52 protein-coding genes and 1 tRNA gene (1 of these 53 only partly in view) are annotated in these 56,241 nt (G+C 72.0%); 26 read left to right on the top strand and 27 right to left on the bottom strand.

Annotated features, from left to right (window positions below; translation table 11 throughout):
* On the bottom strand, positions 1-1,130 hold the 5' portion of the coding sequence (locus tag AB0950_RS31410; protein ID WP_360575498.1) for a DUF1343 domain-containing protein. It extends 103 nt beyond the left edge of the window; 1,130 of the gene's 1,233 nt are visible here — the first part of the coding sequence; its start codon is at positions 1,128-1,130; its stop codon lies beyond the left edge, outside the window.
* 104 nt (positions 1,131-1,234) lie between these two features.
* Between AB0950_RS31410 and AB0950_RS31405 the strand changes: the two genes are divergently transcribed.
* Genes AB0950_RS31405 through AB0950_RS31395 form a run of 3 tightly spaced genes read left to right on the top strand, consistent with a single transcriptional unit; the run spans position 1,235 to position 4,292 of the window.
* Positions 1,235-2,008 (top strand): SDR family NAD(P)-dependent oxidoreductase, encoded by a 774-nt coding sequence (locus AB0950_RS31405; protein WP_366779926.1) that lies wholly within the window; start codon positions 1,235-1,237, stop codon positions 2,006-2,008.
* Positions 2,005-3,672, top strand: a complete 1,668-nt coding sequence (locus AB0950_RS31400; RefSeq protein WP_366779925.1) for an AMP-binding protein — start codon at positions 2,005-2,007, stop codon at positions 3,670-3,672. Before AB0950_RS31405 ends, AB0950_RS31400 begins: the two co-directional genes overlap by 4 nt.
* A 26-nt stretch (positions 3,673-3,698) precedes the next feature.
* On the top strand, positions 3,699-4,292 hold the full coding sequence (locus AB0950_RS31395) for a TetR/AcrR family transcriptional regulator (RefSeq protein ID WP_330340979.1): 594 nt from the start codon (positions 3,699-3,701) through the stop codon (positions 4,290-4,292).
* Between the two features lie 55 nt (positions 4,293-4,347).
* Here the strand turns inward: AB0950_RS31395 and AB0950_RS31390 are convergent, their stop codons facing one another.
* The 3 genes from AB0950_RS31390 to AB0950_RS31380 all read right to left on the bottom strand — a co-directional run bounded on the left by AB0950_RS31390 (position 4,348) and on the right by AB0950_RS31380 (position 7,067).
* Positions 4,348-5,562: an acyl-CoA dehydrogenase family protein gene (locus tag AB0950_RS31390; protein WP_366779924.1), complete on the bottom strand. Its 1,215-nt coding sequence runs from the start codon at positions 5,560-5,562 to the stop codon at positions 4,348-4,350.
* 6 nt (positions 5,563-5,568) lie between these two features.
* On the bottom strand, positions 5,569-6,591 hold the full coding sequence (locus AB0950_RS31385; protein WP_360575501.1) for a phosphotransferase family protein: 1,023 nt from the start codon (positions 6,589-6,591) through the stop codon (positions 5,569-5,571).
* Between the two features lie 176 nt (positions 6,592-6,767).
* Entirely contained in the window at positions 6,768-7,067 is a 300-nt protein-coding gene (locus tag AB0950_RS31380) for a hypothetical protein (protein WP_360575502.1), read from the bottom strand.
* A 55-nt stretch (positions 7,068-7,122) separates the two neighbouring features.
* Between AB0950_RS31380 and AB0950_RS31375 the strand changes: the two genes are divergently transcribed.
* Entirely contained in the window at positions 7,123-8,127 is a 1,005-nt protein-coding gene (locus AB0950_RS31375) for an NADP-dependent oxidoreductase (protein ID WP_360575503.1), read from the top strand.
* Here AB0950_RS31375 and AB0950_RS31370 read toward each other — a convergent pair.
* From AB0950_RS31370 to AB0950_RS31355, 4 genes are read right to left on the bottom strand one after another with little or no spacing between them, the layout of a single operon-like run.
* A complete protein-coding gene (locus AB0950_RS31370) occupies positions 8,124-8,459 on the bottom strand; it encodes a DUF202 domain-containing protein (RefSeq protein WP_360159101.1) in 336 nt (111 codons plus the stop codon). The genes AB0950_RS31375 and AB0950_RS31370 overlap by 4 nt on opposite strands.
* On the bottom strand, positions 8,447-8,839 hold the full coding sequence (locus AB0950_RS31365) for a DUF202 domain-containing protein (protein WP_360159104.1): 393 nt from the start codon (positions 8,837-8,839) through the stop codon (positions 8,447-8,449). Before AB0950_RS31365 ends, AB0950_RS31370 begins: the two co-directional genes overlap by 13 nt.
* A 21-nt stretch (positions 8,840-8,860) precedes the next feature.
* Positions 8,861-9,376 carry an NUDIX domain-containing protein gene (locus AB0950_RS31360; RefSeq protein WP_360575504.1) on the bottom strand — a complete coding sequence of 172 codons (516 nt, stop codon included), beginning with the start codon at positions 9,374-9,376 and terminating at the stop codon, positions 8,861-8,863.
* 22 nt (positions 9,377-9,398) lie between these two features.
* Positions 9,399-10,295, bottom strand: coding sequence for a DMT family transporter (locus AB0950_RS31355; RefSeq protein ID WP_360159110.1), 897 nt, complete (start codon positions 10,293-10,295; stop codon positions 9,399-9,401).
* Between the two features lie 346 nt (positions 10,296-10,641).
* On the opposite strand from AB0950_RS31355, the gene AB0950_RS31350 reads away from it, so the two are divergent.
* From AB0950_RS31350 to AB0950_RS31340, 3 genes are all read left to right on the top strand, one after another.
* The gene (locus AB0950_RS31350) at positions 10,642-11,601 is read left to right on the top strand and encodes a hypothetical protein (RefSeq protein WP_366779961.1); all 960 of its coding nucleotides are present in this window, start codon (positions 10,642-10,644) and stop codon (positions 11,599-11,601) included.
* A gap of 101 nt (positions 11,602-11,702) precedes the next feature.
* Entirely contained in the window at positions 11,703-12,419 is a 717-nt protein-coding gene (locus AB0950_RS31345) for a molybdopterin-dependent oxidoreductase (protein ID WP_360575506.1), read from the top strand.
* Entirely contained in the window at positions 12,403-13,029 is a 627-nt protein-coding gene (locus tag AB0950_RS31340) for a cytochrome b/b6 domain-containing protein (protein ID WP_360159119.1), read from the top strand. Before AB0950_RS31345 ends, AB0950_RS31340 begins: the two co-directional genes overlap by 17 nt.
* Here AB0950_RS31340 and AB0950_RS31335 read toward each other — a convergent pair.
* From AB0950_RS31335 to AB0950_RS31320, 4 genes are read right to left on the bottom strand one after another with little or no spacing between them, the layout of a single operon-like run.
* Entirely contained in the window at positions 13,026-14,051 is a 1,026-nt protein-coding gene (locus AB0950_RS31335) for an L-idonate 5-dehydrogenase (protein ID WP_366779923.1), read from the bottom strand. The two genes, AB0950_RS31340 and AB0950_RS31335, sit on opposite strands and share 4 nt — an antisense overlap.
* Before the next feature lie 14 nt (positions 14,052-14,065).
* Positions 14,066-14,827, bottom strand: coding sequence for an SDR family oxidoreductase (locus AB0950_RS31330; RefSeq protein ID WP_360575508.1), 762 nt, complete (start codon positions 14,825-14,827; stop codon positions 14,066-14,068).
* Between the two features lie 10 nt (positions 14,828-14,837).
* On the bottom strand, positions 14,838-16,235 hold the full coding sequence (locus tag AB0950_RS31325) for a gluconate:H+ symporter (RefSeq protein ID WP_360159128.1): 1,398 nt from the start codon (positions 16,233-16,235) through the stop codon (positions 14,838-14,840).
* Positions 16,236-16,272: 37 nt separating this feature from the next.
* Positions 16,273-16,791 (bottom strand): gluconokinase, encoded by a 519-nt coding sequence (locus tag AB0950_RS31320; RefSeq protein ID WP_360159131.1) that lies wholly within the window; start codon positions 16,789-16,791, stop codon positions 16,273-16,275.
* Between the two features lie 140 nt (positions 16,792-16,931).
* Here AB0950_RS31320 and AB0950_RS31315 point away from each other — a divergent pair, with 140 nt between their 5' ends.
* Positions 16,932-17,633 carry a FadR/GntR family transcriptional regulator gene (locus tag AB0950_RS31315; protein ID WP_360159134.1) on the top strand — a complete coding sequence of 234 codons (702 nt, stop codon included), beginning with the start codon at positions 16,932-16,934 and terminating at the stop codon, positions 17,631-17,633.
* 20 nt (positions 17,634-17,653) lie between these two features.
* Here the strand turns inward: AB0950_RS31315 and AB0950_RS31310 are convergent, their stop codons facing one another.
* Positions 17,654-18,028, bottom strand: coding sequence for a YchJ family protein (locus tag AB0950_RS31310; protein WP_360159137.1), 375 nt, complete (start codon positions 18,026-18,028; stop codon positions 17,654-17,656).
* Positions 18,029-18,117: 89 nt separating this feature from the next.
* Between AB0950_RS31310 and AB0950_RS31305 the strand changes: the two genes are divergently transcribed.
* Positions 18,118-18,432 carry a dsRBD fold-containing protein gene (locus AB0950_RS31305; protein WP_360159140.1) on the top strand — a complete coding sequence of 105 codons (315 nt, stop codon included), beginning with the start codon at positions 18,118-18,120 and terminating at the stop codon, positions 18,430-18,432.
* 42 nt (positions 18,433-18,474) lie between these two features.
* Here AB0950_RS31305 and polX read toward each other — a convergent pair whose 3' ends face one another.
* Positions 18,475-20,196, bottom strand: coding sequence for a DNA polymerase/3'-5' exonuclease PolX (polX, locus tag AB0950_RS31300; protein WP_366779922.1), 1,722 nt, complete (start codon positions 20,194-20,196; stop codon positions 18,475-18,477).
* Between the two features lie 63 nt (positions 20,197-20,259).
* Positions 20,260-20,347 (bottom strand) — tRNA-Leu (locus AB0950_RS31295).
* A gap of 215 nt (positions 20,348-20,562) precedes the next feature.
* Between AB0950_RS31295 and AB0950_RS31290 the strand changes: the two genes are divergently transcribed.
* The 3 genes from AB0950_RS31290 to AB0950_RS31280 all read left to right on the top strand — a co-directional run bounded on the left by AB0950_RS31290 (position 20,563) and on the right by AB0950_RS31280 (position 23,387).
* Positions 20,563-21,888, top strand: a complete 1,326-nt coding sequence (locus AB0950_RS31290) for a M20/M25/M40 family metallo-hydrolase (protein ID WP_366779921.1) — start codon at positions 20,563-20,565, stop codon at positions 21,886-21,888.
* A gap of 147 nt (positions 21,889-22,035) precedes the next feature.
* Positions 22,036-22,269, top strand: coding sequence for a chaplin ChpH (gene chpH / locus AB0950_RS31285; RefSeq protein WP_360159149.1), 234 nt, complete (start codon positions 22,036-22,038; stop codon positions 22,267-22,269).
* Positions 22,270-22,445: 176 nt separating this feature from the next.
* Positions 22,446-23,387, top strand: coding sequence for a chaplin (locus AB0950_RS31280; RefSeq protein ID WP_366779920.1), 942 nt, complete (start codon positions 22,446-22,448; stop codon positions 23,385-23,387).
* A gap of 67 nt (positions 23,388-23,454) precedes the next feature.
* On the opposite strand, the gene AB0950_RS31275 is transcribed toward AB0950_RS31280, so the two are convergent.
* Positions 23,455-23,643, bottom strand: coding sequence for a DUF5703 family protein (locus AB0950_RS31275; protein WP_043407302.1), 189 nt, complete (start codon positions 23,641-23,643; stop codon positions 23,455-23,457).
* A gap of 47 nt (positions 23,644-23,690) precedes the next feature.
* Between AB0950_RS31275 and AB0950_RS31270 the strand changes: the two genes are divergently transcribed.
* Complete coding sequence (locus AB0950_RS31270; protein ID WP_360159155.1) at positions 23,691-24,422, top strand: hypothetical protein; 732 nt, start codon at positions 23,691-23,693, stop codon at positions 24,420-24,422.
* Between the two features lie 118 nt (positions 24,423-24,540).
* Here AB0950_RS31270 and AB0950_RS31265 read toward each other — a convergent pair whose 3' ends face one another.
* Positions 24,541-27,117, bottom strand: coding sequence for a helix-hairpin-helix domain-containing protein (locus AB0950_RS31265; RefSeq protein ID WP_366779919.1), 2,577 nt, complete (start codon positions 27,115-27,117; stop codon positions 24,541-24,543).
* Positions 27,114-28,097, bottom strand: coding sequence for an aldo/keto reductase (locus AB0950_RS31260; protein WP_360159160.1), 984 nt, complete (start codon positions 28,095-28,097; stop codon positions 27,114-27,116). The genes AB0950_RS31265 and AB0950_RS31260 overlap by 4 nt, the downstream gene beginning before the upstream one ends.
* Before the next feature lie 137 nt (positions 28,098-28,234).
* Between AB0950_RS31260 and AB0950_RS31255 the strand changes: the two genes are divergently transcribed.
* Positions 28,235-29,290, top strand: coding sequence for an LLM class F420-dependent oxidoreductase (locus AB0950_RS31255; protein WP_360159163.1), 1,056 nt, complete (start codon positions 28,235-28,237; stop codon positions 29,288-29,290).
* Between the two features lie 368 nt (positions 29,291-29,658).
* Positions 29,659-30,447, top strand: a complete 789-nt coding sequence (locus AB0950_RS31250) for a ferritin-like domain-containing protein (protein WP_366779918.1) — start codon at positions 29,659-29,661, stop codon at positions 30,445-30,447.
* Positions 30,448-30,464: 17 nt separating this feature from the next.
* Here AB0950_RS31250 and corA read toward each other — a convergent pair whose 3' ends face one another.
* Entirely contained in the window at positions 30,465-31,460 is a 996-nt protein-coding gene (gene corA / locus AB0950_RS31245; protein WP_366779917.1) for a magnesium/cobalt transporter CorA, read from the bottom strand.
* 62 nt (positions 31,461-31,522) lie between these two features.
* On the opposite strand from corA, the gene AB0950_RS31240 reads away from it, so the two are divergent.
* The 4 genes from AB0950_RS31240 (at position 31,523) to mshC (ending at position 35,054) form a co-directional block, all read left to right on the top strand.
* On the top strand, positions 31,523-32,209 hold the full coding sequence (locus AB0950_RS31240; protein ID WP_360159172.1) for a histidine phosphatase family protein: 687 nt from the start codon (positions 31,523-31,525) through the stop codon (positions 32,207-32,209).
* 98 nt (positions 32,210-32,307) lie between these two features.
* Positions 32,308-32,898, top strand: a complete 591-nt coding sequence (locus AB0950_RS31235) for a DUF3090 domain-containing protein (protein WP_360159175.1) — start codon at positions 32,308-32,310, stop codon at positions 32,896-32,898.
* Entirely contained in the window at positions 32,862-33,701 is an 840-nt protein-coding gene (locus tag AB0950_RS31230; protein ID WP_360575514.1) for an SCO1664 family protein, read from the top strand. The genes AB0950_RS31235 and AB0950_RS31230 overlap by 37 nt, the downstream gene beginning before the upstream one ends.
* A gap of 123 nt (positions 33,702-33,824) precedes the next feature.
* On the top strand, positions 33,825-35,054 hold the full coding sequence (gene mshC / locus AB0950_RS31225) for a cysteine--1-D-myo-inosityl 2-amino-2-deoxy-alpha-D-glucopyranoside ligase (protein ID WP_360159181.1): 1,230 nt from the start codon (positions 33,825-33,827) through the stop codon (positions 35,052-35,054).
* A 98-nt stretch (positions 35,055-35,152) separates the two neighbouring features.
* Here the strand turns inward: mshC and AB0950_RS31220 are convergent, their stop codons facing one another.
* The 6 genes from AB0950_RS31220 to AB0950_RS31195 all read right to left on the bottom strand — a co-directional run bounded on the left by AB0950_RS31220 (position 35,153) and on the right by AB0950_RS31195 (position 42,263).
* On the bottom strand, positions 35,153-36,070 hold the full coding sequence (locus AB0950_RS31220) for a PAC2 family protein (protein WP_366779916.1): 918 nt from the start codon (positions 36,068-36,070) through the stop codon (positions 35,153-35,155).
* A 163-nt stretch (positions 36,071-36,233) separates the two neighbouring features.
* Positions 36,234-36,905, bottom strand: coding sequence for a FadR/GntR family transcriptional regulator (locus tag AB0950_RS31215; RefSeq protein ID WP_360159186.1), 672 nt, complete (start codon positions 36,903-36,905; stop codon positions 36,234-36,236).
* Between the two features lie 179 nt (positions 36,906-37,084).
* Positions 37,085-38,701, bottom strand: coding sequence for a glycerol-3-phosphate dehydrogenase/oxidase (locus AB0950_RS31210; protein ID WP_360159189.1), 1,617 nt, complete (start codon positions 38,699-38,701; stop codon positions 37,085-37,087).
* A gap of 42 nt (positions 38,702-38,743) precedes the next feature.
* Positions 38,744-40,282, bottom strand: a complete 1,539-nt coding sequence (glpK, locus tag AB0950_RS31205) for a glycerol kinase GlpK (RefSeq protein WP_360159192.1) — start codon at positions 40,280-40,282, stop codon at positions 38,744-38,746.
* Positions 40,283-40,346: 64 nt separating this feature from the next.
* Positions 40,347-41,141 carry an MIP/aquaporin family protein gene (locus AB0950_RS31200; RefSeq protein ID WP_360159195.1) on the bottom strand — a complete coding sequence of 265 codons (795 nt, stop codon included), beginning with the start codon at positions 41,139-41,141 and terminating at the stop codon, positions 40,347-40,349.
* 357 nt (positions 41,142-41,498) lie between these two features.
* Positions 41,499-42,263 carry an IclR family transcriptional regulator gene (locus AB0950_RS31195; protein ID WP_360159198.1) on the bottom strand — a complete coding sequence of 255 codons (765 nt, stop codon included), beginning with the start codon at positions 42,261-42,263 and terminating at the stop codon, positions 41,499-41,501.
* A 295-nt stretch (positions 42,264-42,558) separates the two neighbouring features.
* On the opposite strand from AB0950_RS31195, the gene metH reads away from it, so the two are divergent.
* From metH to AB0950_RS31175, 4 genes are all read left to right on the top strand, one after another.
* Positions 42,559-46,074: a methionine synthase gene (gene metH / locus AB0950_RS31190; protein WP_360159201.1), complete on the top strand. Its 3,516-nt coding sequence runs from the start codon at positions 42,559-42,561 to the stop codon at positions 46,072-46,074.
* Positions 46,075-46,336: 262 nt separating this feature from the next.
* Positions 46,337-47,038, top strand: a complete 702-nt coding sequence (locus AB0950_RS31185) for an HAD family phosphatase (protein ID WP_360159204.1) — start codon at positions 46,337-46,339, stop codon at positions 47,036-47,038.
* 446 nt (positions 47,039-47,484) lie between these two features.
* Positions 47,485-49,089 carry an ABC transporter substrate-binding protein gene (locus AB0950_RS31180; RefSeq protein WP_360159207.1) on the top strand — a complete coding sequence of 535 codons (1,605 nt, stop codon included), beginning with the start codon at positions 47,485-47,487 and terminating at the stop codon, positions 49,087-49,089.
* A 96-nt stretch (positions 49,090-49,185) separates the two neighbouring features.
* Positions 49,186-50,766, top strand: coding sequence for an ABC transporter substrate-binding protein (locus AB0950_RS31175; RefSeq protein WP_366779915.1), 1,581 nt, complete (start codon positions 49,186-49,188; stop codon positions 50,764-50,766).
* 91 nt (positions 50,767-50,857) lie between these two features.
* On the opposite strand, the gene AB0950_RS31170 is transcribed toward AB0950_RS31175, so the two are convergent.
* Together AB0950_RS31170 and AB0950_RS31165 are read right to left on the bottom strand one after the other, a co-directional pair.
* A complete protein-coding gene (locus AB0950_RS31170) occupies positions 50,858-51,529 on the bottom strand; it encodes a response regulator transcription factor (RefSeq protein ID WP_360159213.1) in 672 nt (223 codons plus the stop codon).
* A gap of 53 nt (positions 51,530-51,582) precedes the next feature.
* Positions 51,583-52,401, bottom strand: a complete 819-nt coding sequence (locus AB0950_RS31165) for a RecB family exonuclease (RefSeq protein ID WP_366779914.1) — start codon at positions 52,399-52,401, stop codon at positions 51,583-51,585.
* A gap of 58 nt (positions 52,402-52,459) precedes the next feature.
* On the opposite strand from AB0950_RS31165, the gene AB0950_RS31160 reads away from it, so the two are divergent.
* From AB0950_RS31160 to AB0950_RS31150, 3 genes are all read left to right on the top strand, one after another.
* Positions 52,460-52,615 carry a hypothetical protein gene (locus tag AB0950_RS31160; RefSeq protein WP_366779913.1) on the top strand — a complete coding sequence of 52 codons (156 nt, stop codon included), beginning with the start codon at positions 52,460-52,462 and terminating at the stop codon, positions 52,613-52,615.
* Between the two features lie 867 nt (positions 52,616-53,482).
* Complete coding sequence (locus AB0950_RS31155; protein ID WP_366779912.1) at positions 53,483-55,162, top strand: site-2 protease family protein; 1,680 nt, start codon at positions 53,483-53,485, stop codon at positions 55,160-55,162.
* Positions 55,163-55,219: 57 nt separating this feature from the next.
* Positions 55,220-56,122 (top strand): tRNA (adenine-N1)-methyltransferase, encoded by a 903-nt coding sequence (locus AB0950_RS31150; RefSeq protein ID WP_189996165.1) that lies wholly within the window; start codon positions 55,220-55,222, stop codon positions 56,120-56,122.
* Positions 56,123-56,241: the final 119 nt, after the last annotated feature.

Genomic DNA, 56,241 nt, shown 5'->3' with positions numbered 1-56,241 from the left:
GTGCGCACCCGGGTGGAGCCGGTGAGCTTGTCGATCCAGTCGTCCGACCGCCAGGCGAAGCCGTCCCAGACCTTCCTGGCGGTCACCAGCAGCGCGATCCCGGTGCGTACGGGGTCGTAGGCGGCCCGGTCGTGGACGTGGATCTGCACCCCGCCGACCGTCTTGCCCTGGAACTTGGAGAAGGTGGGCGCGAAGTACGCCTCGCGGAACCGCACGCCGGGCAGCGCGAGTTCGTTGACGGCGGCGGCCCAGCGGCCGTCGATGCCCTCGGCGCCGAGCAGTTCGAACGGTCTGGTGGTGCCCCGGCCCTCGGAGACGTTGGTGCCCTCGAACATGCAGGTGCCGGAGTAGACGAGCGCCGTGTCCGGGGTCGGCATGTTCGGGCTCGGCGGCACCCAGGGCAGCGCGGCGGTGTCGTACCAGTCCGAGCGCTTCCAGCCGGTCATCAGGACCGTGTCCAGCTCGACCGGCCTGCTCAGGAACTCCCCGTTGAACAGCCGCGCCAGCTCGGCGACGGTCATGCCGTGGGCCTGCGCGATCGGCTGCCGGCCGACGAACGTGGCGAACTCCTTGTGCAGCACCGGCCCGAGGGCCTGGCGGCCGGTCACCGGATTGGGCCGGTCCAGGACGACGAACCGCTTGCCCGCGAGCTGCGCGGCCTCCATGCAGTCGTACAGCGTCCAGATGTAGGTGTAGAAGCGGGCGCCGACGTCCTGGATGTCGAAGACGACCGTGTCGACGCCGGCGGCGGTGAAGACGTCGGCGAGCTGCTGTCCGCTCTTGAGGTACGTGTCGTAGACGGGCAGGCCGGTCGCCGGGTCGTCGTAGCGGCCCTCGGAGCCGCCGGCCTGCGCGGTGCCGCGGAAGCCGTGCTCCGGGCCGAAGACGGCGGTCAGCCGCACGCGGGGATCGGCGTGCATGACGTCGACGATGTGCCGGACGTCGCGGGTGACCCCGGTGGGGTTGGTGACGATGCCGACGCGCGCGCCCTTCAGCAGGGCGTAGCCGTCGGCCGCGAGCCGCTCGAACCCCGTGTGCGGTTCGTCACGGTGGCCGGGCGTGGCGGGAAGGGATGCGGGAAGTGCTGCCACGGTTGCCGATGCGAGGAGGTTCCGTCTGGACAGATGCATGGCTAGAGGTTGAGGCAGTGGGCCTTCCTTCACACATACCGACCGGTTAGTCTCGCTCGAGCAGAGCCGATGCGCGCCGCGCTGAGTCGTGTCGAAGGAGACCGATGGTGGAATCCGTGCAGGATGCGGGAGTGGTCGTCACCGGGGCCGGCGGAGGGATCGGCGCCGCGCTGGCCCGGCGGTTCGCCGCCGAGGGCGCCCGCGTGGTCGTGAACGACCTGGACGGCGACAAGGCCAAGGCGGTCGCCGAGGAGATCGGCGGGATCGCCGTGCCCGGTGACGCCTCCGCGAGCGTCGGCGACGCCCGCGACGCGCTCGGCGGCGCCGTCGACGTCTACTGCGCCAACGCCGGCGTCGCCTTCGAGGACGGCGGCGCGGACGGCCTGCTCGACGAGAGGTCCTGGGCGGTCTCCTGGGACGTCAACGTGATGGCGCACGTCCGCGCCGCCCACGAGCTGCTGCCGGACTGGCTGGAGCGCGGCGCCGGGCGGTTCGTGTCCACCGTGTCGGCGGCCGGGCTGCTCACCATGATCGGCGCGCCCTCCTACAGCGTCACCAAGCACGGCGCCTACGCCTTCGCCGAGTGGCTGTCGCTGACCTACCGCCACCGGGGCCTGAAGGTGCACGCGATCTGCCCGCAGGGCGTGCGCACCGACATGCTGGCCGCCACCGGCAGCGCCGGCGACCTGGTGCTGCGGCCGAACGCGATCGAACCGGACGCCGTCGCCGACGCCCTGTTGCGGGGCATCGAGGAGGACCGCTTCCTGATCCTGCCGCACCCCGAGGTCGCCGGGTACTACGCGGCGCGGGCCACCGCCCCCGACCGCTGGCTGGCCGGCATGAACCGCGTCCAGCGCACGTGGGAGGAGTCCCGGTGACCGCCTCCCGGTACGCGGCGCGCCCCTGGCTCGCCCTGCTCGACGACGCCCAGCGCGCCCCGATCGACCCCGCCGACTCGCTGGTGCACGCCCTGCGGACCGCCGTCGCCGAGGCGCCCGAGCGCACCTTCCTCGCCTACTTCGACGCCCGGCTGAGCTACCGCGAGGTGGACGAGCTGAGCGACTCCGTCGCCGCCCACCTCGCCGCGCGCGGCCTGGAGCGCGGCGACCGGGTGGCCGTGCTGCTGCAGAACTCCCCGCACTTCGTGCTCGCCGTCCTCGGCGCCTGGAAGGCCGGCGCGACCGTCGTCCCGGTCAACCCCATGTACAAGTCGGGCGAGATGGGGCACATCCTGCACGACGCCGAGGTGACCGGGCTGATCTGCTCCGACCGGGCCTGGGAGGCGTACCTCAGGAAGACCGCCGCCGACTCGCCGGTGCGGATCGTGCTCACCGCGACCGAGCGGGATTTCCAGACCCGCGACGACGCGCGCGTGCTCGGTTTCGAGCACCTGCCCCAGGCTCCGGACGCCGACGACCTCGTGGCCGTCGCCCGGCAGGGCGGCACGGCACCGGAGGGCCGCGACCCGCGCCCCGGCGACATCGCGCTGATCAGCTACACCTCCGGTACGAGCGGCACGCCGAAGGGCGCCACCAACACGCACGGCAACATCATGCACAACGCCGAGCGGCAGCGGACCGGGCTTGCGCTGCCCGAGGCGCCCGTCTACTACGCGCTCGCCCCGCTGTTCCACATCACCGGCATGGTGTGCCAGTTCGGCGCCTGCCTGAACAGCGCCGGCACCCTGGTGCTCACCTACCGCTTCGAGCCCGGAGTGGTCCTGGAGGCCTTCGCCGAGCACCACCCGCACTACACGGTCGGACCGTCCACCGCGTTCATGGCGCTGGCCGCCCGCCCGGACGCCACCCCCGAGCACTTCGCCTCCTTCGTCAACATCTCCTCCGGCGGCGCGCCCGTGCCCCCGGCCCTGGTGGAGACGTTCCGCGAGCGCTTCGGGCCGTACATCCGGGTCGGCTACGGCCTCACCGAGTGCACCGCGCCCTGCGCCTCGGTCCCGCCCGGCCTGGAGGCGCCCGTGGACCCCGTCTCCGGGACGCTGTCGGTGGGCCTGCCCGGCGCCGACACGATCGTCCGGATCGTGGACGAGCGCGGCGAGGAGGTGCCCTTCGGGGAGCAGGGCGAGATCGTCGTACGCGGGCCGCAGGTGGTCCCCGGCTACTGGCGGCGCCCGGACGCCACCGCCGAGTCCTTCCCGGACGGCGAGCTGCGCACCGGCGACATCGGCTTCATGGACGAGCAGGGCTGGCTCTACGTCGTCGACCGCAAGAAGGACATGATCAACGCCTCTGGCTTCAAGGTGTGGCCCCGCGAGGTCGAGGACGTGCTCTACACCCACCCGGCGGTGCGCGAGGCGGCCGTCGTCGGCGTCCCGGACGGCTACCGTGGCGAGACCGTGCGGGCGTACATCAGCCTGCGTCCGGGCGCCGGGGCGACCCCGGACGAACTCGCGGCGTACTGCAAGGAGAGACTGGCCGCCTACAAATACCCGCGTCAGGTGGAGATCCTGCCCGACCTGCCCAAGACGGCGAGTGGCAAGATCCTCCGTCGGGAACTGCGTTCCCGGGCGCAGGACATTCGGTAAGCATCACGGAAAGGCAGGTGGCGGCAGTGCCCAGGACGACGGACGGAGACGGGACCCCCGTTCCGCAGCGGCTGCTGGCCGCCGCCACCCGGCTCTTCGCGGAGCAGGGCTACGACCGCACCTCCGTGCAGGAGATCGTGGAGGCGGCCGGCGTCACCAAGGGGGCGCTGTACCACTACTTCGGTTCCAAGGACGACCTCCTGCACGAGGTGTACGCGCGCGTGCTGCGCATCCAGCAGGAACGGCTCGACCACTTCGCCGGCATGGACGCGCCGGTGGAGGAACGGCTCAGAGCCGCCGCGGCGGACGTGGTCGTCACGACGATCGACAACCTCGACGACGCGTCGATCTTCTTCCGGTCCATGCACCACCTCAGCCCGGAGAAGAACAAGCAGGTGCGCGCCGAGCGCCGGCGCTACCACGAACGCTTCCGCGCGCTGATCGAGGAGGGCCAGAAGGCGGGCGTCTTCTCCACGGCGACCCCGGCCGACCTGGTGGTGGACTACCACTTCGGCTCCGTCCACCACCTGTCCACCTGGTACCGCCCGGACGGCCCCCTCACCCCGCAGCAGGTCGCCGACCACCTCGCCGACCTGCTGCTGCGGGCGCTGCGCCCGTGACCGCGCACGCGTGAGGGGCGGCTCCCCAGGGGAGCCGCCCCTCGCCTGTGCGCCCTTACAGGTACTTCTTCAGCTCCCGCCGGGCCAGCGAGCGCTGGTGCACCTCGTCCGGGCCGTCCGCCAGCATCAGGGTGCGGGCGCCGGCGTACAGCTCGGCCAGCGGGAAGTCCTGGCTCACCCCGCCCGCGCCGTGCAGCTGGATAGCCCGGTCCAGGATGCCGACCACCGCGCGCGGGGTCGCGATCTTGATGGCCTGGATCTCGGTGTGGGCGCCCTTGTTGCCGACGGTGTCCATCAGCCAGGCCGTCTTCAGCACCAGCAGCCTGAGCTGCTCCACCGTCACCCGGGCGTCCGCGATCCAGTTCTGGACCACACCCTGCTGGGCCAGCGCCTTGCCGAACGCCGTACGGGACGCGGCCCGCCGGCACATCAGCTCGATCGCCCGCTCGGCCATGCCGATCAGCCGCATGCAGTGGTGGATCCGGCCGGGGCCGAGCCGGGCCTGGGCGATGGCGAAGCCGCCGCCCTCCTCGCCGATCAGGTTGGTGACCGGCACGCGCGCGTGGTCGAAGACGACCTCGGCGTGGCCGCCGTGCGAGTGGTCCTCGTAGCCGAAGACCTGCATGGCGCGCCTGACGGTGACGCCCGGCGTGTCGCGCGGCACCAGGACCATGGACTGCTGGCGGCGGATGTCGGCGCCGTCCGGGTCCGTCTTGCCCATCACGATGAAGATCGCGCAGTCGGGGTTCATCGCGCCGGAGATGTACCACTTGCGGCCGGTGATGACGTACTCGTCGCCGTCCCGCTCGATGTGCGTGGTGATGTTGGTGGCGTCCGAGGAGGCCACCTCCGGCTCGGTCATCGCGAACGCCGAGCGGATCTCGCCCGCCAGCAGCGGCTCCAGCCACTGCTTCTTCTGCCGCTCGTCGCCGAACTGCGCCAGCACCTCCATGTTCCCGGTGTCGGGAGCCGCGCAGTTGGTCGCGGTGGGCGCCAGATGCGGGGAGCGGCCGGTGATCTCCGCGAGCGGGGCGTACTGGAGGTTGGTGAGTCCCGCGCCGTGCTCGGCGTCGGGCAGGAAGAGGTTCCACAGGCCCTGCCTGCGGGCCTCGGCCTTCAGCTCCTCGACCACGGCCGGGGTGTCCCACGGCGAGGCCAGCGCGGCCCGCTGCTCCTCCGCCACCGGCTCGGCGGGGTAGACGTACTCGTCCATGAAGGCGAGCAGCTTGGCGCGCAGCTCCTCGGTGCGCGCGTCGAACGCGAAGTCCATGACTGGTCAGCCTTCCTGAAGAGTGGTCAGTCCGTGGTCGATGAAGACGGGCACGAGGTCCCCGATCCGGTCGAAGCCGCGTCCGACCGTCTGGCCGAGGGTGTACCGGTAGTGGATGCCCTCGAGGATCACGGCGAGCTTGAACCAGGCGAACGCCTCGTACCAGGAGACGGCCGAGACGTCGCGGCCCGAGCGCTCGGCGTACCGCTGGACCAGCTCCTCGGGAGAGGGGTGTCCGGGCGCCTCGGCGGTGGTGGAGACGGGGGAGTGGGGCATGCCCAGCGGCCGGCTGTACATCACCAGCAGGCCCAGGTCGGTGAGCGGGTCGCCGAGGGTGGACATCTCCCAGTCGAGGATCGCGTTGATCCGGTCGTCCGCGCCGATGAGGACGTTGTCGAGCCGGTAGTCGCCGTGCACGACGGCGGGGGCGGGCGACCGCGGCAGCTCCCGGCCCAGGGCCGCGTGCAGTTCGTCGATGCCGGCCAGCTCGCGGTTGCGGGAGGCGTCCAGCTGCTTGCCCCAGCGGCGCAGCTGCCGGTCCAGGAAGCCCTCCGGGCGGCCGAAGTCCGCGAGGCCCACCTCGGCGGGGTCCACCGCGTGCAGCTCGACCAGCGTGTCCACCAGGGACAGCACCGCGTTCCGGGTGCGCTCGGCGCCCAGCGGGGCGAGCTGCTGAGCCGTGCGGTAGGGGGTGCCCTCGACGAACTCCATGACGTAGAACGGCGCTCCGAGCACGTCCTCGTCCTCGCACAGCAGCACCGCGCGCGGGACCGGCACGTTCGTCGGGTGCAGGGCGTCGATCACGCGGTGCTCGCGCCGCATGTCGTGCGCGGTGGCCAGGACATGGCCGAGCGGGGGCCGTCGTACGACCCACCGGGAGGCGCCGTCGGAGACCGCGTAGGTGAGGTTCGACCGTCCGCCCTCGATCAGCCGGCCGGTCAGGGGGCCGGTCACCAGACCGGGGCGCTCGCGGTCGAGCTGGGCGCGCAGCCGGTCCAGGTCGAGTCCGGGCGGGTGGTCGGCGCTCATACATCACTCCTACGACGGGTGAACACGATGCCCCTCATGATGCCGACCGGTCGGTATGCCGTCCAGTAGGTGTACCCGCCATAAGGCCAAACGTGACGGGAGCCACGATAGGCGGACGGCCTCCCGGCGCGCTGCCGGAAGGCCGTCGGCTCTGCTCCTCCGTGTTCCCCGCGGGGTCAGTGGTCGTCCCAGTGGCCCTCGTGCTCGGCGTGCCGGTGGCCGCCGTGCAGATAGTCGACGTGGTCGCCGTGGCGCACCTGGGCGTGCCCGCACTCGTCGTAGTGCACGTGCTCATGGCCCTGGTGGACGGTGTGCCCGGCCGGTTCGCACTCGTCCCAGTGACCCGCGTGCTCGCGGTGCAGATGCCCGTCGTGCGCGTAGTCCAGGTGGTCGCCGTGCGACACGGCGTTGTGCCCGCAGCCCGGACCGTGGCGGTGCGTGCCGTGCTCGGTGTGTTCCTGGTGAGGGGTGGTCATGGTGCTCACCTCGTGCCGCTTGCGTGGCGCACGAGTACCCCGGAGGGTCGAGGGCATGAAGGGCATCAGCTACCGCCGCTACGGCGGTCCCGAGGTGCTGGAGTACGGCGAGGTGCGCGACCCGAAGGTCGGCCCCGACCAGGTGCTGGTCCAGGTCCGTGCCGCGGCCGTCAACCCCGTCGACTGGAAGTGCCGCGAGGGCAACCTGGACGCGATCCTGGACGCCGTCTTCCCGGTGATCCCCGGCTGGGACGTCAGCGGGGTGGTCGTCCGGCCCGGCGCCGCGGTCACCGAGTTCGCCGTCGGCGACGAGGTCATCGGCTACTGCCGCGAGGACTTCCTCTGCCGCGGCACCTTCGCCGAGTACGTCGCCGCGCCCGTGCGCACCCTGGCCCGCAAGCCGCGCACCCTGTCCTTCGAGGAGGCCGCGGGCCTGCCGCTCGCCGGGCTCACCGCCTACCAGGTGCTGGTCAAGGCGCTCCAGGTGCGGCGCGGCGAGACCGTGCTGGTGCACGCGGCGGCCGGCGGGGTCGGCTCCTTCGCCGTGCAGATCGCCGTCCACCTCGGCGCCCGGGCCATCGGCACGGCGAGCGAACGCAACCACGCCTACGTCCGCGGCCTCGGCGGCGAGCCGGTGGCCTACGGCGAGGGCCTGGCCGCACGGGTGCGCGCGCTCGCCCCGGACGGCGTGGACGCGGTCTTCGACACCGTCGGCGGCGACACCCTGGAGACCTCCGCCGGCCTGCTCGCACCGGAGGGCCGGATGGCGTCGATCGCCGGCCCGGAGGTGGTGCGCCACGGCGGCCGCTACTGCTTCGTCCGCCCGGACGCCGAGGACCTGGGCACCCTCTCCGCCCTCGCCGACAGGGGCGTGATCTCGGTGCACGTCCAGGAGACCTTCCCGCTGGAGCGGGCGGCGGACGCGCACCGGCTGAACCAGGAGGGCCGCACCCGCGGGAAGATCGTGGTCACCGTGGACCGGCACGAAGAGGAGGGCTCCGTCTGGACCAGGGACGAGGAGCGCTCCCTGTACAGCGCCAGCCAGGAGGGCACGCTCTAGACGACCAGCTGGACGACCAGCGCCGCCGCGCACACCGCCAGCGCCACCGCGCACAGCGCGGCCGCCGTCGCCTGCCGGGGGGCGAGCGCTGCCGGGCGGGGAGTGGTCGCGAGAGCCCGGATCCGGCGGTGGGCCACCAGCAGAAAGCCCAGGAACAGCGCGCAGCACAGGAGGCAGACGGTCACACCGGTGGTCGTGAGGCCGCCGTGCAGGGCGGTCTTGACGGCGAGGACGGCGGCCACGGCGGCCGAGAGGGTCGTACGACGCCAGGCCAGCCGGGTGCGCTCCGGTTGCAGCCCCGGATCGCGCCGGGCCGGGCTCATCCCGCCCATCCGGCCAGCACCACCACGACCATCACCACGGCGACCACCGCGACGACCAGGCTGAGCAGCGCCGGGAACCGGGACGCGGGCAGGTCCTCGCCGCGCCGGATCGCCCGCTCGCAGCGCACCCAGTGGTTCACCGCGCGCAGGGAGCACAGCACACCGGCGCCGAGCAGCGCGAGCGCGAGACCGGCCCGCCACGCCCAGCGCAGATGGGGCAGGAACTGGTCCACCGCGAATCCGCCGCCGATCAGCGCGAGCGCCGTGCGCAGCCAGGCGAGGAAGGTGCGCTCGTTGGCCAGGGAGAACCGGTAGTCGGGCGTGCCGCCCTCGTCCCGCACCCGCTCCGGCGCGAACCACAGCCGGATGTTCGTCACGAATCCGCTCACGCGGCCGACCCTACCGGGCGGTCACCGGGCTGCCCGGAAGGCCTTCAGCCGCTCGTACGCCGCCAGCCCGTCCGGCACCCACTCCCATTCCCCGAGCCGCCGCTCGACCTCCTCCTCGGGCAGGAAGGCGTGCCACTGCACCTCCTCGGCCTGCGGGTGCACGGGCAGCTCGCAGCGCACCTCGTACACCGCCGACCACCAGCTGTTCCCGGCGCCGTCGTCGTACAGGAACTTGAAGAGGAAGTCCGGCCGGGGCAGGCCCGTCACGCCCAGTTCCTCCTCGGCCTCCCGCAGCGCGGCCTCGTCGTAGGACTCGCCCGCCCCGACCACGCCGCCGACGAACATGTCGTACAGCGCCGGGAAGACCAGCTTGGTGGCGGTGCGCCGGTGCACGAAGAGCCGGCCGGCCGCGTCCCGGGCCTGGATGAACACACAGCGGTGGCGCAGTCCGCGGGCGTAGGCCTCGCCGCGCGGGGACTGGGCGATCACCTGGTCGTTCTCGTCGACGATGTCGAGGATTTCGTCAGCGGGGTTCATGCGGGCCATCCAAGCAGAGGGCTCAGCGGCGCTGCAGGTCCCGGGCCGGGGGCTCCGCCTCGGCCGGGCCGCACGGCATCGCCGGGTGCATCCCGAGCAGCACGATGCCCGCGACCACCGCCGCCAGACCGGCCGCCTCCCAGGCCAGCGCCCCGGTGTCGGTGCGCAGCCGGTCGCCGAGGAAGCCGACGCCGCACAGGATCCCGGCGAGCGGCTCGGCCGCGGTGAGCGCGGGCAGCGACATGCGCAGCGGGGCCGTCTCGAAGGCGCTCTGCACCAGCAGCAGTCCGGTCGCCCCGCACACCAGCACGCCGTACGGCTGCCAGCCGGTGAACAGCTCGGCGAAGCCGCCCGCGGAGAAGCGGGTGCCGCTCACCCGGGTCAGCGCGTCCTGCACGCCGTACAGCAGCCCGGCGGCGGTGGCCAGCAGCACCGGGCCCCAGCTCAGCCGGGACCGTTTGGCGTACGTCGTGAGCACCAGGGCGGCGCCGACCATCGCGCCGATGATCAGCCAGTGCCGCAGCGGGTCGGCGATGGCATGGCCGGCCCGCGGCTCGCCGGCCAGGATGAACGCGCTCACCCCGCCCGCGAGCAGCAGCAGCCCGGCCCAGCCCTGACGGCCCAGGGACTGCTTGGTCTGGTACCGCGACAGGGCCAGCGCGAACAGCAGGTTCGTCGCGAGCAGCGGTTCGACCAGGGAGATCTCGCCCTTGCCGAGGGCGACCGCGCCGAGCACCATCCCGGCGATCATCAGCCCCAGGCCGCCCAGCCAGCGCGGCACCCGCATCAGGTCGAGCAGCAGCCGGAACGTCAGGAAGTCGCTCAGCGGCGCCTTCTGCGCGGCGTTCTGCTGCAGGACGAATCCGAAGCCCAGACAGCAGGCGGCACTCACGGCGAGAAGGAGAACCAGAACGGACACGCTGCGTACCTCGATCATCCGGCCGGACCACGGGTGCGTAGTGGCCGACTGTAGCGCCCCCGGTACGGCATTGACCCGGAAGCGCGGGGGACAGAGCAGTTGACCCGCCATCGTGTGGGACCGGGCGGCCCGGCGCCATGGCGTACGCCACACGGGGCAGGGGACACCGGGTCCCGCACCGGTGCCCACCTGCGCGGAGTTGCTCAAGTTCATTGTGAGCAGCGGTAGTTGAAGCGGTGATCAGCCTGTTCGGCTTGACGCAAACCTTGGCTGGGGGTTTGCTGTGCGTGATCGGCCGATGGCAGCTGGAGAAACAGGAAGTTCCGCGGTGCCCCCACTCCCCTCCGTGCTCGGCACCTGCCGGGCCCTCACGGACCGCTCCGGCGACACCGCCCCGGACGACTCCGGCGCCTTCGACCCCGCCCTCGACGACGCCGAACTGCGCACCGCCCGCGCCGCGTTGACCCAGGGCCGGCGCCAGGCCGCCCGCTCCCTGCTGCGGCACACCGGCGACGACTGGGACCGCCGCGGCCACCGCCTCACCGTGCTCGCCCGGGAGCCGTACGCCGTGGCGTGGGCCCGCGACTGGCTGCAGGCCGAACCCGGCTCCGCCGACGCCGCCGCCCTGTACGCCCTCGCCCTGGTCCGGCGCGCCCTGCGCGGCAAGGAGGACCCCGGCCGGGCCCGCGAGGCCTGCGCCGACGCCGCCGCGCTCGCCCCCGCCGACCCCACCCCCTGGCTGGGCTTACTCCGGCTGGCCCGCACCCTCGGCCCGGAGCGCGAGGTGCTCGCCGCCTTCGCCGAGCTGCGCCGCCGCCACCCCGAGCACCACCACGCCCACCACCTGCTCCTCGCCCGTCTCGCCGAACGCCCCTCGGGCGGCCGGGCGCCCGAGGCCCACGAGGCCTACGACCGCGCCGAGCTGGCCGCCGCCGAGGCCCCGGCCGACTCCCCGCTCGCCGTCCTGCCCCTCGTCGCCTACGCCGAGCGCTACCGGGTCCTCGCCGCCACCGGCCTCGCCCCGGCCGACCCGGCCGCCTCCGGCCACTGGTCCGGCCCCCGGGCCCGCCGCATCCTGCGCACCTGCTTCGACTGGTGGCTGGAGTGGGAGCACGACGAACACCCCCGCCGCCACATCGACCTCAATCACCTCGCCTTCGCCCTGTCCTGCGCCGGCCGCCCCGCCGAGGCCGCGGTCCTCTTCCGGCGCATCGGCCCGCACGCCACCCGCGTGCCCTGGTCCTACACCCACCGCGACCCGCGAACGGCCTTCCACGAGGCCCGCGCCCGCGCGCTCGGCAACTGAACGCCGCCCCTGCGCGAGCCGTACGTAAGAAGTGATGACGAAAGTCTGACCAACCACCCCGATCCCTGGCTCCCCGCAGCCCCGAGTGCTCGAATGAGGACGTGACCTCCGAACGATCCGAGGAGCAGGGCGGCACACCCGTGGGCCGCCGCGTCTTCCTCGGCACCCTCGGCCTGGGCGCGCTCGGCCTCGTCGCCGCGCCCGCGCTGCAACGCGGCCTGGACGGCGTCGCGGGCCAGGACCCGACGGGCCTGACCGGCCTGCTGCCCAACGGCGGCGGCTTCCGCTACTACTCCGTCGCCGCGTCCGTGCCGCGCCTGACCGCCGCCGACTACCACCTGAAGGTCGGCGGCCTGGTCGACCGCCCGCACACCTACACCCTGGCCGATCTGCGCGCCCTGCCGCAGACCCGGCTGGTCAAGGACGTCCAGTGCGTCACCGGCTGGCGGGTCCCCGGCACCCCCTTCGAAGGCGTACGCCTCTCCGACCTGCTGGACGCGGCCGGGGTCCGGCCCACCGCGAAGGCGGTCCACTTCACCTGCTTCGACGGCGCCTACACCGAGAGCCTCACCCTCGACCAGGCCCGCCGCCCGGACGTCCTGGTCGCCCTGCGCATGCAGGACAAGGACATCTCCCACGACCACGGCGGCCCGGTCCGCCTCTACGTCGCCCCCATGTACTTCTACAAGTCCGCCAAGTGGCTCTCCGGGATCACGGTCACCGACCACGTGCAGCCCGGCTACTGGGAGCACCTCGGCTACGACGTCGACGCCTGGGTCGGCCGGTCGAACGGACGCACCGATGAGCCTACGAGCTGACACCCCGGCGCGGCCCACCGCCCGCGTCCACCGCTTCAGCCGGGCCGAACGCTGGGTCCACCGCACGACGGCCGCGCTGATGGGCGTCTGCGTGGTCACCGCGGCCGTCCTCTACATCCCCCAGCTCGCGGTTCTGGTCGGCCGCCGCGAACTGGTCGTCCGCGTCCACGAGTGCGCCGGGCTCGCCCTGCCCGTCCCGGTGCTGCTCGGCCTCGCCTCCCGCGCCTTCCGCGCCGACCTGCGCTTCCTCAACCGCTTCGGCCCGCACGACAGGCTCTGGCTGCGCGCCGCGCTGGCCCGCGACAAGCGCCACTCCTCCCGTCCGGCGGGCAAGTTCAACGCCGGCCAGAAGATCTACGCCGCCTGGATCGCCGGCGCCACCCTGGTCATGCTCGGCACCGGCCTGCTGATGTGGTTCACCCACCTCGCCCCGCTGATGTGGCGCACCTCGGCGACCTTCGTCCACGACTGGCTCGCCCTGACCATCGGCGTGGTCCTGGCCGGCCACATCGGCATGGCCCTGGGCGACCCGGAGGCGAGACGGGGCCTGCGCACGGGCACGGTGAGCAGGGAGTGGGCGAAGCGGGAACACCCTTTGTGGCGGCCTTAGCCGCCGAACTCCAGCAGCACCTTGCAGGACCGGCTCCTGTCGGCAGCCAGCTCGAACCCGGCGGCAGCGTCCCGCACCGGAACCACCGCGCCGACCAGCCCGTCGAACTCCCCACGCCCCGCGAGCAGGTGCAGCGCGTCATCGAACTCGGCACCGAAACGGAACGCACCGCGCAGCTCGATCTCCCGGCTCACCAGCAGGTTCCCGGCGAACGGCGACTGCCCCGGCGGCAGCATTCCCAGCTGTACGACCACACCCCCGCGCCGCACCAGCCGCAGACAGGCATCCAGCCCGGCCGCGACCCCCGACGCCTCGACGGCGACGTCCACCTCCTCGGGCCACCCGGGGTCACCCGCATCGTTGGCCCGTACCAGCGTGTCGGCCCCGGCGACGGCGGCGTACGCCAGCGCCCGGGGCGCCAGGTCGGTCACCGTCACCCGTGCCGCGCCGGCCGCCTTCGCCGCCGCCACCACCAGGCACCCGATCGGCCCGGCCCCGGTCACCAGCACTTGCCGGCCGGCCACGTCCCCGGCCCGCCGCACCGCGTGCAGCGCCACCGACAGCGGCTCGGCGAGCGCGGCCCGGCGCAGCCCGAGCCCGTCGGGCAGCGCCCGCACCTGCCCGGCCGGTACGGCGATCTGCTCGGCGAAGCCGCCCTGGACATGCGGAAAGCGGGCCGCGCTGCCCAGATACCGGGTGTCCCGGCACACGTTCGCGCGCCCGGCGGCGCACTCCGGGCAGCGTCCGCACGGCGTGGCGGGGTGCACGGCGACCGCCGTACCCGGCGCGGGACCGCCGGCCCCGGCGCCGTGGGACACCACCGTGCCCACCACCTCGTGCCCGAGCACCATCGGCTCCCGGAGCCGGAAGTCCCCGACCCCGCCGTGCCGCCAGTAGTGCAGATCGGAGCCGCAGACACCGCCGTAGCGGACGGCGACCAGCACCTCGCCGGGCCGCGGTTCGGGCACGGGCAGCTCAGCCACGCGCAGATCGCCCGCGCCGTGGATCACACAGCCCAGCATCGCCGCGGCCCCTTTCACAGGACGCTCGTCATGCCACCGTCGACGTACAGGACCTGGCCGCTGACGAAGTCCGCGGCCGGCGAGGCGAGGAAGAGCAGGCCGCCCACCAGGTCCTCGGTGCGGCCCCAGCGGCCGGCCGGGGTGCGCCGGCGGACCCAGGCGCTGAACTCCTCGTCCTGCACGAGGGGCTGGGTCAGCTCGGTCTCGATGTAGCCGGGCCCGAGCCCGTTGACCTGCACGCCGTACGGCCCCCAGTCCGCGCACATGCCCTTGGTGAGCATCTTCAGCGCGCCCTTGGTCGCCGCGTACGGCGCGATGCCGGGCCGGACGACCTCGCTCTGCAGCGAGCAGATGTTGACGATCTTGCCGTGGCCGCGCTGCGTCATCCGCCGGGCGGCCTCGCGGCCGACGAGGAACGCGCTGGTGAGGTTGGTGTCCAGGATCCGGTGCCAGTCGGCGTCGGTGAACTCCAGCAGGGGAGCGCGCAGTTGCATGCCCGCGTTGTTGACGAGGATGTCGAGCGGGCCCACCCGCTCCTCGACGTCCGCGATCCCGGCGGCCACGGACGGCCCGTCGGTCACGTCGAACACCGCCGTGTGGATCCGGTCCCCGGGCAGTTCGCGGGCCGCCTCGGCCAGCCGGTCCGGGTCGCGCCCGTTGAGGACCACCGTGCAGCCGGCCTCGGCCAGGCCCCGGGCCAGCGCGAGGCCGATGCCCCGGCTGGAGCCGGTGACCAGGGCGGTGCGGCCGGCGATGTCGAAGAGCGGGTGACTCATCGCCGTACTCCTAGATGATCAGCGACAGGACCAGGACCAGACCGCCGGCGACCACCGAGAGGATGGTCTCCATGAGCGACCAGGTCTTCACGGTCTGCCCGACGCTCAGCCCGAAGTACTCCTTCACCAGCCAGAAGCCGGCGTCGTTGACGAAGCTGAAGAAGAGCGAGCCCGCGCCGATCGCCAGGACGAGGAGGGCGGTGTGGGTGGTCGACGTGCCGGCCGCGAGCGGCGCGATCAGACCGGCCGCGGAGACCGTCGCCACCGTCGCCGAGCCCGTCGCCAGCCGGATCACCACGGCGATCAGCCAGGCCAGCAGCACGGCCGGGATCGACCAGTGCCTGGAGACGTCCAGGATCATCTGGCCGACGCCGGAGTCGATCAGCGTCTGCTTGAAGCCGCCGCCCGCGCCGACGATCAGCAGGATGCCGGCGATCGGCATCAGGCCCTTCTCGACGGTCTGCTGCAGCCGCCCCTTGCTGAACCCGGCGGGCCGGCCCAGCGTGAAGAAGCCGACGATCACGGCGGCGAGCAGAGCGATCATCGGGGAGCCGATGACGTCGAAGACGCGCTGGGTGTGGTCCGCCGGGTTGTCCACGACGATGTCCACCAGCGCCTTGAGCAGCATCAGCACCACGGGCAGCAGCACCGTCGACAGGGTCGCGCCGAAGCCCGGACGGCGCTGGAGGTCCTCGGAGGGGCGCTGCGGCAGCATCCGGTCGGGGGCCTGGACGTCCACCCAGCGGGCCGCGACCTTGGAGAACAGCGGACCGGCGATGATCACCGACGGTATGGCGACCAGGATGCCGAGCGCCAGGGTCACGCCCAGGTTGGCCTTCAGCGCGTCGATCGCGACCAGCGGGCCGGGGTGCGGCGGGATCAGGCCGTGCATCACGGACAGGCCGGCGAGCGCCGGGATGCCGATGCGCATCAGGGAGTAGTTGCCGCGCTTGGCGACCATGAGCACGACCGGGATCAGCAGCACGATCCCGACCTCGAAGAACAGCGGCAGGCCGATCACGGAGGCGATCAGCACCATCGCCCACGGCATGGCGCGCCCGCCGGCCTTGGCGAGGATCGTGTCCACGATCTGGTCGGCGCCGCCGGAGTCGGCGAGGAGCTTGCCCAGGATCGCCCCGAGCGCGATCAGGACGCCCACGCCGGCCACCGTGGAGCCGAGCCCGGTGGTGAAGCTGGTGATGGCCTTGTCGAGCGGTGCCCCGGCGGCCGCCCCGAGCGCCAGCGACCCGATGGTCAGCGCCAGGAAGGCATGGAGCTTGAACTTGGTGATGAGCAGGACGATCACGGCGATGCCCACCAGGACGGCGATGCCCAGCTGGGCGTGTCCGGCGGAGGTGATCGGCGGAGGCGCGTCCGCTGCCAGCATCTCGACGCTGAGTCTGGTCACGGGGTTCCCTTGCGGTTACGGGGGACGGGGGTGAGTGCTACGCGGTGGTGTCGGGAAGCGCCTCGAGTGCCTTGGCGGCACGCTCGGTGATCTCCTGCGGGCTGCCGGCGACGTCCACGGCGACTCCCGCCTCGTCCGGGCCCAGCGGCTGCAGCGTGGCGAACTGGGAGTCCAGCAGCGCGGTCGGCATGAAGTGCCCCTGCCGCTGCGTCATCCGCTCCTCGATCAGCTTCCGGTCGCCGGTGAGGTGCACGAACACCACGTCGGGGGCGACGGCCCTGAGCCGGTCGCGGTACGACCGCTTCAGCGCGGAGCTGCTGACCACCCCGCCCAGCCCGGCCCGCCCGTGCGCCCACTGGCCGATGGCGTCCAGCCAGGGCCACCGGTCGCTGTCGTCGAGCGGGATCCCGGCCGACATCTTGTCGATGTTGGCCTGCGGGTGGAAGTCGTCGCCCTCGGCGTACGGGACGCCCAGCCGCGCGGCGAGCAAGGGACCGATCGTGGTCTTGCCCGTCCCCGCGACGCCCATCACGACGACGACCTGGGGGGTTCGCATCACTGCCTCGCTGTCTTCCTCGACATCCGACGCCACGGCGGCGTCGCCACACTGAAACCCATTAGGTACGACGAATTCAAGAGTCTGTGACATATAAGTCTGACTTTTTCAGTCGGTGATCCACGCCGTACGCTGAGTGCATGACCACACCGGGCCGGGGGCTGCACGGCCGTGTACTGGACACCCTCGGCCCCGCGATCACGGCGGGCGAGTACCCGCCGGGCAGCGTGCTGCGCACCGACGAGCTGGCCCAGCACTTCGAGGTGTCACGCTCCGTGATGCGCGAGGCGGTCCGGGTGCTCGAGTCCATGCACCTGGTGGCGTCCCGCCGCCGCGTCGGCGTCACCGTCCGCCCGAAGTCGGAGTGGAACGTCTACGACCCGCAGGTCATCCGCTGGCGTCTGGCGGGCGCCGACCGCCCGCACCAGCTGCGCTCGCTGACCGTGCTGCGCTGCGCCATCGAACCGGTCGCGGCCGGCCTCACCGCCCGGCACGCCACGGCCGAGCAGTGCGCCCGACTCACCGAGTGCGCGCTCGGCATGGTGGCCAACTCACGCGGCCACAAGCTCGAGGAGTACCTGGTCCACGACATCGCCTTCCACCGCGTCATCCTCAACGCCTCGGGCAACGAGATGTTCGCCCGGCTCGGCGACGTCGTCGCGGAGGTCCTCGCCGGCCGCACCCATCACGAGGTCATGTTCGAGGACCCCGACCCGGCCGCGGTCACCCTGCACGTGCAGGTGGCGGAGGCCGTCCGCGCGGGCGACGCCACCCGCGCCGAGGAGCTGACCAGACAGATCACCGTGGGCGCCCTCCAGGAACTCGACATCCTGGCGCCCTAGTTCACCCAGGAGGCGCGGCCTCAGTCCGGGAAGTCCCCGTCCACGTACACCCACGCCCCGGCGACCCGCTCGAACCGGCTGCGCTCGTGCAGTGAACCGCCCCGGTAGGAGGCGCGGAAGGTCACCGTGCCCGCGGTGTGGAAGGCCGACCCGTCGGTGGTGTCCAGGATCTCCAGCCCCGTCCACCTCATCCGCGGATCGAGCTCAAGCCGCTCGGGCCGGGTCCGCGGATGCCAGGTGCGCAGCAGATACCCGGCGTCCCCCTTCACGAACGCGCTGTACCGCGACCGCATCAGCGCCTCGGCGGTCGGCGCGCTCGCGGCCCCGGTGTGGAACCGGCCGCAGCAGGCGTCGTAGGGCTGGGGGAGTCCGCAGGGGCAGGCACGTGAGGTCATGGGCCACATTCTGCCCGCACGAGGGGAGGCGTCCGCCCCGGGCCGGGTGCACAGTGGAAGGGCAGTGCAGCCCAGGGAGGCGGACGACGATGACCCGACCCGCGATGACCCGTCCTCCGGCCGTCAAGGAATGGCGGCTGAACCTCTACCTCTCCGAGCACGATCCGGAGACCACCGCCCGGATCGTCCTGGACACCGGCGACAACGTCCTGGAGAGCAACGCGGAGGCCCGCCGCAACCCCTACGACCCGGACGTGCCGGAGATAGGCGACGAACTCGCCGCCGGACGCGCGCTGATCGCCATGGGCCGCAGGCTGCTGCGCGCCGCCGACGGAGACATCAGGGCGGTCGGGGCGGCCGAAGCCGAGGAGGACGTGTCACCGCTGTGGCTCGACCGCGGGTAGCGCTCCTCACCGGCCGGACGGCGCTCCTCATCTGCCCCTGCGTCACCTGCCCTTGCGCAGGAACCGGCGCAGCTTCGTCAGCGGCCAGGTGTTGATCACGTCGTCCTTGGTGAGCCAGCCGCGCTGCGCGGTGCCGACGCCGTAGCGCAGCTGCGCGAGGTGCGGGATGGAGTGCGCGTCGGTGTTCACGGCGAACCTCACCCCGTGCTCCCGGGCGCGCAGGATGTCCTCGTCGCGCAGGTCCAGGCGGTCCGGCTGGGCGTTGACCTCCAGCGCGGTTCCGGTGCGCGCGCAGGCCGCGAACACCGCGTCCCAGTCGGCGTCGACCCCCGGCCGCTTGCCGATCAGCCGGGTCGTGGGGTGCCCGATGATGTTCACGCACGGGTGCTCGCAGGCCCGCACCAGCCGCCGGGTCATCGCCTTCCTGCCCAGGTCGAAGTGCGAGTGCAGCGAGGCCACGCACAGGTCGAAGCCGGCCAGGAAGTCGTCCGGCCAGTCCACCCCGCCGTCCGGGTCGATGTTCAGCTCCGTGCCGTGCAGCAGCCGCATCCCGCGGTGCGCGCCGTCCAGCTCCCGCACCCGCTCCCGCTGGGCGAGGATCTTCTCGTCGGTCATGCGCTGCATGTACAGGTTCGGCGCGTGGTCGGTGACCGCGTAGTACGCGTAACCGCGCTCGGCGGCGGCCGCCACCATCTCCTCCAGCGGGGCCAGGCCGTCGGTGAGATCGGTGTGGGTGTGCAGGTCGCCGCGGATGTCCCGCTCCGTCACCACCCCGGGCAGCTCACCGTTCATGGCCGCCTCGATCTCCCCGCGGTCCTCCCGCAGCGCCGGGGTGATCCACGGCAGCCCGAGCCGGGCGTACACCTCCTCCTCGGTCCGCGACGCCAGCGACTCCCCGCTCTCCGCGTCGAACAGGCCGTACTCGGACAGCTTCAGCCCCTGGTGCACGGCGATGGTGCGGGTACGGATGTTGTGCGCCTTGGAACCGGTGAAGTACTGCATCGCAGCGCCCCACGACTGCGGCGGCACCACCCGCAGATCGACCTGGAGCCCCTTGCCCGTGCGGATCGACGTCTTCTTCGAACCCCGCGCGATAACCTCCGCGGTGGCCGGCAGCTCGCACAGCGCCGCCATGAACGGATCCGACCGCTCCGCCGCGACCAGGAGATCCAGATCCCCCACGGTCTCCCGCATCCGCCGCAGCGAGCCGGCATACGCGCAGCGCGTGCACCCGGTCACCCCGGACAACTCGGCGACGATCTCCTCGGCGGTGTCCAGCGCCAGCGACAGCGGCACCCGGGCGCCCGCCCGCTGCAGCAGCTCGATGCCGTGGCGGATGTTCTCCTGCGTCTTCTCGCCGAAGCCCTTCAGATCGGCCAGCGCGTCCGCCTCGATCGCCGCCGCCAGCTCGTTCACCGACGAGATGTGCAGGTCCTCGTAGAGCCGCAGCGCCTTCTTCGGGCCCAGGGTGGGAATGGTGATCAGCTCCCGCACCCCGGCGGGGATCCGCGCCCGGCGCTCCTCGACCACCGCCATCTTCCCCGTGCGCAGGTACTCGGCCACCTTGTCGGCGATCGACTTCCCCACGTTCGGGATCTCCCTCAGCCCGTCCTCGTCGAGCTTCGAGATGTCGGCCGGATACCCGCCGATGGCACGCGCGGCCTTCTCGTAGGCGCGCGCCTTGAAGGCGTCGCCTCCCGTGATCGCGATGAGGTCCGCGTACTCCTGCAGGAGCGCCTCGACCTCGTCATTGGGCCGGGCCACCCCTCAAGTGTGGAACCCGGCCGCGGGGAGAAGCAAAAGGCCCCTGCTGAGCAGGGGCCTCGCTGGTGTCCGAGGGGGGACTTGAACCCCCACGCCCGATAAAGGGCACTAGCACCTCAAGCTAGCGCGTCTGCCATTCCGCCACCCGGACAAGGTGTCTGTCGTGCTCGGGACCCTTTCGGCGGGGTTTCCCTCGCGGCGACGAAGGAAACATTACCAGGCTTTCGGAGGTGGCCGATCACCCCCGGCCCCCGGCGCCGGTCGCGCGTGAACGGCGTGTGACGGGCGGGCACCGGTCTTGGGCCGCGGGCGGGGGAGAGGGAGGATGTGGAGGACCACCAGCAGCGACAGCGCGGGAGGAAGCACGTGAGCGACACGGGCACGACCAGGAACGTCACCGGCGAGGACGAGGTCGTGGACCTCTGCCGCGAGCTGATCCGGTTCGACACCAGCAACTACGGCGACCACTCGGGCCCCGGCGAGCGCCGGGCCGCGGAGTGGGTCGCCGAGAAGCTCGCCGAGGTGGGTCTCGAGCCGAAGATCTACGAGTCGCACCCCGGCCGCGCCTCGACGGTGGCCCGCATCGAGGGCGAGGACCCGTCCCGGCCCGCGCTGCTCATCCACGGCCACCTGGACGTCGTACCGGCCAACGCCGTCGACTGGACCCACGACCCGTTCTCCGGGGAGATCGCCGACGACTGCGTCTGGGGGCGCGGGGCGGTCGACATGAAGGACATGGACGCCATGACCCTCGCGGTCGTGCGCGACCGGCTCCGCAGCGGGCGGCGGCCCCCGCGGGACATCGTCGTCGCCTTCCTCGCCGACGAGGAGGCCGGCGGCACCTACGGCGCCCGCTACCTGGTCGACCACCACCCCGAGCCGTTCGAGGGCGTCACCGAGGCGATCAGCGAGGTCGGCGGCTTCTCGTTCACGGTGAACGAGCAGCGCCGGCTGTACCTGATCCAGACGGCCGAGAAGGGCATGCACTGGATGAAGCTGACCGTGGCCGGCACCGCCGGGCACGGCTCGATGATCCACCGCGACAACGCCATCACGGAGCTGTCCGAGGCCGTCGCCCGGGTCGGCCGGCACAGGTTCCCGGTGCGGGTCACCAAGACCACCCGGGCCTTCCTGGACGAGCTGGGCGACGCCCTCGGCACCGAGCTGGACCCGGAGGACATGGAGTCCACCCTGGCCAAGCTGGGCGGCATCGCCAAGCTGATCGGCGCGACCCTGAGCAACACCGCCAACCCGACCCAGCTCAACGCCGGTTACAAGGTCAACGTCATCCCCGGCGAGGCCACCGCGCACATCGACGGCCGCTTCCTGCCCGGCCACGAGGAGGAGTTCCTCGCCGACCTCGACCGGCTGCTCGGGCCGAACGTCCGCCGCGAGGACGTGCACGCCGACAAGGCCGTCGAGACCACCTTCGACGGCGCGCTGGTGGAGGCCATGCAGTCCGCGCTGCTCGCCGAGGACCCCGCCGCCAAGGCGATCCCCTACATGCTCTCCGGCGGCACCGACGCCAAGTCCTTCGACGACCTCGGCATCCGCGGCTTCGGCTTCGCCCCCCTGAAGCTGCCGCCGGAGCTGGACTTCGCCGGCATGTTCCACGGGGTGGACGAGCGGGTGCCGGTGGACGGGCTGCGGTTCGGGGTGCGGGTGCTCGACCGGTTCATCGACGCGTCGTGAGGCCTGCTTGGGGGGGAATTCGGGCGGCTGTGCGAGGGCGACTGAGAAGGGTGAATCCGACCATAAGCTCGTAGCTCCATTACTCCCTCCTCGTTACAGGTGATGCGATCCCGCACCTTGGGATCGCTTTGCCAACAAGGAGGAATAATGATCAAGAAGGTCGTCGCTGCTGCGGCTGCCACCGGTGGGCTGGTTCTCGCGGGCGCGGGCCTCGCTGTCGCCGACTCCGGTGCCCAGGGTGCCGCCGTGCACAACCCGGGCGTCGTTTCCGGCAACGTCATCCAGGTGCCCGTGCACGTGCCGGTGAACGTCTGCGGCAACACGGTCAACGTGATCGGGCTCCTGAACCCCGCCTTCGGCAACACCTGCGTCAACCACTGACGCCGGCTCCCTGAGGGGGGCCGTAGGTCCCGAGGGGGCGTCCTTGACGAGCCGTCGGCCTCGGAGTGCGCGCCACGCGCTCCGGGGCCGACCGGCCTTTTCGACCGGTCCGTTCTCTTTCGGATCTCTTCCGGACCGGTCGCTCATAGGGAAACGAAGGCAGGGGGGAACTCAGCATGCGACAGGGCACCCGCAAGGGCCTGATGACCATGGCCGCAGCGACCGGTGTGATCGCCGCCGCGAGCGGCTACGCCCACGCCGACGCGGGCGCGTCCGGCGCCGCCGCCGGCTCACCCGGCGTACTGTCCGGCAACACGGTGCAGGCGCCGCTGCACGTGCCGGTGAACGTGTGCGGCAACACCGTGAACGTCGTCGGGCTGCTCAACCCGTCCGTGGGCAACGGCTGCGCCAACCACGGCGGCACTTCGGGGGGCCACGGCGGCTCCGGCGGCTCGCACGCGGGCGGCCACACCTCGGGCTCGCCCGGCGTGGGCTCCGGCAACACGGTGCAGGCGCCGGTGCACGTGCCGGTGAACGTGTGCGGCAACACCGTGAACGTCGTCGGGCTGCTCAACCCGTCCGTGGGCAACGGCTGCGCCAACCACGGCGGCACTTCGGGGGGCCACGGCGGCTCCGGCGGCTCGCACGCGGGCGGCCACACCTCGGGCTCGCCCGGCGTGGGCTCCGGCAACACGGTGCAGGTGCCGATCGACGCCCCGGTGAACGTCTGCGGCAACAGCGTCAACGTCATCGGAGCCGGCAACGCCGTCACGGGCAACGACTGCGGCAACACAGGCCACGGCCACGGCAACCCGCCCGGACAGCCGGGCCACCCGGGACATCCGGGGCACCCCGGCCACCCTGGTCATCCGGGCCATCCCGGCACCCCGCACCAGCCGGGCCGGCCGACCCACCCGGGAACCCCGGCGACCCCGCCCGGCGGCCCCCACGGGTCGACCCAGGTCAAGCAGACGGGCGGGCGCTCCGCCCAGCCGCTGACCGACGCCCAGCTCGCGCACACCGGCAGCGATCTGCCGCTGGGCCTCGCGCTGCCCGTCGGCGCGGGCGCGCTCCTCGCGGGCGCGGTGCTCTACCGCAAGGCCCGGGCCATGGGCTAGCGGGCACACCGGAAACGGAGCGGGCCCCGTCGGCATGGCGGGGCCCGCTCCGTTCACCTGGCCTGTCTCACCACGTGGCCCGCACCTGGCGGATGATCCGCCGACGCAACCGCACCTTGCGGCTGCCGTCACGCAGCAGGCTCAGTCGGTCCAACTCCCAGTGTCCGTACTCGGCATGGTCCGTCAGCAGGCGCGTCGCCTCCTTGCGGGACACCCCGCGAGGCACGTACACGTCGACAAATTCGTATTCCGGCATCGCATCTATTGTGCGGGCTGGGGCCCGGTACGGATAGCGTCTGCAGTATGTCTGATGCTGCGCAGCCCACCGCTGCCGAGGTACGCGCCGCCGCCGAGGCGATCAAGACCGCGCTCGACCGTCATCTGGCCGCGGTCGAACGCAGGTCGGGGGAGGACGACCCGGCCGTGCTGGAGGCGTTCAACCAGCTGGCCGCGGCCGCCGAGGTGTACGACGAGCTGCTCTACGACCGTTACGACGAGGTCACGCCCTTCGAGATCCCCGGTGCGGAGGAGCTGCCGCCGTACGCGGGCCCCGAGGAACCGCACGCGATCAGCGTGCTGATCCGCCGCGACTACGCCGTGGTGGAACCGCAGCGGCTGCTGGCGCAGGCGCAGCGGGTCGAGGCGGCGGAGTACGAGCCTCCGAGCGGCCTGTCCGAGGAGGCCGCCGGGACGGTTCCGGGCGCGCTCGGCATCCTGTTCGGCGAGTTCGAACCCGACGAGATCGCCTCCCGGCACAAGGAGTTCGGTCTGGAGGAGGGCGACTCCACGCTCTGGGTCACCGCGGCGGAGGAGGCCCCCGAGGCGGGGGAGTGGCTGGACGCGCCGTTCGAGCACATCGACCCGCAAGGCGTGGTGTGCCGGTTCGACGTCAGCGCGGTCTTCGACGACGAGGACGACTCCGACGAGGAGGACGAGCTCGAGTTCGTCGAGGACGAGGATGAGGACGAGGCCGAAGATGACGAGGCCGAGGACGACGAGGCTGAGGACGACGAGGTCCAGAACGCCGAGAGGTGAGGGTCGCCGAGGGTGGGGGCGCCGACTGCCCCGCCCCCGTGGCTGATCGCCGTTCCGCCCGCCGTTCCGGCCGCGGACAGCTTGCGCGGCCGGAACGGGATGCGCGGCTCGGGGAGGCTCAGCTCGCCGGCATCTGGGCGCGCAGCAGCGTCTGCAGCCGGGTCGTACGGGGCTTGGCCGGGGTCTCCGCCACCGCCTTCGGCAGGGCCTGCTCCACGCCGTGCACCACGGACAGATGCCGCTCCGCCCGGCCGAACGCCGTGTAGACCCAGGGCCTGCTGAGCGCCTGCGCCGCGTCGCCGGGCAGCACCACGACCGCCGCCGGCCAGCGCGCCCCCACCGCCTGGTGCGCGGTCACCGCCCACCCGTGCCGTACGGCGCTCTCCACCCGCTCGCGCGGTACGACCACCGGGACGCCCGCGCACGACAGGTGCAGCCCGTCCGCGTCGGCCTTCACCACCACGCCCGGCACCGTACGGCCCGGGGTGGGGGAGTAGGCGATCCGGTCGCCGGGGTCGAAGCCGCCGAAGCGGCCGGGGCCGGGGTTGAGGCGTTCCTTGAGCGCGGAGTTGAGGGCGCGGGTGCCCGCGGCGCCGCCGTGGCCCGGTGTGATCACCACGGTCTGGTCGGCCGGGACGCCGAGCGCCCGCGGCACCGAGTCCGCGACCAGCTGGACCGTCCGGTGCACGGCCTCGCCCGCGTCCCGCACCGGGACGATGACAACCTCCTTGCCCGGAGCGGCGACCTGGTTCAGCTCGCCGATGCCGATGCCGGAGACCAGCTCGCCGATCGGGCCCGGGTCGGGGACGCGCGAGGCGATCTGCGGGACGACGCGCGCGGCGAGGAGGTCGGCGAAGACGCGCCCCGGCCCGGCCGACCACAGCAGCGCCGGGTCGCCGCTGAGCACCAGCCGGGCCCCGTCGGGCAGCGACTCCACCAGCGTCGCCGCGCTCTCCACGTCGAGCTGCGGCGCGTCCAGCACGATCAGCAGATCCAGCTCCAGCGCCCCGTCCGCGTCCCGCCCCGGCCCCTCCGCACCGGCCAGCAGCCCGGTGACCGTGCACACGCCGTGCTCCGCGGCGAAGGCGGCGTGCGCCTGCTCCTCGGACGCGGCGCCGGTGCCCGCGCCCGCGCTGGGCTGAGCCCGGTCCGTGTCCGGGAGGGCGGAGGCGGGGTGCCTGCGGTCCTCCGGGGTGACGCCGTTGCCCGCGCCGCGCTGGGCCGGGGATGTCGCCGAGAGGGTGGCGGCGAGGCGGCGGCAGCCGTCGGGGGTGTGGCAGACGGCGAAGGCCCGCAGGCCCGCGGCGCGCGCGGCGTCGAGCAGCGCGGCCGGTTCGGCGCGGGCGGCCTCTCCGCCGGTGTGCAGCACCAGGCCGTGCCCGGCGACCGCGCGGGCCAGCTCGGCGGCACCGCCGGACAGGGCGCCGGCGGCCGATGCCCAGGCCTGCTCGCTGTCCTTGGACAGGGAGTTGACCAGCCGGGCCAGGCCGTCGGCGAGGCTCTCCTCGGCCAGCGCGTACTGCTCCAGGCCGACGAGGACCCGGACCGGGCGCTCCTCCTCCCCGTCGTCACCGTCGCCGGACGCCTGCGGCGCGGCAGCCCCCGGCTCCTCCAGGGCGTCCTGGAACGCCAGGGCCTCGCCCTCCGCCAGCGTGCTCTGCACCGCCGCGTCCGCGTCCGGCACGCTCTGCCGGGCCAGGGCCGCGGTGAGCGTGGGCAGTTCGAGCGCGGTGTGCCCGGCCAGGGCCGCCTGTTCCAGCAGCCAGACGGTGATCGCGCGGCCCCGCCGCTCGTCGCCCGGCCCGCAGGCGGCGCCGAGCAGCGCCCGCGCGAAGCCGTCGGCCTGGTCGGGCCGTACACCGCCGATCCGGAGCAGCTGCCAGGGATCCTCGCGGAGCGCGGCGTCGGCGCCCTCGCCGAGCGCAGCGGCCACCTGGGGAGCGAGGGCCTCGGGCGCGCCGCCCTCGGCCAGCACCCGGCGGACGGCCTCGACGGTCTCCGGCACGGACGCGGCGGGCGGAACGCTCGCGGGCGCGGCGGGGACAGGCTGCGGCCGGCGCACGGGCTCGGGGGCCGGGCGGCGCGGCGCCGGCGCGGGCTCGGTGAACACCGTGGCCACCGGCTTGTCGCCGCTCTCCACCGCCCGCACCGCCGCGAGCAGGTCGGCCGCCTTGCCGCTGAGCTTGGCACCGCTCTCGATCGGGCGCTTCTTCTCGGCCTTGCGCCGCTCGATCCGCTCCCGCTCGAGCCGCTGCGCCACCAACTCGGCCTCGGCCTCGGACAACTCCGACGCGTCACCGGCACCGCCGTCACCTTCGGCGCCGCCGCCCGCGCCTTCGGCTCCGCCGTCAGCGGCCGCGCTCGTGCCTGACCCGCCCTCCGCGTCACCCGCGCCCGCGTCAGTGCCGTTCCCGGCGCCACCCGTCGCCGCGCCGGTCCCGGCCCGGTCCTCGGCCGTCTCCGCGCTGCTCATGCCCTCGGCCCGGCCCGCCCCCGCGCCACGGGCATCCCCTGCCGCCTCGGTGCCGTCGCTCCCGGCGTCGGCCGCACTGTCCCCGGTCTCCGCAGGCCCCTGCGCCGTACCGGGGCCGGCGTCCGCACGGCCCTCCCCTGGGGTCGCCTTCTGATCGGCGGCCCCGGGAACGTCCGGTGTCCCCGGCCCGGCTTTCTCCGTGGTCTCCGGCTCCGTGCTCACAGCGTGCTCCAGTCGTGATCGGGATAGCGGTGCACGGGCGCCGACACATCGTCCAGCGCCCGGCAGATCTCGTCAGGAAGACTAAGGGCCTCCACTGACAACGCCGCCGTGAGCTGCTGCGCGTTGCGCGCGCCGACGATCGGCGCGGCCACGCCGGGCCGGTCCCGGACCCAGGCGAGGGCCACCTGCAGCGGGGTGACCGCGAGCCCGTCGGCGGCCGTGGTCACCGCGTCCACGATGCGGCTGGCCGTGTCGTCAAGATACGGCTCGACGAACGGCGCGAGGTGCTCGGAGGCGCCGCGGGAGTCCGGGGGAGTGGTGTGCCGGTACTTGCCGGTCAGCACGCCCCGGCCGAGTGGCGAGGAGGGCAGCAGACCGACGCCGAGATCCAGCGCGGCGGGCAGCACTTCCCGCTCCACGCCCCGCTGCAGCAGGGAGTACTCCATCTGCGTGCTGGCCAGCCGGGTGCGCGTGCCCGGCGCCGCGAGCTGCCAGGTGGCGGCCTTGGCGAGCTGCCAGCCGCAGAAGTTGGAGACGCCCGCGTACCGGGCGCGGCCGCTGCTGACCGCTATGTCCAGCGCCTGGAGGGTCTCCTCCAGCGGGGTCTCCGGGTCGTAGGCGTGGACGTGCCACAGGTCGACGTACTCCGTGCCCAGGCGGGCCAGGGAGGCGTCGAGGGCGGCGAGCAGATGGCCGCGGGAGCCGTCGAAACGGCGGTCGGGGTCGGGCACGCTGCCGGCCTTGGTGGAGATCACCAGGTCCCGGCGCGACACCAGGCCGTCCATCAGCCGCCCGAGCAGATACTCCGCCTCCCCGTCGCCGTACACGTCCGCGGTGTCGACAAGGGTTCCGCCGGCCTCCCAGAACGCCTTCAGCATGTCCGCGGCGTCGTGCTCGTCGGTGTCCCGGCCCCAGGTCAGGGTGCCGAGCCCGATCCGGGACACGCGCAGGCCGGTACGGCCGAGATGCCTCTGCTCCATGCGGGCGAGATTACTGGCCACAACCGGTGCGGTGGGTGGCCTGTGGACAACCGGCGCCCTGTGCCGTGGCTGGGCGGGTGGTGAGGCGCTAATGTCACCCCCACAGAGACGTTACTCACGGGTAAGAGGAGTCGGCGATGCAGCTCGGGATCAACCTCGGCTACTGGGGTGCCGGAATGGACGGGGACAATCTGGCCGTGGCCCAGGAGGCCGACCGGCTGGGCTTCTCCGTGTGCTGGGCCGCCGAGGCCTACGGATCCGACGCGGCGACCGTGCTGTCCTGGGTCGCCGCGCAGACCGAGCGCATCGACGTCGGCTCGGCCATCTTCCAGATCCCCGCCCGGCAGCCCGCGATGACCGCGATGACCGCCGCGACGCTCGACTCGCTCTCCGGCGGCCGCTTCCGGCTCGGCCTCGGCGTCTCCGGCCCGCAGGTCTCCGAGGGCTGGTACGGCGTCAAGTTCGACAAGCCGCTCGCCCGCACCCGCGAGTACGTGGAGATCGTACGCAAGGCCATGACCCGGGAGCGGCTGACGTACGAGGGCGAGCACTGGACGCTGCCGCTGCCCGGCGGCCCGGGCAAGCCGATCAAGCTGACCGTGCACCCGCAGCGCGAGCACATCCCGCTCTACATCGCGGCGATCGGGCCGAAGAACCTGGAGCAGACCGGCGAGATCGCCGACGGCGCCCTGCTGATCTTCCCCTCCGCCGACCACCTGGAGGAGACCACCCTCAAGCACCTGCGCGCGGGGCGCGAGAAGGCCGGCAAGACCCTCGACGGCTTCGACGTCTGCCCGACCCTGCCGATCGCCGTCGGCGACGACAAGGACGTGGCCCGCCTCGCCGACACCTTCCGCCCCTACACCGCGCTGTACGTCGGCGGCATGGGCAGCGCCAAGCAGAACTTCTACAACCAGCTCGCCCGGCGCATGGGATACGAGAAGGAGGCCGCCGAGATCCAGCAGAAGTACCTGTCGGGGGACAAGCAGGGCGCCGCCGCGGCGATCCCGCAGGACCTCATCGACCAGACGACGCTGCTCGGCTCCGTCGACCGCATCGCCGACCGGATGAAGGCCTACGCCGCCGCCGGCGTCACCACGCTCAGCCTGTCCCCGGCCGGATTCACCCTGGAGGAGCGGCTCGCCTCACTGCGGGCAGGCACCGAGGCCCTGGAACGCGCCGGCCTGGCCTAGGCCCTGCCGTCAAAATCCCCCAGAGCACGCGCCTACGGCATGCATCAGCTGCTCCGCCGCGGGCGCCAGGCAGACCCGCCCTCCGGGTGGCGGACGGCGGGAGTTTGACGGCAGGACCCAGCGGGAGCTTCAGCGGCCGTGGTGGGGGCTCGGGGGTCTTCCCCGCCACGGCCGTCACCGGGAACAACGCGCCGCGCGCCGTGCGGTTACGACCCCGGCGCCGCTTCTTTCGGCCTTTCGGCCCAGCCGCCGCGCACTCGTGTTGCGGCCCTGCTCCGGCCGCCATTGACTCGTTCTTCGCGGAAGCCCGCGAAATCGCCGCGGACTGCCGCGCAACGGTGCGCACTCGTGCGGGAGAGGTGGCGTCCATGCTGTCGGCCAGGAGTCTGTTCCAGGAGATCCTCGACCACGACGAGTCGTTCCGGCTGCTCTGCTCCATCGCCGCCGGCGGGGAGTCCCAGGGCGGCTGGGAGAACGGGCGCATCGCCGCGCTGGTCCCGCTGGGCGAACGCGCCATGGCCCCGAAGATCGCCCGGCACGGCGCCGACGAGGACAAGCACGGACGCATCTTCCTCGCGCTGATGAAGAAGCGCGGTCTCACCCCCGTCGCCGTACCCCCCGAGACGGACTACACCATGCTCCTGGAGCGGCGCGGCATCGGCCTCGCCCACGACAGGCTCAGACGGGACGAGCCGCTCACCGAGCGGGACATCATCGTCTACCTCTCCCACAGCCGCGTCACCGAACAGCGCGCCGCCGAGCAGATGCGGCTGCTGTTCAAGCACTTCGCCGGCCACCCGGAGATCGGCCGGGGCATCCGCATGATCGTCGACGACGAGGACAAGCACCTCGCCTACACCCACGAGGAACTGCTGCGGTTCGCCGCCGCCGGGCACGGCCCGCTGATCCGGCGCACCCTGAGCGCCTGCGCCCTCGCCGAGATCCGCGTCCACCGGGACGTCAGCCTCGCCGTGACGGCCCACATGCGCCGCATCCTGGGCTGGTCCCGCGCCCGGTACGCCCTGCTCACCGCCGGCATCCACGCCGTGTACGCCTACGAACGCCTCGCCGGCCGGCGCCGCATGGTCACCCTGCGCATGCCCGCCCGCCGCGACCCCCTCGGCGGCCCCGCCACCTACGCCCACGAGTTCGCCTGAGCGGCGCGGTGCCGGCCTCACAGCCAGCCGCGACGCTTGAACAGGCGGTACAGCAGCACCTCCAGCGCCGCCATCACCAGGATGACGGCCGGGTACGACCACAGCCAGTGCAGCTCGGGCATGTGGTCGAAGTTCATGCCGTAGATCCCCGCGATCATCGTGGGCACCGCGGCCATCGCCGCCCACGCCGAGATCTTGCGCATGTCGTCGTTCTGCCGCACGCTCATCTGCGCCAGATGGGCCGACAGCACGTCCGACACCAGCCGGTCCAGGGCCTCCACGGACTCGTTCACGCGCGTGAGATGGTCGCCCACGTCCCGGAAGAAGGGGCGCGCCTTGTCGTGCACGAACGGCACCGGGGCGCCGAACTGCCCCGTGCCCGCCAGCCGGCTCAGCGGCAGCGCCAGCGGGCCGGTGGCCCGGCGGAACTCCAGGACCTGCCGCTTGAAGCCGTAGATCCGCGACGCGGTGCCCCGCGAGCCGCCGCCGTCCGGTCGGAACACCTCCGCCTCCAGCTCCTCCAGATCGGTCCCCAGCTCCGTCGACACCTCCAGATAGTGGTCGACGACCGCGTCGGAGATCGCGTAGAGCACGGCGGTCGGACCCTTGTCCAGCATGTCCGGCTCGTCCTCCAGCCGGCGCCGTACGGCCGCCAGCGGCGAGCCCTCGCCGTGACGGACGGTGACCACGAAGCAGTCGCCGACGAAGACCATGATCTCGCCTGCCGAGACGGTGTCGCTGCGCGCCTCGTACACGACCGGTTTCAGCACCAAGAACAGCGAGTCGTCGTACACCTCCAGCTTGGGCCGCTGATGCGCCTTGAGCGCGTCCTCGACGGCCAGCGGATGCAGCCCGAACTCCTGCGTGACCAGGTCGAACTCCCGCTCGGACGGCTCGTGCAGACCGATCCACACGAAACCGCCGGCCGCGCGCGCCTCGGCCAGCGCGTCGGAGAAGTCGTCGGGGCCCTCGGTGCGGTGCCCGTGCCGGTAGATGGCGCAGTCGACGATCACGGAGCGCATTCTCCCTTCGCCCGTTGTCCGGTGCCTGTGCTGATACGCCTACCCTGGGCGGCATGCCCACGCTGATCCTCGTCCGGCACGGACGCTCCACCGCCAACACCTCCGGTGTGCTCGCCGGCTGGACGCCAGGCGTCGCCCTGGACGAGCGCGGCGCCGCGCAGGCCGCCGCCCTGCCCGCACGGCTCGCCGCACTGCCGCTCTGCGAGGTCGTCACCAGCCCCCTGCAGCGCTGCCAGGAGACCGTACGGCCGCTGCTCGAGGCCCGCCCCGGCCTGCGCGTCCACACCGACGAACGGATCGGGGAGTGCCACTACGGCGACTGGTCCGGCCGCAAGCTCGCCGAGCTCAAGGACGAGCCGCTGATGGAGGTCGTCCAGGCCCACCCGTCGGCCGCCGCCTTCCCCGGCGGCGAGTCGATGCGCGCCATGCAGACCCGCGCCGCCGAGGCCGTACGCGAGTGGAACGCGCGCGTGGAGCGCGACCACGGCGCCGACGCCGTGTATCTCATGTGCTCCCACGGTGACATCATCAAGTCCCTCGTCGCCGACGCCCTCGGACTCCACCTCGACCTCTTTCAGAGGATCTCCGTGGAACCGTGTTCCGTCACCGCGATCCGCTACACCCGGTTGCGGCCGTTTCTCGTTCGCCTCGGCGACACCGGGGATTTCGCTTCCCTCGCCCCGCGCGAGGAACCTGGTGAGGGCGACGCACCGGTCGGAGGCGGTGCGGGCGCACCGTGATCGTCGGCCGCAGTAGGGTGAAGCGATCCACACCGTCGCCGATCCGCTGTGGCCCGCAGCCCCGAACCACTCGCACTCACTCTCACTGGAGACAGGACGTGTCCCGTCAGGTGTTCCTCTACGACCAGCCGGACCGCTTCGTGGCCGGCACGGTCGGACTGCCCGGACGCCGTACGTTCTTCCTCCAGGCCACCGCAGGCTCCCGGGTGACCAGCGTGGCTCTGGAGAAGACCCAGGTCGCCGCGCTCGCCGAGCGCATGGACGAACTGCTCGACGAGGTCGTGCGGCGCAGTGGCGGCAGCGCCGCCGTCCCCGCCATGGCGCCCACCGAGATCGCCGACACCGCCCCGCTGGAGACCCCCGTCGAGGAGGAGTTCCGGGTCGGCACCATGGCGCTGGCCTGGGACGGCGAGGAACAGCGCATGATCGTCGAGGCGCAGGCCCTGGTGGAGCTGGACGCCGACACCGAGGAGGACCTCGCCGAGGCCGAGGAGCGGCTGCTCCAGGACGAGGAGAACGGACCCCCGATGCTGCGGGTCCGGCTGACCGGCGCGCAGGCCAGAGCCTTCGCCAAGCGCGCCCTCGACGTCGTCAACGCCGGAAGGCCGCCGTGCCCGCTGTGCAGCCTCCCGCTCGATCCGGAAGGACATGTATGTCCGCGCCAGAACGGATACCGCCGCGGAGCGTGACGCCCACCGACGCCGTGAGCAGCCCGGCCGCCGCCGAGCTGCTCACGCGCGGTGAGCTGACCGTGCGCGGCCGGATCCGCGAGGCGTCCAACGCCGCGCTGTTCTGCACCATCGCCCTCGACGGCACGGAGGCCTCCTGCGTCTACAAGCCGGTCGCCGGGGAGCGCCCGCTGTGGGACTTCCCCGACGGCACCCTGGCCGCCCGCGAGGTGGCCGCCTACGAGGTCTCCGAGGCCACCGGCTGGGGCCTCGTCCCGCCGACCGTGCTGCGCGACGGCCCGTACGGCGAGGGCATGTGCCAGCTGTGGATCGACGTCCAGGCCGAGGCGGAGCTGCTCGCCCTGGTCGACGCCGAGGAACCGGAGCCGGGCTGGAAGGCGATCGGCCTGGCCGACGTCGGCGAGGGCCGCACCGCGCTCCTGGTGCACGCCGACGACGAGCGGCTGCGCCGGCTCGCCGTCCTCGACGCGGTGATCAACAACGCCGACCGCAAGGGCGGCCATCTGCTGCCCACCCCCGACGGCCGGCTCTACGGCATCGACCACGGCGTCACCTTCAACGTCGAGGACAAGCTGCGCACGCTGCTGTGGGGCTGGGCCGGGGAACCGCTGACCGACGAGGCCGTCGAGGTCCTCAAGGGGCTCCAGGGGGCCCTCGACGGGCCGCTGGGCGAGCGGCTGGCCGCACTGATCACCCCGGCCGAGATCGACGCCACGCGCGCGCGTGTCGAGGCGCTGCTGACCACGGGAGTGCACCCGGAGCCGGGCGGCGAGTGGCCGGCCATCCCCTGGCCGCCCGTGTAGACAGGGGGGTGCAACCGGCCGGACCCGCAAGCACATCGGCCGCGAAGGTACAAGACCGCACAACCGGCCATCCGGCGCGATCCCGTTCGTATGCGCAGCAGGCGGCCGGTTAGGCTCAGGTACATGCATGCCTGGCCCGCTTCCGAGGTCCCCGCCCTGCCTGGTCAGGGCCGCGACCTGAGGATCCACGACACCGCGACCGGCGGTCCGGTCACCCTGGACCCCGGTCCCGTCGCCCGTCTCTACGTCTGCGGCATCACCCCGTACGACGCCACCCACCTGGGTCACGCGGCGACCTACAACGCGTTCGACCTCGTGCAGCGCGTGTGGCTCGACACCAAGCGGCAGGTCCACTACGTCCAGAACGTCACCGACGTCGACGATCCGCTGCTGGAGCGGGCCGAGCGGGACGGCGTCGACTGGGTCGCCCTCGCCGAGAAGGAGACGGCCCTGTTCCGCGAGGACATGACCGCCCTCAGGATGCTCCCGCCGCGGCAGTACATAGGCGCCGTGGAGGCCATACCCGGGATCGTCCCGCTCGTGGAGCGGCTGCGCGACCTCGGCGCGGCCTACGAGCTGGAGGGCGACATCTACTTCTCCGTCGAGTCCGACCCGAACTTCGGCAAGGTCTCGCACCTCGACGCGGCCGCCATGCGGCTGCTGTCCGCCGAGCGCGGCGGCGACCCGGACCGTCCGGGCAAGAAGAACCCGCTGGACCCGATGCTGTGGATGGCGGCCCGCGAGGGCGAGCCCAGCTGGGACGGCGGCACCCTCGGCCGGGGCCGGCCCGGCTGGCACATCGAGTGCGTGGCCATCGCCCTCGACCACCTCGGCATGGGCTTCGACGTCCAGGGCGGCGGCTCCGACCTCGCCTTCCCGCACCACGAGATGGGCGCCTCGCACGCCCAGGTGCTCACCGGCGAGTTCCCCATGGCCAAGGCCTACGTCCACGCCGGCATGGTCGCCCTGCACGGCGAGAAGATGTCCAAGTCCAAGGGCAACCTGGTCTTCGTCTCCCGGCTCCGCCGCGACGGCGTCGACCCGGCCGCCATCCGCCTCGCCCTGCTGTCCCACCACTACCGCGCCGACTGGGAGTGGACCGACCAGGTCCTCCGGGACGCCGAAGCACGCCTCACCCGCTGGCGCTCCGCCGTCTCCCGCCCCGACGGCCCGCCCGCGGACGCCCTGGTGGACGAGATCCGCGAGGCCCTGGCCAACGACCTCGACGCCCCCACCGCCCTGGCAGCGGTCGACCGCTGGGCGACTCGGCAGGAGGAGCAGGGAGGCACGGACACGGGCGCACCGGGCCTGGTGACGAGGTCGGTGGACGCGCTGCTCGGGGTGGCCCTGTAATCGCCGACGACCTGTAGCGGCACGCCGTACCGCGTCCGGCACACGAAGAAGGGGCGCTTCCCCAGCCGGGAACCGCCCCTTCGCCGTACCTCGCTCCTTCAGTCCTCGGCGTCGTCCTCATCATCCTTGCCCCCGCCGCCGGAGGCGGGCGGCCTCGGCTTACCCCCCGGAGGGCTGACGTCCCGCCGCCGCAGATACCGCTCGAACTCGCGGGCGATCGCCTCACCCGACGCCTCCGGCAGCTCCGCGGTGTCCCGGGCCTCCTCGAGCGTCTGCACGTACTCGGCGACCTCGCTGTCCTCCGCGGCCAGCTGGTCCACTCCCACCTGCCAGGCCCGCGCGTCCTCGGGCAGCTCGCCCTGCGGGATGCGCAGGTCCAGCAGGTCCTCGAGCCGGTTGAGCAGCGCCAGGGTGGCCTTGGGGTTGGGCGGCTGGGAGACGTAGTGCGGTACGGCCGCCCACAGCGACACCGCCGGTACGCCGGCGTGCGTGCACGCCTCCTGCAGGACGCCGACGATGCCCGTCGGGCCCTCGTACTTGGTCTCCTCCAGGTCCATGCGCTGGGCCAGGTCCGGGTCGGACGTCACGCCGCTGACCGGCACGGGACGCGTGTGCGGGGTGTCGCCGAGCAGGGCGCCCAGGATGACCACCAGCTCCACGCCCAGCTCGTGCGCGAAGCCGAGCAGCTCGTTGCAGAACGAGCGCCAGCGCATGGACGGTTCGATGCCCCGGACCAGTACCAGGTCGCGCGGCTTCTCGCCGCCGACCCGCACCACCGACAACCTTGTCGTCGGCCAGGTGATCTTGCGCACACCGGCGTCCATGAACACCGTGGGCCGGTTCACCTGGAAGTCGTAGTAGTCCTCGGCGTCCAGCGCCGCGAACACCTCGCCCTTCCATTCGCGTTCCAGATGCGCGACCGCCGTGGAGGCGGCGTCGCCGGCATCGTTCCAGCCCTCGAACGCGGCCACCATGACTGGGTCGATCAGCTCGGGAACCCCCTCCAGCTCGATCACCCAGTGCCTCCTTCCGACGTGCCCTCGCTTGACTCACCAACCTTACGGCGTCCGGCGGGGGCGCCCGCAGCCCCCGTGCGTGGGGGAGTGACCGGATCACTGCCCCGTTCGCCAGGCCGGAACACCCCGCGGGACGATCCGCCCGGTGTCGCCCCGGCCCAGCTCACAGCGTGGACCGCAGCCACTGCTCCACGCTCGCGATGTGCACGGTCGCCCAGGAGCGGGCCGCCTCGGCGTCCCGGTCGCGCAGCGCGGCCAGGATCGCCCGGTGCTCGCGCAGGGTGCGGCCGACCGCGTCCTCCTGGGTGAGGCCCCGCCAGATCCGGGCCCGCGTGGTCGGGCCCGACAGCCCGTCGAGCAGCGAGCACAGCACCGAGTTGCCGGCGCCGCGCACGATGCCGCGATGGAACCGAAGGTCGGCGGCGACCAGTTCCTCCACCGACGGCTCGTCACCGAGGGCGTCCAACTGGGCGGTAAGAGCGTCCAGTTCGCGCTCGCCGATGTGGAAGGCGGCCATCGCGGTCGCGGCCGGCTCCAGGATGCGGCGCACCGCGAGGAACTCCAGCACGGTGTCGTCGCGGTGGAAGTCCACGACGAAGCTCAGCGCCTCCAGCAGCAACTGCGGGTCGAGGCTGGTGACATAGGTGCCGTCGCCCTGCCGCACGTCCAGGATCCGGATCAGCGACAGCGCCCGTACGGCCTCCCGCAGCGAGTTGCGCGACAGCCCCAGCTCGGCGGCGAGTTCGCTCTCCTTGGGCAGCCGGTCCCCGGGCCGCAGCGCACCGGAGACGATCATGCCCTTGATCTTCTCGATCGCCTCGTCGGTGACTGCCATGACCGGCCTCCCAGTGGCTCAGACATCGGATGTCCGAGCACATTATGCGGACAGCAGAGAGGGGCGGCTCCATCGGCGGGAGCCGCCCCTCTCGTCGGTCCGGACCCGGTGCGGCGGGGTCCGGCGTCTCGGCGGCGGCCGGTCCCGGTCGGGGAAGGCGGACCGGTCGCCGCCGGGGTCTACTCCTTGTCGAGCAGGTCCTGGACCTTGGCCCTGACCTCGTCCGTGGCCAGGCCGCGGATCGTCAGGGTCGTACGGCGGCGCAGCACGTCGTCCGGCGTCTCGGCCCACTCGTGGTCGCGGGCCCACACGACCTGCGCCCAGATCTCCGGCGCGTCGGGGTGGACCCGCTCGGCCAGCTCGGGGTTGTCGTTCGCCAGGCGGGCGATGTCGAAGGCCAGCGAGCCGTAGTGGGTGGCCAGGTGCTTGGCGGTGTCGGCGGCCATGCGCGGGCCGGGCGCCGGACGGTCGGTGAGCAGCCGGTGGGCGACCGCGCGCGGGTTGGCGATGCCGGGCAGCGGCAGCTTCTTCGGCAGCGAGGAGATCGGCTCGAAGTCGTCGCCGAGCGGCTGGCCGGGCAGCGACTCCAGCTTCTTCATGATCGTGCGGCCGATGTGCCGGAACGTGGTCCACTTGCCGCCCGCGACGGACAGCATGCCGCCCTTGCCCTCGGTCACCACCGTCTCCCGCTTGGCCTTCGCGGTGTCGCCGGGGCCGCCCGGCAGCACCCGCAGACCGGCGAACGCGTAGGTGATCAGGTCCCGCTGGAGCTGCTGGTCGCGGACGGAGAACGCGGCCTCGTCCAGGATCTGCGCTATGTCCTTGTCGGTGACGGACACGTCCGCCGGGTCGCCCTCGTACGCCTCGTCGGTGGTGCCGAGCAGCAGCATGTCCTCCCAGGGGAGGGCGAAGGTGATGCGGTACTTGTCGATGGGGGTCGCGAGCGCGGCCTTCCACGGGGAGGTCCGCTTCAGCACCAGGTGGGCGCCCTTGGACAGGCGGATGGACGGCGCCGCGTTCGGGTCCTCCATCCTCCGCAGGTGGTCGACCCAGGGACCGGTCGCGTTCAGCACCAGACGGGCGTCGACGCCGAACTCGTCGCCGGACAGGCGGTCCCTGAGGTCGGCGCCGGTGACCCGGCCCCGGGTGAAGCGCAGGCCGGTGACCTCGGCGTGGTTCAGCACGACCGCGCCCGCCTCGACGGCCGCGCGGACCGTCATCAGCGCCATGCGCGCGTCGTTCATCTGGTCGTCGCCGTACACGGCAACGGCCTTGAGGTTCTCGGTGCGCAGCTCGGGCACGTCCTGCGCCGCCTTGGCGGGGGAGAGCAGGTGGCCCACCCCGTCACCGAACGCGGAGAGCGCGGAGTAGGCGAAGACGCCCGCGCCGAGCTTCGCCGCGCCGTGCGGCCCGCCCTTGTACACCGGGAGGTAGAAGGTGAGCGGGTTCGCCAGGTGGGGGGCCACCTGGCGGGAGACCGCACGGCGCTCGAAGTGGTTCTCCGCCACCAGCTTCACCGCGCCGGTCTGCAGATAGCGCAGACCGCCGTGGAGCAGCTTGGAGGAGGCGGAGGAGGTGGCGCCGGCGAAGTCGCCGGCGTCGACCAGAGCCACCCTCAGCCCGGACTGCGCGGCGTGCCAGGCCGTGGAGATGCCCAGGATGCCGCCGCCGATCACCAGAAGGTCGTACGACGCCTTGGAGAGCTGCTCCCTGGTCTCGGCCCGGCTCGGGTTGGAGCCGGAGGCCGGGTGCGTCCCCAGGGCAGGTACGGAACTCAGGGTGGACTGACTGGTCATGTCGGGTACTTACTCCTCGTCAGAGCTGTCTCGCGGGGCAGCTCAGCTCTCGTCCTCGATCCAGCCCATGGTCCGCTCGACGGCCTTGAGCCAGTTCTTGTACTCACGGTCGCGGGTCTCCGCGTCCATCTGGGGGGTCCACTCGGCGGCCCGGCGCCAGTTGGCGCGCAGCTCGTCGGTGCTGGACCAGAAGCCGACGGCGAGGCCGGCGGCGTAGGCGGCGCCGAGGCAGGTGGTCTCGGCGACCATCGGGCGCACCACGGGTGCGTCCAGGACGTCGGCGAGGGTCTGCATCAGCAGGTTGTTGGAGGTCATGCCGCCGTCGACCTTGAGGGCCACCAGCTCGTCGCCGGAGTCCTTCACCATCGCGTCGGCGATCTCCCGGGTCTGCCAGGCGGTGGCCTCCAGGACGGCGCGCGCGAGGTGCGCCTTGGTGACGTACCGGGTCAGGCCGGCGATCACACCGCGGGCGTCGGAGCGCCAGTGCGGGGCGAACAGGCCGGAGAACGCCGGGACGAAGTAGGCGCCGCCGTTGTCCTCGACCGAGAGCGCGAGGGTCTCGATCTCGGCGGCGGTGGAGATCAGGCCCATCTGGTCGCGCATCCACTGCACCAGGGAGCCGGTGACGGCGATCGAGCCTTCCAGGGCGTAGACCGTCGGCTGGTCGCCGATCTTGTAGCCGACGGTGGTCAGCAGACCGGCGTAGGAGTTGATGATCTTGTCACCGGTGTTCATCACCATGAAGGTGCCGGTGCCGTAGGTGGACTTGGTCTCGCCCTCGGAGAAGCAGGTCTGGCCGAACAGGGCCGCCTGCTGGTCGCCGAGCGCGGAGGCGACCGGGATACCGCCGAGCAGGTCGCCGAGCTTGCCGCCGGTGACCTCGCCGTAGACCTCGGCGGAGGAGCGGATCTCGGGCAGGATCTGCATCGGTACGCCGATGGACTCGCAGATCTTCTCGTCCCACTGCGTGGTGTGCAGGTTCATGAGAAGGGTGCGGGAGGCGTTGGTGACGTCGGTGACGTGGCGGCCGCCGTTGACACCACCGGTCAGGTTCCAGATGACCCAGGTGTCCATGGTGCCGAAGAGGATGTCCCCGGCTTCGGCGCGCTCCTTGAGGCCCTCGACGTTGTCGAGCAGCCAGCGGGCCTTGGGCCCGGCGAAGTACGAGGCCAGCGGGAGGCCGGTCTCGCGGCGGAAGCGGTCCTGGCCGACGTTGCGGCCCAGCTCCCGGCACAGGGCGTCGGTGCGGGTGTCCTGCCAGACGATGGCGTTGTGGACGGGCTCACCGGTGTTCTTGTCCCACAGCACGGTGGTCTCGCGCTGGTTGGTGATGCCGATGGCCTTGATGTCGTCACGGGTGATGCCGGCCTTCGCGACGGCTCCGGCGACGACTTCCTGGACGTTGGTCCAGATCTCGTTGGCGTTGTGCTCGACCCAGCCCGGCTTCGGGAAGATCTGCTCGTGCTCCTTCTGGTCGACGGAGACGATACGGCCGTCCCGGTCGAAGACGATGCAGCGCGAAGAGGTGGTGCCCTGGTCGATCGCGGCGATGAAGGGGCCTGCGGTGTGGGCGTCGGTCACTGTGTGCTCCTGAAAGATCCGTAGTGATGAGGCATGTCGTACGGCGCGTGCTTCGCGGTCATGCTCAGGCGAACGCGACGTTGTATATGCCTGCCGCGATGGCGCCGCCGATCAGCGGACCGACGACCGGGATCCAGGCGTACGACCAGTCGGAACCCCCCTTGTTGGGCAGGGGCAGCAGGGCGTGCACGATGCGCGGGCCCAGGTCGCGGGCCGGGTTGATCGCGTAGCCCGTCGGGCCGCCCAGGGAGAGGCCGATCGAGACCACCACGAGCGCGGTGATCAGACCGCCGAGGACGCCGAGGCCGTTGCCCTTGTCGTTCAGGCCCTGCGTGAGGACCGCGAGGATCAGCACGATCGTGCCGATGATCTCGGTGGCCAGGTTCTGCGCCGCGTTCCGGATCTCCGGACCGGTGGAGAAGATGCCGAGGACCGGTCCCGCGCCCTTCTCCTGGGCCTCGACCGCCTTGGCCGTGGTGGCCTGGGCGCCGGGACCGCCGACGATCTCCTTGTCGGTGAGGTGGGCGTGGAACTGGCCGTAGTAGGCGACCCACACCAGGGTCGCGCCGATCATCGCGCCGAGCAGCTGGCCGGCGAGATAGACCGGGACGTTGCTCCAGTCGTTGTTCTTGATCGCCAGGGCGACGGTGACGGCGGGGTTGAGATGTGCGCCGGAGAGCGGTCCTGAGATGTAGACGGCCGTCATGACGGCGAAGCCCCACCCGAAGGCGATGGCGAGCCAGCCGGCGTTACGGGCCTTGGAGGCCTTCAGCGTGACGGCCGCGCAGACGCCGCCGCCGAGCAGGATGAGTATGGCGGTACCGATGGTCTCGCCGATGAAGATGTCGGAGCTGGACACCCGCGACTCCTTTGTCCTTCGTCCAGGGGTAGCCGAACCCCGGGTCCCTCCGGTGGTTCTGGCGCCCTCGGGGGGTGAGAGCGATGCCGGCCCTTGGCGTTGTCACACTCTAGCGCGTATTGCCGGTAGGTGTTCGACAATGCCGACCGATGGACGGGAGTCTCGCTTCGGCCTCACGCAGGAGTCAAGGGTTCTGTTATCGAAAACAGGATCGTTATTGATCGTCGGCGGTTATCACTCTTCGCACCCTGACATGGCATTAGCCCAATTTGTCCACATCAGGGTAGGGCGAGAACCGGAACGCCGCCCGGCGTTCCGGTCGTACCGCGCGAGGTCCCGGGCCCGCCCGGGAGCCGCTCAGAACCGGCCCGCGCCCAGGTCCCTGGAGACCGCGCGGGCGCAGTCGCGCACCGCCGCGATCAGCTCGGGGCGCAGCTCCCCGTCCCGGCACAGCCGTTCCACCGCGCCCGTGATGCCGACCGCGCCCACCGGCATGCGGCGCCGGTTGTGGATGGGCGCGGCGACGGACGCCACGCCCTCCCAGGTCTCCTCGACGTCGGCGGCGTAGCCCCGCGCGCGCGTGAGGTCCAGCAGGTGCTCGAAGTCCTCGGGTTCGCACACGGTGCGGTCCGTGAAGGGCTTGCGGTCCGACTCCAGCGCCTCGCTGTGCGCGACCGGGTCGTAGGCCGAGAGCACCTTGCCCAGCGCCGTGGAGTGCAGCGGCTGCATCGCGCCGATCTCCAGCACCTGCCGGCTGTCGTCCGGCCGGAAGACGTGGTGCACGATCAGCACGCCCTGCTGGTGCACGACCCCCAGGTAGACGCTCTCCCCGCTGGAGCGGGCCAGGTCGTCCGTCCACACCAGTGCCCGCGCCCGCAGCTCGTGCACGTCCAGGTACGTGGTGCCCAGGCGCAGCAGCTCCGCGCCCAGCTGGTAGCGCCCGGAGGCGTCGTCCTGCTCCACGAAGCCCTCCTGCTGGAGGGTGCGCAGGATGCCGTGGGCGGTGCCCTTGGCGAGGCCCAGCGAGGAGGCGATGTCCGACAGACCGAGCCGCCGCTCGCCGCCCGCGAGCAGCCGCAGCATCGCGGCCGCCCGTTCGAGCGACTGGATGTTCCGTGCCATCGCCGTCCTGCCTCCGTCCCCTTCGACTGCCGTACCGGCGCTTCGGATTCACGCCGTTCGGCAATGCCGAACACTACCGGTCCATGTCGACCTCCCGCTAATGGTCGGTCGGGACCTGTTACATCACACGTGACCCGGCCGTGGCGCCCGGGTCACCCGCGTCCGCGTCGTGGACGCCGCTGCCCATCCAAGCCGACTCCCGGTTACGCTGACGCCGTGCGGCATCCCCGCCCGCCAGGAAACGTGCCCGGGGGCGCCGCATAGCCGACAGCCGTCGCATCTAGGGAGCCCCTTCATGGCCTCGTCGCCGCCGTCCCCTTCCGCCGACAGCCGGACCCGTGCGTCCGCGCTCCGACAGGCGCTCGCCACTCGTGTGGTGGTCGCCGACGGAGCCATGGGCACCATGCTCCAGGCCCAGGACCCGACCCTGGAGGACTTCCAGCAGCTCGAGGGCTGCAACGAGATCCTCAACCTCACCCGCCCCGACATCGTCCGCTCCGTCCACGAGGCGTACTTCGCCGTGGGCGTCGACTGCGTCGAGACCAACACCTTCGGGGCCAACCACTCCGCCCTCGGCGAGTACGACATCTCCGAGCGCGTCCACGAGCTGTCCGAGGCCGGCGCCCGGGTCGCCCGCGAGGTCGCCGACGAGTTCACCGCCGAGGACGGCCGCCAGCGCTGGGTGCTGGGCTCCATGGGCCCCGGCACCAAGCTGCCCACCCTCGGCCACGCCCCGTACACCACCCTGCGCGACGCCTACCAGCGCAACGCCGAGGGCCTGGTCACCGGCGGCGCCGACGCGCTGCTCGTGGAGACCACCCAGGACCTGCTGCAGACCAAGGCGGCCGTCCTCGGCGCCCGCCGCGCCCTCGACGCCCTCGGCCTCGACCTCCCGGTCATCGTCTCGGTGACCGTGGAGACCACCGGCACCATGCTCCTCGGCTCCGAGATCGGCGCCGCGCTCACCGCGCTGGAGCCGCTCGGCATCGACATGATCGGCCTGAACTGCGCCACCGGCCCGGCCGAGATGAGCGAGCACCTGCGCTACCTCGCCCGCAACGCCCGCATCCCGCTGTCCTGCATGCCCAACGCGGGCCTGCCCGTCCTCGGCAAGGACGGCGCCCACTACCCGCTGACCGCGCCCGAGCTGGCCGACGCCCAGGAGACCTTCGTCCGCGAGTACGGCCTGTCCCTCGTCGGCGGCTGCTGCGGTACGACGCCGGAGCACCTGCGCCAGGTCGTCGAGCGCGTCCAGGGCCTCACCCCGCCCGAGCGCCGCCCGCAGCCCGAACCCGGCGCCGCCTCCCTCTACCAGAGCGTCCCCTTCCGCCAGGACACCTCCTACCTGGCCATCGGCGAGCGCACCAACGCCAACGGCTCCAAGAAGTTCCGCGAGGCCATGCTCGAGGGCCGCTGGGACGACTGCGTGGAGATCGCGCGCGAGCAGATCCGCGAGGGCGCGCACATGCTCGACCTGTGCGTGGACTACGTCGGCCGTGACGGCGTCGCCGACATGGAGGAACTCGCCGGCCGCTTCGCCACCGCCTCCACCCTGCCGATCGTGCTGGACTCCACCGAGGTCGACGTCATCCGGGCGGGCCTGGAGAAGCTCGGCGGCCGCGCGGTGATCAACTCGGTGAACTACGAGGACGGCGACGGCCCCGACTCCCGCTTCGCGCGCGTCACCCGGCTGGCCCGGGAGCACGGCGCCGCGCTGATCGCGCTGACGATCGACGAAGAGGGCCAGGCCCGCACCCCCGAGAAGAAGGTCGAGATCGCCGAACGGCTGATCGCGGACCTGACGGGGAACTGGGGCATCCGTGAGGAGGACATCCTCATCGACACCCTGACCTTCACCATCTGCACCGGTCAGGAGGAGTCCCGCAAGGACGGTCTCGCCACCATCGAGGCGATCCGCGCGCTGAAGAAGCGCCACCCGGCCGTCCAGACCACCCTCGGCCTGTCCAACATCTCCTTCGGCCTCAACCCGGCCGCCCGGATCCTGCTGAACTCCGTCTTCCTCGACGAGTGCGTCAAGGCCGGCCTGGACTCGGCGATCGTGCACGCCTCCAAGATCCTGCCGATCGCCCGGTTCAGCGAGGAAGAGGTCACCACCGCCCTCGACCTGATCTACGACCGCCGCCGCGAGGGCTACGACCCCCTGCAGAAGCTCATGCAGCTCTTCGAGGGCGCCACCGCCAAGTCCCTGAAGGCCGGCAAGGCCGAGGAACTGGCCGCCCTGCCGCTCGAGGAGCGCCTCAAGCGGCGCATCATCGACGGCGAGCGCAACGGCCTGGAGCAGGACCTGGACGCGGCCCTGCAGGACCGCCCGGCCCTGGACATCGTCAACGACACCCTGCTGGACGGCATGAAGGTCGTCGGCGAGCTGTTCGGCTCCGGCCAGATGCAGCTGCCGTTCGTCCTGCAGTCCGCCGAGGTCATGAAGGCCGCCGTCGCCTACCTCGAACCGCACATGGAGAAGTCCGACGCGGAGGGCAAGGGCACCATCGTGCTGGCCACCGTGCGCGGCGACGTCCACGACATCGGCAAGAACCTCGTCGACATCATCCTGTCCAACAACGGCTACAACGTCGTCAACCTGGGCATCAAGCAGCCGGTCTCCGCGATCCTGGAGGCCGCCGAGGAACACCGGGCCGACGTCATCGGCATGTCCGGCCTGCTGGTGAAGTCCACGGTGATCATGAAGGAGAACCTGGAGGAGCTCAACCAGCGCGGCCTGGCCGCCCGCTTCCCGGTCATCCTCGGCGGCGCCGCCCTGACCCGCGCCTACGTCGAGCAGGACCTGCACGAGATCTACGACGGCGAGGTCCGCTACGCCCGCGACGCCTTCGAGGGCCTGCGCCTGATGGACGCCCTCATCGGCGTCAAGCGCGGCGTGCCCGGCGCCAAGCTGCCCGAGCTGCGCCCGCGCCGGGTACGGGCCACCGCCGCCGTCGAGACCGAGGAACGCCCCGAGGAGGGGCACGTCCGCTCCGACGTCGCCACCGACAACCCCGTGCCGGCCCCGCCGTTCTGGGGCACCCGGATCGTCAAGGGCATCCAGCTCAAGGAGTACGCGAGCTGGCTCGACGAGGGCGCCCTGTTCAAGGGCCAGTGGGGGCTGAAGCAGGCCCGCACCGGCGAGGGGCCGTCGTACGAGGAACTGGTGGAGACCGAGGGGCGCCCCCGGCTGCGCGGCCTCCTCGACCGGCTCCAGACGGAGAACCTGCTGGAAGCGGCCGTCGTCTACGGCTACTTCCCGTGCGTCTCCAAGGACGACGACCTGATCATCCTCGACGAACAGGGCAACGAGCGCACCCGGTTCACCTTCCCGCGCCAGCGCCGCGGCCGCCGGCTGTGCCTGGCCGACTTCTTCCGCCCGGAGGAGTCCGGCGAGACCGACGTCGTCGGCCTCCAGGTCGTCACCATCGGCTCTCGCATCGGCGAGGAGACCGCGAAGCTCTTCGCGGCCAACTCCTACCGCGACTACCTCGAACTGCACGGCCTGTCCGTGCAGTTGGCCGAGGCGCTCGCCGAGTACTGGCACGCACGCGTCCGCTCCGAACTCGGCTTCGCCGGTGAGGACCCGGCCGACATCGAGGACATGTTCGCGCTGAAGTACCGGGGCGCCCGCTTCTCCCTCGGCTACGGCGCCTGTCCCGACCTGGAGGACCGGGCCAAGATCGCGGAACTGCTGGGCCCGGAGCGGATCGGCGTCCACCTGTCCGAGGAGTTCCAGCTGCACCCCGAGCAGTCCACGGACGCGATCGTCATCCATCATCCGGAGGCGAAGTACTTCAACGCCCGCTGAGGCCTCCGGGGGGTGGCCGGGGGCGCCCTCCGGGGCGCCGGGTGAGACCGTGGGCGGCTACGGGTGCGTGGGGGCTGGTCGCGCCCCCGCGGCGGCACGCCGACGGCCCTCTGGCCTGCGGCGAGGGTGATTTTCGGCATACCCCTGTGCGCGAGTGATAAACGAGGCGTTTCCGTCGTCGGCGTCGTACACTGGTCGGTCCACTGATGGCCGGTTCCCTGTCCGGGAACCGGCCTGCTCGTCCCTCAAGGAGGTGCGCCGGATGACCAGCACGGTTCCCGCGCTCGGAACCCGTACGGCCGAAGGCTCAGCCCTGCAGGCCGTGCTCCTCGACATGGACGGCACCCTGGTGGACACCGAGGGATTCTGGTGGGACGTCGAGGTCGAGGTCTTCGCCTCCCTCGGCCACACCCTGGACGACTCCTGGCGGCACGTCGTGGTCGGCGGCCCCATGACCCGCAGCGCCGGCTTCCTCATCGAGGCCACCGGCGCCGCCATCACCCTCGCCGAACTCACGGTGCTGCTCAACGAGGGCTTCGAGGACCGCATCGACCGCGGGCTGCCGCTGATGCCGGGCGCCGCCCGGCTGCTCGCCGAGCTCCACGAGCAGGCGATCCCCACCGCCCTGGTCTCCGCCTCCCACCGCCGCATCATCGACCGCGTGCTGAGCGTGCTGGGCCCGCACCACTTCGCCCTGTCCATCGCCGGCGACGAGGTCTCCCGCACCAAGCCCTTCCCCGACCCCTACCTGCTGGCCGCGGCCGGACTCGGCGCCCGGCCGGACAGATGCGCGGTCGTCGAGGACACCGCGACCGGTGTCGCCGCCGCGGAGGCCGCCGGCTGCCGCGTCGTCGCCGTACCCTCCATCGCCCCCATCGGCCCCTCCGCCGGGCGCACCGTGGTCAGCTCGCTGGAAGAGGTCGATCTGGCATTTCTCCGCGGCCTGATGGCGGAGAAGTCCTAGCCGTTCACCCAGCGTCAATGTGCATTGGCCGCGCTCATTGGCCCGGTTGGACAAATTTCCGAGGAAGTACACGCAGGTGTAATTCACAGACGGTCGTCCGGCCCGAATTCGGCTGGACCCCCGCACAGTTGGGAATGTGACGTTCCCCACCTTGGCGGCCCTCGACAAGCCGGGTCCAGTGTGCTGAACGCCCCCGTTCGGCCCGGAACGGCGGGTCTTTGTGTCCCGATTGATGGAACGCTGCACTAATCATGCCGCTGTCGGGTTTTCGGTGTGTCCGCAACCGGTTTCACTGCGTGATGGGGGGTCAACTCACGTAGCCGTGAGCCCTGCTGCGGGCGCGGACTAATCTCATCGCGAGAACATCACCGCAACCCCCGTGATCCGCGGCACACACCCATGCATGGCGGATACACGGACCCGAACAGCTCTGGAGAAACTCCCGCATGAACCGCAAGACATTGGTGCTGCCGGCGGTCGCCGGCCTGCTCACCCCGGTTCTCGCCGCGTGCGGCACATCCGACAGCGGGAGCAAGAGCTCGGACGCCATCGTCGTCGGCACCACGGACCAGTTCACGGCCACCAAGGACCACCCGGCGCCCATCGACCCGGCCTACGCCTACGACGTCGGCACCTGGAACATCCTGCGCCAGACCGTGCAGACCCTGATGGCCCAGCCCAAGGGCGAAGGCGACCCCGTTCCCGACGCCGCCGAGAGCTGCTCCTTCACCGACAGCGGCAGCGAGCGCTACGCCTGCAAGCTCCGCGACGGCCTGAAGTTCGCCGACGGCGACCCGGTCACGGCCCAGGACGTCAAGTACTCCATCGAGCGCGCCCTGCGCATCAAGGCCAGCAGCGGTGTGTCCTCCCTGCTGAACACCATCGACACCATCGAGACCCAGGGCGACCGCGAGGTCATCTTCCACCTGAAGACCGCCGACGCCACGTTCCCGTACAAGCTGTCCACCCCGGTCGCGGGCATCATCAACCCGAAGGACTACCAGAAGGACAAGCTCCGCGACGGCTTCGACGTCGACGGCTCCGGCCCCTACACCTTCCACGCAGAGGTCAGCGGCAACGCGGTCACCACCGCCGTCTTCACGAAGAACCCCAACTACGAGGGCTCCGTGAAGGTGAACAACGACAAGGTGGAACTGCGCTCCTTCCCCGACGCCGACGCCATGGGCGCCGCCATCGACAAGGGCGACATCGACGTCATGACCCGCACCATGTCGCCCGCCCAGATCCAGAAGCTGGACGCCGGCAGCGACGACAAGGCCGACCTCGTCGACATGCCGGGCCTGGAGATCCGCTACCTCGCCTTCGACACCAACGCGCCCACCGTCAAGTCCAAGGCCGTACGCCAGGCCATGGCCCAGCTCATCGACCGCGCGGAACTCGTCTCCAAGGTGTACGGCACCCAGGCCGAGCCGCTGTACTCGCTGGTCCCGGCCACCATCACCGGCCACTCCAACTCGTTCTTCAACAAGTACGGCAACCCCAGCGTCGCCAAGGCCAAGGAGCTGCTCACCAAGGCCGGCATCACCACCCCGGTCAAGCTCACCCTGCACTACACCACCGACCACTACGGCTCGGCCACCAAGCAGGAGTTCCAGATCCTGCAGAAGCAGCTCAACGACAGCGGCCTGTTCGACGCCTCCATCCAGGGCCACCCCTGGGACACCTTCCGCCCCGCCGAGCAGAAGGGCCGGTACGACGTCTACGGCATGGGCTGGTTCCCCGACTTCCCGGACGCCGACAACTTCCTCGCGCCCTTCCTCGACAAGGACAACTTCCTCGGCTCGCCGTACTCCAACGCCACGATCCAGCACTCCCTGATCCCGGCGTCCCGCCGCGAGGCCGACCGGCTCAACGCCGCCAAGAGCCTCACCGCGATCCAGGACATCGTCGCCGACGACGTCCCGGTCCTGCCGCTGTGGCAGGGCAAGCAGTACGTCGCCGCACGCGACGACATCACGGGCGTCGCCTATGCCCTCAACTCCTCGTCTACGCTCCAGCTGTGGGAGCTCGGCCGCGGTGTGAGCGGCTGACGGCTCTCTCGTGCGGGGGCCGGTGACGGCTGCCCGGATACCCCGGGGCCAGGACGGCGGCCCCGGGGGTGACGAACCGACGACAAGGCACTGCAAGTGAACCAGCGCAACAAGTGGCCAGTCCTGCCCGTCGTGGCGGTACTGGCCTCCGGCCTGTTGACCGCCTGCGGCTCGGAGAACGGTGATTCCGGGGGCACCGGCTCCTCCGTGGTGATGGGGATGTCCGACGACGTCCTCGCCACGGACCCCGCCTCCGGCTACGACCCGGGCTCCTGGCTGTTGTTCGACAACGTCTTCCAGTCGCTGCTCAGCTTCCCGAAGGGCGCGACGGAACCCCAGCCGGAGCTGGCCAGCGGATGCACCTTCACCGACTCCCGGGCCACGGTCTACCGGTGCACCCTCAAGGACGGCCTGAAGTTCAGCAACGGTGACCCCCTCACCTCGAAGGACGTGAAGTTCTCCTTCGACCGCATGCTGAAGATCAACGACCCCTCCGGGCCCGCGATCATGTTCCCGATGCTCGGCAGCATCGACACCCCGGACGCCAAGACGGTCGTCTTCCACCTGAAGACCTCCGACGCCACCTTCCCCAGCAAGATAGCCTCCGGCGCCGGCTCCATCGTCGACCACCGCCAGTACACCGCGAACAGCCTGCGCACCGACCACAAGGCCATCGGCTCCGGCCCCTACAAGCTGGACTCCTTCGACAAGGACCAGGCCGTCTTCTCCGTCAACGCCAACTACAAGGGCACCGCCAAGGTCAAGAACTCCGGCGTCACCCTGAAGTTCTTCCACGGCGACCGCGCCGCACTGAAGAAGGCCCTCCTCGGCGGCGACATAGACCTCGCCTACCGAGGCCTCACCGCCTCCGACATCACCGGCATCGAGAACCAGAGCGACGACAAGGGCCTCGACGTCATCGAGGGCACCAGCGCCGAAGTCCAGCACCTGGTCTTCAACATGAAGGACCCGGTCGCCGGAAAGCTCGGCGTCCGCAAGGCCATGGCCTACCTCGTCGACCGCGACGCCCTCATCAAGAACGTCTACCAGGGCACCGCCACCCCGCTGTACTCGATCATCCCCGCGGGCATCACCGGCCACAACACGGCCTTCTTCGACACCTACGGCGCCCGCCCCTCCCGGGCCAAGGCCGCCGCCGCCCTGCGCGTCGCCGACATCACCGGCAAGGTCAGGCTCACCCTGTGGTCCACGCCGTCGCGTTACGGCCCCGCCACCGACGAGGAGCTCAAGGCCATCGCCGGCCAGCTCAACGCCAGCGGCCTGTTCGACGCCGACGTCAAGTCGGTCCCCTTCGACCAGTACGAGAAGGACATCGCGGCCGGCAAGTACGGCGTGTACGTCAAGGGCTGGGTGCCCGACTACCCGGACCCCGACAACTTCACCGCGCCGTTCTTCGGCAAGGGCAACGTGCTGGACAACCACTACGGCAACGCCACCATCACCGGCAGCCTCATCCCCGACACCGCCGCGCAGAGCGACCGCGCCGCCACCGACAAGGACTTCGGGCGGCTGCAGGACATCGTCGCCACCGACCTGCCCGTCCTGCCCGTCTGGCAGGCCAAGCAGTACGCGGTCGTCCACGACGGCGTCTACGGCCTGGAGTACTGCCTGGACGCCTCCACCGTGTTCCGGTTCTGGGAACTCAGCAAGAGCTGACATCCGCCGGTACCACCCGGCACCGCCGACGCCGTAGACACCGAGGGCGCCCTTCTCCGCGCGGGAGGGGCGCCCTTCGCCGTCGTACGCTCTACTGCGCGCCGGGGCGCACCAGACCGCTCTCGTACGCGTACACCGCCGCCTGCACCCGGTCCCGCAGGCCCAGCTTGGTCAGCACGTGCCCCACATGCGTCTTCACCGTCGTCTCGCTGACGAACAGATCGGCCGCGATCTCCGCGTTCGACAGCCCGCGCGCCACCAGCTTCAGCACCTCCACCTCACGGTCGGTGAGGGTGTTCAGGGTGTCCGGCACCGGCTCCTCACCGGAGGGCAGATGCCCGGCGTACTTGTCCAGCAGCCGGCGCGTGATGCTCGGCGCCAGCATCGCCTCACCGGCCGCCACCACCCGGATCGCCTGCACCAGTTCGTTCGCGGGCGCGTCCTTCAGCAGGAAACCGCTCGCCCCGGCGCGCAGCGCCTCCACCACGTACTCGTCCAGATCGAACGTCGTCAGCACCAGCACCTTCGCCGGACCGTCCCGGTCCGGCCCGGTGATCTGCCGGGTCGCCTCCACCCCGTCCATCCGCGGCATACGGATGTCCATCAGCACCACGTCCGGCTGCAGGGCCCGCACCTGGTCGAGGGCCTGCAGACCGTCACCGGCCTCGCCCACGACCGCGATGTCCTGCTCCGCCTCCAGGATCATCCGGAAACCCGTACGCAGCAGGGGCTGGTCGTCGACCAGTAGGACACGGATGGCCACCTGACACTCCTTCGCTAGGCGCGGCCCATTCTGCCCTGCCCGGGTTTTCCGGTTCACCCGGTCCCGGCGACCGGCAGCGGATACGGCGGGGGAGTGCCGCCGAACTCCGGGCAGTGCGCCTGGTGGTCGCACCAGCCGCACAGCTTGGTCGGCCGCGGCCGCCACTCCCCGGTCCGAGTGGCCTGCCGGATGGCGTCCCACAGCGCGTGCAGCTTGCGCTCCACCCGCTCCAGATCGGCGAGCACCGGGTCGTACGTCACCACGTCCCCGCTGCCCAGATACACCAGCTGCAGCCGCCGCGGCACGACCCCCTTCAGCCGCCACACCACCAGGGCGTAGAACTTCATCTGGAACAGCGCGCCCTCGGAGTACTCCGGCCGCGGCGCCTTGCCCGTCTTGTAGTCGACGATCCGCACCTCACCGGTCGGCGCCACGTCCACCCGGTCGATGATCCCGCGCAGCCGCAGTCCCGACTCCAGCTCGGCCTCCACGAACAGCTCCCGCTCGGCCGGCTCCAGCCGCGTCGGGTCCTCCAGCGTGAACCAGCGCTCGACCAGCCGCTCGGCCTCCGACAGCCATCCGGCCAGCCGCTCGCCGTCCGGATCGTCGGCGAACAGCTCCGTCACCTCCGGCCTGCTCTCCCGCAGCCGGTCCCACTGCCCCGGGATCAGCGCCTTCGCCCGCGGCGCGGTCCGCTCCGCCGCCGGCGCGTCGAACAGCCGCTCCAGCACCGCGTGCACCAGCGTGCCCCGGGTCGCCGCCGCGCTCGGCTTCTCCGGCAGCCGGTCGATCACCCGGAACCGGTACAGCAGCGGGCACTGCATGAAGTCGCTCGCCCGGGACGGGGACAGCGAGGCCGGCGAGGCACCCACCCGCCCGCCACCGGCCTCCGCCACAACCGGCACGAGCGGGTCGGACTCAGGGGCCGCGGTGGCCGTGGCCGAGCCGGGCGCGGGGGCGGCGGTGACCGTCGCCGAGTTGGGGTCAGGGGTCGTGGTGGCCCTGGTCGAGTGGGGGTCAGGGGTTCCTGTGGCCGTGGTGGAGTGGGGCGCCGGGGCCGCTGTCTTCGTCGCCGGGCCGGGCTGAGGGGTCCCTGTGGCCGTCGCCGGGCCGGGCTGAGGGATCTCCGTGGGCGTCACTTGGTCGGGCACAGGGGCCGCGGTGGCCATTGTCGAGCCGGAGTCAGGGGTTCCCGTGGCCGTGGTGGAGTGGGGCGCAGGGGCCGCTGTCTTCGTCGCCGAGCCGGGCTGAGGGGCCGCTGTGGCCGTCGCCGGGCCGGGCTCAGGGATCTCCGTGGGCGTCGCCTGGTCGGGCGCAGGGGTCGTGGTGGCCGTGGTCGAGTGGGGGTCAGGGGTTCCTGTGGGCGTGGTGGAGTGGGGCGCAGGGGCCGCTGTCTTCGTCGCCGAGCCGGGGTGAGGGGTCCCTATGGCCGTCGCCGGGCCGGGCTGAGCGATCCCCGTGGGCGTCGCCTGGTCGGGCACAGGGGCCGTGGTGGCCGTAGTCGAGTCGGGGTCAGGGGTTCCTGCGGCCGTGGTCGAGTCGGGGTCAGGGGTCCCTATGGCCCTCGCCGGGCCGGGCTGAGGGGTCCCCGCGGCCGTCGCCGGGTCCAGCTCAGCGGTCCCAGGGGTCGTCGCCGAGTCTCGCTCGGGCGTCGTCGCAGCCGTCGAAGGCCCCGGCATCGAAGCCGTCGCGGGCGCCGGCCACGGCCTTCCGTCCGGATCCGTCTGCCCGGCGCCGCCCGACCGGGCCCCCGTGTCCTCGATGCTGCTGTCCATGACCACAGACCTTACGGCCCGCCACTGACAGTGACCCAGCCGCCGCCGTGTTCGACCGTGCGGCCACGGGGCAAACACAAGGGGTGCCGGGGCGGAACACGTCACCACGGCCGCATACCATCGACCACAGACCCTTCCGTTCCGCAGGTACGGAAGACGCTTCGAACGAGGGGACACCGTGGACGTGAGCGGCGGGAGCGGGCAGCCGCGGTCCGGCAACGACAAGCCGGCCGAGCACCCCGCGGGTCCGACGGCCCCGAGCACCGACCCCACCGGCCCGGAGCCCCAGCCCCCCACGGACCACCACCGGCCCGAGACCGAGGACACCGGGGCCGAGCGGCCCGGCACGGCCCCCGACAACGCAGGGCCGGGCGCCTCGGACCCCACCGAGTCCGGCGAGGACACGGCCGTCTCCGCTTCCCCGGAGCGCACGGACAGCACAGGCTCCGGCACCGGCTCGGACGCAGCCGGGAGTGAGGACCGTACCGACGCCGCACGGCAGGCCGGCCCTCCCGAGACTCCCGGCACCAGCGACGCCACGGACGCTGCGGGCGCCGAAGGGCACACCCACCACCTCCAGCCCCCCGGCACCCCCGCCCGACCGGAGCACGCCCCCGGCGCCCCGCGTGACGAGCAGCACGAGCACCGGTCGCTCGCCCACTCCGGGATCGCCAAGGGCGAGCCCCCGCAGCCAAGGCCCAAGGAGCCCGGCGGGGGCATCCTCATGGGACGGCCGTTCGGCGTGCCCGTGTACGTCGCCCCCAGCTGGTTCCTCGTCGCCGCGCTGATCACCTGGGTCTTCGGCGGCCAGCTCGACCGCGTGCTGCCCGAGCTGGGCGCCGCCCGCTACCTCGTCTCCCTGTTCTTCGCCGTCGCCTTCTACGCCTCCGTCCTGGTCCACGAGCTGGCCCACACGGTCGCCGCGATCCGCTTCAAGCTCCCGGTGCGCCGCATCCAGCTGCAGTTCTTCGGCGGCGTCTCCGAGATCGAGAAGGAGGCCGAGACCCCCGGCCGCGAGTTCGTCCTGGCCTTCGTCGGCCCGCTGCTCTCCCTCGTCCTGGCCGGCCTGTTCTACCTCGCCATGAAGCCCGTCGAGCCCGGCACCGTACCCGGCGTCCTGCTGGCCGGCCTGATGATCTCCAACCTCATCGTCGCGGTCTTCAACCTCCTGCCCGGCCTGCCCCTCGACGGCGGCCGCATGCTCCGCGCCGTCGTGTGGAAGATCACCGGCAGGCCCATGAGCGGCACCGTCGCCGCCGCCTGGGTCGGCCGCGCCCTCGCCGTCACCGTCCTCATCGGCCTGCCCCTGCTCAACCAGTCCGGCGCCCTCGGCGGCGACAGCGCGGACACCGGCGGCATGGACACCGTCACCGACGCCCTGCTCGCCGCCATCCTCGCCGCGATCATCTGGACCGGCGCCGGCAACAGCCTGCGCATGGCCCGCCTGCGCGAACACCTCCCCGAACTGCGTGCCCGCACCCTGACCCGGCGCGCCGTACCGGTCGAGACCGGCACCCCGCTCTCCGAGGCCCTGCGCCGGGCCAACGCGGCCGGCGCCCGCGCTCTGGTCGTCGTCGACGCCCACGGCAACCCCGTCTCCCTGGTCCGCGAGTCCGCCATCGTCGGCGTACCCGAACACCGCCGCCCCTGGGTCGCCGTCAGCGGCCTCGCCCAGGACCTCACCGAGGGCATGCGCGTCTCCGCGGAACTCGCCGGAGAAGAACTCCTCGACGTCCTGCGCGCCACCCCCGCCACCGAGTACCTGGTGGTCGAGGAGACGGGCGAGATCTACGGCGTCCTGTCAGCGGCAGACGTGGAGCGCGCCTTCGTCAAGGCAATGGCAAGGCCGGCTTCATAGCGCCCCGCACCGGAGGCATCGGCCAAGCCCCCGGCAGGGACCCGGTACGCTGGTCACATGTCCGAACCGACCGGTGCCGCCCGCAGACGCGGGCCCTTCAAGGTCGGGGACCAGGTACAGCTGACCGACCCCAAGGGTCGCCACTACACGTTCACGCTCGAAGCCGGGAAGAACTTCCACACCCACAAGGGTTCCTTCCCGCACGACGAACTGATCGGCGCTCCCGAGGGCAGCGTTGTCCGCACCACCGGCAACGTCGCCTACCTCGCGCTGCGCCCCCTGCTCCCCGACTACGTCCTGTCCATGCCCCGCGGGGCGGCCGTCGTCTACCCGAAGGACGCGGGGCAGATCCTCGCCTTCGCCGACATCTTCCCCGGCGCGCGCGTTGTGGAAGCCGGCGTGGGCTCCGGCTCGCTCAGCAGCTTCCTGCTGCGCGCCATCGGCGACCAGGGCATGCTGCACTCCTACGAGCGCCGCGAGGACTTCGCCGAGATCGCCCGGCAGAACGTGGAGCGCTACTTCGGCGGCCCCCACCCCGCCTGGCAGCTCACCGTCGGCGACCTCCAGGACAACCTGTCCGACACCGACGTCGACCGCGTCATCCTCGACATGCTCGCCCCCTGGGAATGCCTGGAAGCCGTCTCCAAGGCACTCGTCCCCGGCGGCATCCTGTGCTGCTACGTGGCCACCACCACCCAGCTCGCCCGGACCGTGGAATCCATCCGGGAGATCGGCTGCTTCAACGAGCCGACCGCCTGGGAGACCATGATCCGCAACTGGCACATCGAGGGCCTGGCCGTCCGCCCGGACCACCGGATGATCGGCCACACCGGCTTCCTGCTCACCGCCCGCCGCCTCGCCGACGGCGTCGAGCCCCCCATGCGCCGCCGCCGCCCCGCCAAGGGCGCCTACGGCGAGGACTACGCCGGCCCCAACGCCGACGGCGGCACCGGCCGCTGACCCACCCGCACACAGCACAACGCACGGGCGCCGTGCCGCAGTTCCCCCACACCGGCGGGAACTGCCAGGGCCGCCGGCAGGCGGGGGGCTCGCAGGGCGTCGTAGTACGCCAGTGCCGC

The sequence above is a fragment of the Streptomyces sp. NPDC007189 genome, assembly GCF_040703635.1.
Lineage (GTDB): Bacteria > Actinomycetota > Actinomycetes > Streptomycetales > Streptomycetaceae > Streptomyces.
The sequence above is the reverse complement of the archived record's forward strand: the minus strand, read 5'-3'. Positions and strand labels throughout refer to the sequence as shown.

Excerpts from the sequence above, each read along its gene's own strand:
- AB0950_RS31375 (WP_360575503.1), top strand. The coding sequence starts at position 7,123 with ATGAAGGGCATCAGCTACCGCCGCTACGGCGGTCCCGAGGTGCTGGAG.
- AB0950_RS31210 (WP_360159189.1), bottom strand. The coding sequence starts at position 38,701 with ATGACCAGTCAGTCCACCCTGAGTTCCGTACCTGCCCTGGGGACGCAC.
- AB0950_RS31390 (WP_366779924.1), bottom strand. The coding sequence starts at position 5,562 with ATGGACTTCGCGTTCGACGCGCGCACCGAGGAGCTGCGCGCCAAGCTG.
- AB0950_RS31275 (WP_043407302.1), bottom strand. The coding sequence starts at position 23,643 with ATGCCGGAATACGAATTTGTCGACGTGTACGTGCCTCGCGGGGTGTCC.
- AB0950_RS31280 (WP_366779920.1), top strand. The coding sequence starts at position 22,446 with ATGCGACAGGGCACCCGCAAGGGCCTGATGACCATGGCCGCAGCGACC.
- AB0950_RS31180 (WP_360159207.1), top strand. The coding sequence starts at position 47,485 with ATGAACCGCAAGACATTGGTGCTGCCGGCGGTCGCCGGCCTGCTCACC.
- AB0950_RS31250 (WP_366779918.1), top strand. The coding sequence starts at position 29,659 with ATGCTGTCGGCCAGGAGTCTGTTCCAGGAGATCCTCGACCACGACGAG.
- AB0950_RS31360 (WP_360575504.1), bottom strand. The coding sequence starts at position 9,376 with ATGAACCCCGCTGACGAAATCCTCGACATCGTCGACGAGAACGACCAG.
- AB0950_RS31315 (WP_360159134.1), top strand. The coding sequence starts at position 16,932 with ATGACCACACCGGGCCGGGGGCTGCACGGCCGTGTACTGGACACCCTC.
- AB0950_RS31195 (WP_360159198.1), bottom strand. The coding sequence starts at position 42,263 with ATGGCACGGAACATCCAGTCGCTCGAACGGGCGGCCGCGATGCTGCGG.
- AB0950_RS31230 (WP_360575514.1), top strand. The coding sequence starts at position 32,862 with ATGTCCGCGCCAGAACGGATACCGCCGCGGAGCGTGACGCCCACCGAC.
- AB0950_RS31320 (WP_360159131.1), bottom strand. The coding sequence starts at position 16,791 with ATGCGAACCCCCCAGGTCGTCGTCGTGATGGGCGTCGCGGGGACGGGC.
- AB0950_RS31370 (WP_360159101.1), bottom strand. The coding sequence starts at position 8,459 with ATGGGCGGGATGAGCCCGGCCCGGCGCGATCCGGGGCTGCAACCGGAG.
- AB0950_RS31405 (WP_366779926.1), top strand. The coding sequence starts at position 1,235 with ATGGTGGAATCCGTGCAGGATGCGGGAGTGGTCGTCACCGGGGCCGGC.
- AB0950_RS31270 (WP_360159155.1), top strand. The coding sequence starts at position 23,691 with ATGTCTGATGCTGCGCAGCCCACCGCTGCCGAGGTACGCGCCGCCGCC.
- chpH (WP_360159149.1), top strand. The coding sequence starts at position 22,036 with ATGATCAAGAAGGTCGTCGCTGCTGCGGCTGCCACCGGTGGGCTGGTT.
- AB0950_RS31255 (WP_360159163.1), top strand. The coding sequence starts at position 28,235 with ATGCAGCTCGGGATCAACCTCGGCTACTGGGGTGCCGGAATGGACGGG.
- AB0950_RS31240 (WP_360159172.1), top strand. The coding sequence starts at position 31,523 with ATGCCCACGCTGATCCTCGTCCGGCACGGACGCTCCACCGCCAACACC.
- mshC (WP_360159181.1), top strand. The coding sequence starts at position 33,825 with ATGCATGCCTGGCCCGCTTCCGAGGTCCCCGCCCTGCCTGGTCAGGGC.
- AB0950_RS31340 (WP_360159119.1), top strand. The coding sequence starts at position 12,403 with ATGAGCCTACGAGCTGACACCCCGGCGCGGCCCACCGCCCGCGTCCAC.
- AB0950_RS31335 (WP_366779923.1), bottom strand. The coding sequence starts at position 14,051 with ATGCTGGGCTGTGTGATCCACGGCGCGGGCGATCTGCGCGTGGCTGAG.
- AB0950_RS31215 (WP_360159186.1), bottom strand. The coding sequence starts at position 36,905 with ATGGCAGTCACCGACGAGGCGATCGAGAAGATCAAGGGCATGATCGTC.
- AB0950_RS31260 (WP_360159160.1), bottom strand. The coding sequence starts at position 28,097 with ATGGAGCAGAGGCATCTCGGCCGTACCGGCCTGCGCGTGTCCCGGATC.
- AB0950_RS31385 (WP_360575501.1), bottom strand. The coding sequence starts at position 6,591 with ATGAGCGCCGACCACCCGCCCGGACTCGACCTGGACCGGCTGCGCGCC.
- AB0950_RS31150 (WP_189996165.1), top strand. The coding sequence starts at position 55,220 with ATGTCCGAACCGACCGGTGCCGCCCGCAGACGCGGGCCCTTCAAGGTC.
- AB0950_RS31305 (WP_360159140.1), top strand. The coding sequence starts at position 18,118 with ATGACCCGACCCGCGATGACCCGTCCTCCGGCCGTCAAGGAATGGCGG.
- AB0950_RS31380 (WP_360575502.1), bottom strand. The coding sequence starts at position 7,067 with ATGACCACCCCTCACCAGGAACACACCGAGCACGGCACGCACCGCCAC.
- AB0950_RS31310 (WP_360159137.1), bottom strand. The coding sequence starts at position 18,028 with ATGACCTCACGTGCCTGCCCCTGCGGACTCCCCCAGCCCTACGACGCC.
- AB0950_RS31330 (WP_360575508.1), bottom strand. The coding sequence starts at position 14,827 with ATGAGTCACCCGCTCTTCGACATCGCCGGCCGCACCGCCCTGGTCACC.
- metH (WP_360159201.1), top strand. The coding sequence starts at position 42,559 with ATGGCCTCGTCGCCGCCGTCCCCTTCCGCCGACAGCCGGACCCGTGCG.
- AB0950_RS31185 (WP_360159204.1), top strand. The coding sequence starts at position 46,337 with ATGACCAGCACGGTTCCCGCGCTCGGAACCCGTACGGCCGAAGGCTCA.